The following is a 56,431-nucleotide window of genomic DNA, read 5'->3' as shown; positions in this document are numbered from 1 at the left end:
AGATCGGCACCTTCGCACCCACATAGGCGGCTTGGTTCTTGTAGTCGGCCACGTCGAGGCGGCTGTTTGTATAGCCCAGGTACCACGTGGCAATCGAGGTATCGAGCTTGCCGCCAAAGCCCCAGACCGTCTGCTTGCTAGCCAGCGCAGCCGGCACCGCACCGAAGAACGCCGACGACACATCGCGCGTGACCTGATACACCGCGCCCACTTCAGCCGGACCCATGCTGTAGACGATCGAGCCGGCGCCGGCCGAACTCTTGCTGAAGCTGCCCGCTGCCTCGCCAAAGGTCCATGCGCCGGCAAGTTGCAGGCCGCCGAACGATTTGATGTATTTGACCGTGTTGTCGTAGCGCAGGCCGGTGTAGTTGCCGCCCTGATAGCCAACGATGGAGTTGTTGGCAAACGCCATCGCCTCGTACGAAGACAAGACCTCGTGCGCCAGCGTGTATTGCCGGCCGAGGTAGAGCTTGCCGTAATCGCCTTCCAGGCCGACCACCGCGGTGCGTCCGAACAGACGCCCGCCCTGCTGGCTACCGCCGGTATCGGGGGAGAAGCCCGATTCCAGGATGAACATGGCCTTGGTGCCGCCGCCCAGGTCTTCCGTGCCGCGCAAGCCCCAACGGCTGCCGGTCAGCACACCGTCTGTCATCTGCAGATTGCTGTTGCCTGCCGCATTTTCGTGCGTGCTGTAGCGGATGGTGGTGTCGATCAGCCCGTAGAGCGTGACACCGCCGGCGGTTTGCGCCGCCGCTGGCAGGCTCGTGGCTCCGAGCACCAGTGCGGCAATCATTGTCTTGTTCATGGCTCCCTTGTCTCCTCTTTGGTGTGATGGGTATGGATGTGCGACGGCCGCACGCGCAGCCGCGGTGTTGCGTGGATAGCGCCCACGGCCGCACAACCGTGAGCGCAAGATTTCTCGTGTCTCAGTGGTCAGCCGAAGTGGTGGCGCCGCGGCTCAGTTGTGCCTGCACAGCCATGCGCACGGCAGCGTTTGCTGCGCCGTAGCCCAGGTAGCCGTTGCGCTGGACAAGCTCGAAGAAGAAGCGCTCGCGAAAGGGTTCGGTGTAGGCGTGCAGAAAATCGCCGTGCGGGTCGCGGTCGTAGAGAAGACCGTCGTCGTGCAGGCGGGTGAGCAGCGCGTCATCCAGCCCAAGCCGGGCGGCAACGTCGTCGTAATAGTTCTCCGGCACGTGCTGCAGGCAGGCCGCGCCACGGTCAATGGCCTCAATGGTCTCGAACAGCCGCTCAGTGCGGAATGCAATGTGATGCACCCCCGAGCCCGCGTAGGCGGTGATGAACCTGCCTGTGGCCGTGCGCCCGCTTTCCGATACGTTGAGCGGAATCCGCACGTTGCGGTCCGGGCTCACCATCGCCCGGCTTTTCACGAGGCCGTAGGGGTCGGCAATCTCCTGTACGGCTTCGGCGTGCATGCCGAAGATGGCCCGATAGAACAGCACAAAGCTGTCGAGCCGGTGCGCGGGCAGCGCCTGCGCTACATGGTCAATCGATGCCCACCCGGCTACATCGTCTTGCACGCCAGGATGCAAGACAAAATCGCTTTCGTAGATGCTGCGATCGGCCTCGCGATCGTCGATCAGATAGAGCAGCGTGCCATCGGGTGCGCGCAGCGCGGGAATGCTGCGCTCAGTCGGCCCCACGGGCCCGCGCCACTCCTGGGCGCACAGCTCACGTGCGCGTGTCATGGCGCGCTCGGCATCGTCCACCTTCAGGCCGATCGCACAGACCGACGGCCCGTGCAACTGGAAGTGCTCCGACGCGGCGCTGTCCTGCTCCATGTTCAGGATCACGTTGACGCCGCCTTGCCGATACAGGTCAACCGCCTTGGAGCGATGGTGCCCCGCAAGGATAAAACCCAGCGCACGCAGGCGCGTTTCAAGTTCCCGTCCTGCCGCAGCATCCACGGCAAACTCCAGAAAATCCACGCCTTCAAATTGAGCAGCCGCAGGCAGTTCCGCACCGCCAGCTTCGGCCTCCAACCAGCGCAGCGAACGCATGCCATCCAGTGCCGTGAGCCGCGCCGGTGCAGAGCGGAATTCGTCATTGAAGACCTCAAGCGACAACGGCCCGGTATAGCCCGCAGCAAGCAAGTCGCGCGCAAAGTCCGTCACCGGCAGGTCACCCTGCCCCGGGAAATTACGGTGATGCCGGCTCCAGGACAGTACGTCCATCGACAACTTCGGGGCGTCTGCAAATTGCACGAAGAAGAGCTTGTCCGCCGGCACGTCGTGAATGCCATCCAGCGTGTCGCCCAGCGACAGCGTATGGAAGCTGTCGAGAATCAGCCCGAGCGCCGGGTGGTCAGCCTGCCGCACGATCTGCCACGCCTGGCGCCAGGTCCGCGTGTGCCGCCCCCAGGCGAGCGCCTCATAGCCCACGCGCAGCCCGCGCCGTGCCGCTGCTTCTGCCATCTGGCGCAGATCGTCTGCCGCGCGCGCAGGATCGTCGATGGCGATGTCCTGCACGTTGCTGCAGACGAGCACCATCTCGACGCCCAACTCGGCCATCACGTCAAACTTGCGCTCGGCACGCGCCAGGTTTCGCGCGAACAACTCTCGCGGCATGGCTTCGAAATCGCGGAACGGCTGATACAGCATGATCGTCAGACCAAGTTCCGCTGCCATTTGACGCACGCGCGCCGGCGATCCATCGAAATTCAACAGGTCGTTTTCGAAGATCTCGACACCGTCGAAGCCCGCGGCGGCGGCGGCCGCCAGCTTTTCTGGCAGCGTGCCGGACAGGCACACCGTGGCGATGCATTTGGGGCGAGGTGCTGGGTGAAGCGAGTTCATGACGATACGGTGGTCGGGCATCAAGCAATGCCCGCAGCGTAGGAGCGCCCCCACATGCCGACAAGCGGCATTCGCGCAACAGCGTTCGATGATCGTACAATCGTGCGCACATATCGCTCGTTTTTAGGGTTATCGCCATGACGAAGGAACCGCTGAACCGGCGCGACTGGATCGCTGGGCTGGAAAAAGGGCTCGCCATCCTGGAGGCGTTCGACCACGAGCACCCGCGCCTGACGCCCACCCAGGCCGCCGAGTTGACCGGCCTCACCCGCACGGCCGCGCGCCGCTACCTGCTGACCCTCGAACACCTCGGCTACCTCACCAGCGAGGGCACGCTGTTCAGCTTGACGCCGCGCGTGCTGAAGGTGGGCTGGTCGTACTTCGATTCGGCGCGCTTGCCGCGCACGGTGCAGCCCTTCCTGCAGCAGGTGACTGCCGCTGTGGGCGAGGTGGCGTACCTCAGCGTGCTGGATGATTGGGAGCTCGTTTTCATTTCGCGCACCAGCACCAGCCGGGTCATGAGCACGGGATTCGTGCTGGGCGCGCGCGTGCCGGCGCCACTCGCGTCGGCCGGCGTGATGATGCTGGCCGCGCAGCCCGAGCAGAAGGTCAAGGCATGGCTGGAAACCTGCGTGCTGACGCCCTATACGCCCTACACCATCCTGCAGCGGGACCGCCTGTTCGATGAAATCCGCAAGGCCGGCCGGCAGGACTACGCCGTGGTCGAACAGCAACTGCAGATTGGCGTGCGTGGCGTGGCGGTGCCGTTGCGCGATCGGCATGGCAACGTGATTGCCGCGCTGAGCGTGAACATGCAAGTCGGTGAGGAAACCACCGAGCACGCCTTGCAGCGTGTGCTGCAGGTACTGCAGGACACAGCGCTTTCGATCATGCGCGTGCTGTAGCGCGCCACGCACGTCCGTTGCACCAAGACCTCACGCTTTGACAGACGTATGAACTCGGAGAAACCCTTGAGTCGTACGTTATTCGCACCACGTTGTGCGATTATCGAACGAATTCAATCGGCAGTCGCTTGTGCCCCGCCCGGGCGGCGGACTACGCTGCGTTGCGTGTACAGACGGCCCTTCATCGAACGAATCGCACGATAGGCCGCACAGATAAAACCGGAGACAACCATGACCGCAGCCCCTGCCCATGAACCCCTGGGCAAGCACCAGTCGAAGAAAGCCGCCGCCAGCGGCTGGATCGGCTCGGCGCTCGAGTACTACGACTTCTTCATCTACGCCACCGCCGCAGCGCTGATCTTTCCGCAGATCTTCTTCCCCAAGGGTGACCCGAAGACGGCCATCATCGCCTCGCTGGCGACGTACGGCGTGGGTTATATCGCGCGGCCGATCGGCGCGTTCGTGCTGGGCCATCTGGGCGACACGCACGGGCGCAAGAACGTGCTGCTCTGGTGCATGTTCCTGATGGGTTTTTCGACGATTGCCGTGGGCCTGCTGCCCACGTATGACCAAGTCGGTCTGTGGGCTCCCGCATTGCTGGTCATCATGCGCTTGATCCAGGGCTTTGCCGTGGCCGGTGAAATCTCGGGCGCCAGCTCGATGATCCTGGAGCACGCACCGTTTGGCCGGCGCGGGTTCTTCGCGAGCTTTACGCTGCAAGGCGTGCAGGCCGGGCAGATCCTGGCGGCCGCCGTATTCCTACCGCTGGCGCACTACATGCCCGCCGACCAGTTCAACGCCTGGGGCTGGCGCATTCCGTTCGTTCTGAGCTTCGTCGTCATCATCGCCGGCTACATCATCCGCCGCGAAGTGCACGAAACCCCCGCGTTTACCGCTGAGCAACAGCAACAAGGCCGCCCGCGCTCCCCCGTGATCGACGCCTTCAAATACAGCACGCCCGACATGCTGCGCGTGGTCTGCATGGCCCTGATGAACGTGATTCCGGTGGTGGCGACCATCTTTGGCGCCGCCTATGCGGTGCAGCCGGCTTACGGCATCGGCTTTGCCCAAGACATCTACCTGTGGATTCCGGTGGTGGGCAACATCGTTGCGGTACTCGTCATTCCGTATGTTGGTGACCTGTCCGACCGCATCGGCCGCAAGCCGCCGATCGTGATCGGTTCGCTGCTCGCTGGCCTGCTCGCCTTTGCCTACCTGTACGCCATCAGCATCAAGAACGTGCCGCTCGCCTTCGTCATCTCGATTCTGATGTGGGGCGTGGTCTACCAGGGCTACAACGCGGTGTTCCCGAGCTTCTATCCGGAATTGTTCCCGACGCGCACCCGTGTGTCGGCCATGGCAATTTCGCAGAACGTCGGCACGGCTATCACCGCCATGCTGCCGGCCCTCTTCACCGCCGTGGCACCGCCGGGAGCCACCAACATCTGGCTGACCGTGGGCGCCATTGCCTTTGGCGTCACGGTGATTGCCGCCGTGGCCGCCATGACCGCACGCGAGACCTACCGCATTCATATGGACGAGCTGGGCCAGCCAGCCGCCCAACCCGTCGACAAGGCCGAATATGCCCGCCAGCGGGCCGGAGCCTTGGCCGCCTGAAACACGCACGCCTGAACCATGATTTCTGGAAAAACCACCCTCATTGCCCACATCGGCTACCCGACCGAGACCTTCAAGTCGCCGATGATCTACAACCCCTGGTTCGAGCAAAAAGGCATCGACGCCGTTGTGGTGCCCATGGGGGTGAAGGCAGAGGATTATGCGCAGAGCTTCGAATCGATCTGCCGCTTTACCAACCTGCGCGGCGCGCTGATCACCATGCCGCACAAGGTCACCACGGTGGATCTGGTCGATGAAGTTACGCCGGCCGTGCGCATCGCGGGCGCCTGCAATGCGGTGCTCAAGCGCGATGACGGCACGTTGCTGGGCGACCAGTTCGACGGTGCCGGGTTCGTGCGCGGCGTGCTGCGCAAGGGTCGCCAACTGGAAGGGGCGCGTGTGCTGCTCTCGGGGGCCGGCGGTGTCGGCTCGGCGATTGCCGCGTCGCTGGCTGCTGCGGGTGTCGGCGAGCTTGCCTTGTATGACACGCGCGCAGAATCAGCTGAATCGCTGGGGCGGCGTCTGCGCGAGCACTACCCAGCGTTGGTGGTGCGCACCGGGTCGAATGATCCGGACGGCTTCGACGTGGTGGTCAACGCCACGCCGGTGGGCATGAAAGAAGACGATCCGCTGCCCTTCGACGTGGCACGCATCGCGCCGAGCTGCTTTGTCGGCGAGGTGGTCATGAAATCCGAGTACACGCCGCTGCTGCGCGCGGCGCTCGACAAGGGCTGCGATGTCCAGGTCGGCACCGACATGCTGTTCGAGATGATTCCCGCGTACCTGGAGTTCTTCGGCTTCGGCACCGCCACCGCAGATGAGCTGCGGCGCAGCGCAGCCATTGCATACTGAGCTGATGACGCGTCGCCCTCTGAGCTTTGCCCTGCTGTTGCCGTTGCTGCTATCGGCGCAACCGGTTGCGACCGACAGTTATCTCCCCGCCCTGCCCGCCATTGCCAAGACGCTGGGATCGGCCAGCACGAGCCTCACGGTCTTCGCGCTGGCCTTTGGCATTGGGCAACTGCCGATGGGCAGCCTGGCCGATCGTTTTGGCCGCCGCCAAGTGCTGTTGATCGGGCTCGCGTGCTATGCCATGGCTGCACTGGCCGGCGCGCTGGCGACAACCGCTTCCCTGTTGACCGCCGCACGCGCCCTGCAGGGTTTCTCGATGGCCGCCATCCTGGTGTGCGCACGCGCCGCTGTGCGCGATCTGCACCCGGCGCGCGATGGTCCGCACGTCATGGCACGCGGCCTCACGGGGCTGGGTTTCGTGGCGTTGATGGCACCGATTCTGGGCGCCTTTGTCGCACAACACGCGGGTTGGCGCTGGGTTCTGGCAGGCATGAGCTTCTATGCAATCGTGCTGTGGGCGATGTGCTGGTACGGCTTTGCCGAAACCCGGCAAGAGACGCACGCCCAGGCTGGCAGCGTGCGCGAGATCTTCGCCAGCGCAGATTTTCGCGTCTGGGGGTTGCTGGCAGCCACGACCTACGCCGGCATCTTCTGCTTCCTGCTGCTTTCGCCGATGGTCTATATCGCGTACCTCGGCCTGTCTCCCGAGCTTTATGGCTGGATACCGGCCGGCGGATCGCTCGTCTATATCCTGAGCACGACGGGCTGTCGGCGCCTGCTGCGCAGGCAGAGCCTCGTGCGGACGGTGCAGCAAGGCGCAACGCTCAGCCTGTTGGGCGCCGGCATCCAGGGACTGGGCTGCTGGCTGCTTCCCGGGCAAGCATGGCCGCTGCTGCTCGGGCACGGCATCTATTGCATGGGCCACGGCATTCACCAGCCTTGCGGCCAAGCCGGTGCGGTGGGCGAACTGCCACATCTTGCAGGGCGGGCGGTGTCATGGTCAGGCTTCATCATGATGCTGGCGGCCTTCTGCCTGGGGCAGACAGCGGCAGCGTTTGACGACACATCGCACAGCCTCGGTGCCTGGCCCATGGTGGTGCCGATGATGCTTGCCGGCGCCGTGCTGGCGTCCATCGCCTTCCTTTGGCTACCGAAGCTGCAGAGCCAGCCGGATCCACAAAGCGCTGCCGCATAGCAACTGCTGGATGCGCATTGCCACGCCCGTGGTACACAATGCGGTGTCTGCATTCTTTGCTTCAGCCACAGGAGTTTGACCATGAGCCGCAACGCCGACCTGCCTTTCAAGACCGCCGGCTTGGAGTTCATCGAGTTCGCCACGCAAGCGCCGGCTGCGCTGGGCCAGGTGTTCGCATCGCTGGGCTTCAAGGCCATCGCGCGGCACGTAAGCAAGGACGTCACGCTGTATCGGCAAGGCGACATGAACTTCCTCGTCAACGCCGAAGCCGATTCCTTCGCGCACCGCTGGGCTGAGGAATATGGCGTGGGCATCTGCGCCATCGGCATCCGCGTTGAAGATGCCCAGCACGCCTACGGTCGTGCCGTCGAACTGGGCGCATGGCCGGCCGAAGCCGAGCCCATCGGCCCGAGCGAACTGGTAATCCCGGCCATCCAGGGCGTGGGCGATACGCATCTGTATTTTGTCGACCGCTGGCGCGGCAAGCACGGCGCCAGGGGCGGCCTGGGCGACATCTCCATCTACGACATCGATTTCCGGCCGCTGGATGCAGAGACCGCGCATGAGGACTGGCACCACGCCGGCGTTGGGCTGGCACGCGTCGACCACCTGACGCAAACCGTCGGCGCCGGCCGCCTGCAGGATTGGATCGACTTCTACCGCAACCAGCTCGGCTTTCGCGAGATCCACGAGCTGCACGCCAACTGGCACGTCGCGGCGGATTCCCGCGTGATGGTGTCGTCGTGCGGCATGATCCGCATCCCGCTTTATGAAGAAGGCACGCACCGCGCGCACCTCATGCACGCCTACCTGCCCGACCACCCTGGCGAAGGCGTGCAGCACATTGCGCTGGCTACCGACGACATCCTGCGCACAGCCGCCGCGCTGGCCGCCAACGGCCTCACCTTCGTCGAGCCCCCGGCACACTACTACGACACCGTCGACGCGCGCCTGCCCGATCACGGTTTGGACCTGGAAGCCTTGCGCCGATACGGCATCCTGGTCGACGGCGAGATCGTCGACGGCGTGCCCAAACTGTTCCTGCAAACCTTCATCAAGCGCCATCCAGGCGAGATCTTTTTCGAGATCGTGCAGCGGCGCGGGCACCACGGCTTTGGCGAGGGCAATCTGCCGGTGTTGACTGCGGCGGCCTGACCCAGAAAACGTCGCCAAGAAAAAAGCCCGCCAAGTTTCGGCGGGCTTTTTTTCGTACTGCGGATGCTGCAATGCCAATCAATAACCGGCTGCCAACCCCGTATTGCGACGCGGATCATTCGCGCCATAGAAGCGGTTGTTGCCGACGGGCTTGCCGCCCAGCGACGGCGCCCCGACGATGATCGCCGCCAGGTGGTTGGCCGGCTGCGGCGCCCCCAGGTTGTGGCCCATCGACGTCAGGATCTTGCGCGTATCTTCCGACAGCGCGTACGGCTCCACGTTGGTCACGTCCGGCAGCCATTGCTGGTGGAAGCGCGGCATATCGACGGCTTCCTGCACGTTCATGCCGTAGTCGATCGCATTGATCATGGTCAGCATGACGGCCGTGATGATGCGGCTGCCGCCCGGCGTGCCCACCACCATGACAGGCTTGCCATCCTTGGTAACGATGGTCGGGCTCATCGATGACAGCGGACGCTTGCCCGGCGCAATCGAGTTGGCCTCGCCCTGCACCAGGCCGTAGAGGTTCGGCACACCGACCTTGGCCGTGAAGTCGTCCATCTCGTCGTTCAGGACCACGCCCGTCTTGGCGGCCGTCACCTTCGCGCCAAACCAGTCGTTGAGCGTGTACGTCACCGACACCGCGTTGCCGTACTTGTCGGCAATCGAGTAATGCGTCGTGTTGCTGCCCTCATGCGGTTCGACGCCCGGCTTGATGTCCTTCGACACACCAGCCTTCTTCGGGTCGATCACCGCACGGATCTTGGCCGCATAGTCCTTGCTCAGTAGGCGGTCCAGCGGGTTCTTCACGAAGTCCGGGTCGCCCAGGTAGCTGTTGCGGTCCACATAGGCGTGGCGCATGGCTTCGATCTGGTAGTGCGTTGCCTGCGCGGAATGCCAGCCCAGGTCCTTGAGCGGATAGCCTTCCAGGATGTTCAGCATTTCGCAGATGACCACGCCGCCCGAACTCGGGGGCGGTGCCGACACCACGTGATAGCCACGGTAGTCGCACTCGACCGGCGCCAGTTCGCGCGTTTTGTAGCCGACCAGATCTTCTTGCGTGATCAGGCCACCACCGGCCTTGCTCGATGCAGCAATGGCCTGCCCGACCCAGCCCTTGTAGAAACCGTCGGTGCCCTTGTTGCTGATCTCGCGCAGCGTCTTGGCCAAGTCATGCTGGACGAGCTTCTCGCCCACTTGGAACGGCTGCCCCTTGTTCAGGAAGATCGCGCCCGATGCAGCGTCTTCCTGGAAGTCCTTGGTGGAGGTGTGCAGCATGTCGACATCGCCCTGATCGAGGACGAAGCCCTTGTCGGCCAACGCGATGGCCGGCGCGATCAGTGCAGCGCGTTGCATCGTGCCGTACTTCTGGCGCGCATACTCCATGCCCGACACGGTGCCCGGCACACCCACGGCCAAATGGCCCTTGGTGGACGCGCCCTTGATGACGTTGCCGTCCTTGTCGAGGTACATGTTGGCGGTGGCACCCTTCGGTGCGACTTCACGGAAGTCGAGGAAGGTCTTGCGGCCGTCGGCCAGCTGAATGGTCATGAAACCACCGCCACCAAGGTTGCCCGCTGCCGGATAGACCACGGCCAGCGCGTAACCCACGGCCACTGCTGCGTCGACAGCATTGCCGCCGCGCTTGAGCACTTCCACACCGACCTTGCTGGCCAGATGCTGCGCCGCAACGACCATGCCGTTTTCTGCGGCCACGGGTGCGACGGATGCCGCGTGAGCGACGGTCGTGATGCTGATCGAGGCGATTGCGGCGGCGATCCACCGCATGCCTGTTCTTGGATTCTGCATAGGAGCTCCTTTGGTACCTTCAAGGACGCCGGTCGTGCCAGCGTACGTGTTATGGCGCGCAAACCTTATCAGGCGGCGCGCTGGGGCACTATAGCCTCATCCCCGTATTGACGCATTGTGCAGGCGGTTGAACGGCATGCATCGCTAGCCCAGCGGCACTTCGAGCCCGACCTTCACGCGGTTGAGCACCACGGCCGTGCGGTACCACCGGATGTTGTCGTTGTCGTCGAACAAGCGTCGCGCGAGGGCTTCGTACTCCGTCATCGTGGCCACGTTCAGGATGAGGACGAAATCGGCCTCGCCCGTCACGTAGTAGCACTGCTGCACCTCGGGGCCGGAGAGCGCCTTCTTGAGCGCAGCCATTGCCGCGGTATTGGTGCGCTCGGCATGCACCTCAACGATCACGGTGATGGGTTTGGCCACCCGCTCCGGGTCCACCACCGCCACGTTGCTCACAATGACGCCCGCTTCCTCCATCCGTTTGATGCGCCGCTGCACGGCGGCGGTCGATAGATTGACCTGCTCCCCGATCACGCGCAGTGGCGTGGTGTAGCACCGCTGCACAGCGTTGAGAATGGCGATGTCGAATGCGTCGAGTTCGAGCGATTTCTGCGTGGCCATAAAGGGCGGGGAGCGAGAAATTTTTGCGTCTGGCTGGGCAGAATAGCTGAAATTGCTCTGCTGACGTGACATAGGATTTCACGGTCCACATGTTCGTAGAGGGCCATCCCATGCATTGGCAATCCCAGCTCGTCAACCCCGAAACGCTTGCCCCTGGCGGCTTCCGGTCATTGGTGACCCCGGTCTACCGTGGTTCAACCGTGTTGTTCGACAATGCAGCGCAGGTCGTGGACGACTGGCGCCATGCGCAGTACGGCTACACCTACGGCCTCTACGGCACGCCGACCGCCATTGAATTGGGCGCGCGGATTGCGCAGCTGGAACGCGCTCGCCACAGCTTTATCGTCCCCGGCGGGCAGGCTGCCATCGCGCTCGTCTACCTGGCCTGCTGCGGCGCGGGCAGCCATGCGCTGGTGCCGTTCAGTGCGTACGGGCCCAACCGCAGCATGGCCAACGGCTTGCTCAAACGCATGGGCATCGAAGTCGAAACCTATGACCCGCTCATCGGCGCGGGCATCGGCGGGCTCATCCGCCCAAACACCACACTGGTTTGGACTGAAAGCCCCGGGTCGGTCACGATGGAAGTGCAGGACGTGCCGGCCATCGTGGCAGCGGCGCACGCGCGCGGCGTGCCGGTGGCGCTCGACAACACGTACACGGCCGGCGTGTATTTCGATGCCTTTGCGCACGGCGTGGACGTCAGCATGCAGGCGCTGACGAAGTACGTGGGCGGGCACAGCGACCTGTTGCTCGGCTCGGTCTCGGTCAACTCGGAAGCGATGTTCGAACGTGTGGGCAGCGCGTTTGCCGACCTTGGCATGGGCGCCTCGCCCGACGATTGCAGCCTGGCGCTGCGTGGCCTGCAAACGCTGGGGCTGCGGCTGGAGCGCCTGCAAGCCTCCACGCTGGCGGTGGCGCGCTGGCTTCATCTGCAGGATTGCGTTGCCACCGTGCTCCATCCGGCGCTGCCGTCATGCCCCGGCCACGAACTCTGGAAGCGCGACTTTACCGGCGCAACCAGCGTGTTTTCGGTGGTATTCCAGGAAAGCGTCTCGGCCGAGCAGGTCAACGCGTTCATCGATGCGCTGCGCATGTTCCGGATCGGCATGAGCTGGGGCGGCACGAGCAGCCTGGTGATGCCATATCCTGATCTGGCGCGACCGAATCGCCACTATCGCGGCCGCCTGGTGCGGCTCAACGTCGGGCTGGAAGCGCCGGAAGATCTGATTGCCGATCTGCGGCAAGCCATGGCGCATGCAGCCATCCAGGAGCCCGCTGTTGCCGCATAACCGCCAGCACGTCAGTCAGCCGGTGCAAACGGCGGCGCACGTCGCTTTACCGGCTGCGTCTTGACGATGGCGGTGTTGGTCTCGGCGTGATACGCCACGCGATCGAGAATCTGGTCGAGCTGATCGATCGAGCGCACATACAGCCGGGCGATGAAGCAGTCCTCGCCCGTGACCTTGTCGCATTCGCCGATCTCGGGAATCTCTTCGATCAGCTTCTGCACGATATGCAGCTTGCCCGGCATGGGCCGCACGCGCACGATGGCCTGCAGCGTGTAGCCCAGCGCCGCCGGGTCAATGTCGACGGTGTAATGCCGGATCACGCCGCGCTCCTCCAGCCGCCGCAGGCGCTCCGACACGCTGGGGGACGAAAGCCCCACCTGCTCGGCCAGTTGCTTGAGCGAAATGCGGGAATCGGTCAGCAGGACGTCAAGAATGCGTTGATCCAGCGCGTCAATCGTGTTCATTGCGTTCCGCCTCCAATTCTGGCATTTCGCCTTACTTCATTAGAAAGAACGTCAATTTTGCCTTAGAAAAGCGATGGAAGTTAGGTCGATCCGCGTGCGATCCTTCTTGCATCCAACGCTCAAGGTGGTTCGCATGAACGATAAGACGCGCGGCACGGTCGAGATGACCACCGCCATGGTCATTTCCGGAACGATCGGCTGGTTCGTTGTCCGCTCAGACCAGCCGGTGGCCGACGTTGTGTTCTGGCGCTGCGTGTTCGGCGCGCTGACGCTGCTGGGGGTTTGCGCCGGCCTGGGGCTGCTGCGCGGCGCCATCACGTGGCGGCGTGCGGGCATTGCCGCGTTGGGCGGCGTGGCAATCGTCATCAATTGGCTGCTGCTGTTCGCGGCGTATCCGCGCGCATCTATCTCGATTGCCACGGCGGTCTACAACACGCAGCCGTTCATGCTGGTCGGGCTGGGCGCGCTGTTTCTGTCAGAAAAGCTGACGGCGGCCAAGCTCACATGGCTGGCCATCGCCTTTATCGGCGTCGTACTGATTGTGCAGGTGGGGCCTGCGGCCAGCATGGGGACCGATTACCTGGCAGGCATTGTGATGGCGCTGGGCGCGGCGTTTGCCTATGCGGTGGCCGCGCTCCTGATCAAGAAGCTGGCCGGTACGCCGCCGCATCTGATCGCGCTCATCCAGGTGTGCGTGGGCGTGCTGATGCTGGCGCCGCTGGCCAATCTGCGGCATCTGCCGGCTGATGCGCACACCTGGGGGATGCTGATCACGCTGGGCGTGGTACATACGGGGTTGATGTACATCCTGCTGTATGGCGCCATCCAACGTCTGCCGACGCATCTGACCGGATCGTTGTCGTTCATCTATCCGATTGTTGCCATCGTGGTAGATATCGTTGCGTTCGGGCATCGCCTGCAACTGGCGCAGTTTTTGGGTGCCGGCGCGATCCTGCTGGCGGCGGCGGGCATGAACCTCGGGTGGTCGCCGTATCGCTGGTTGCGGGCACGGGCCGAATCCCCCGTTTCCAAATAACGCAATACGCGCAATAGTCCCCCACATTCGCAACACGAATCTGCGGCCCAACTGCTGTTATTCTTGTGCGTTTTCCGCTGGCGCCCGGCGCGCCCTGCGCCTGCCTCTCTCTCCCTTTGGCAGCCAGCGGACAGAAAACCCCAAACATACGTACAAGATGAAGGAAGGTCACCCGCCGGAGCCGGGTCGCGAAACCGCGATCGCTTGGATCCTGGAACAAATGCAAACCTACGACCTGTCTGTCGAAGATTTGCAGGCGCATGGCTGTTTTGACGCGCCACCGCCGCCGCCCGCACCATCCGCCCCCATCGGCCCGGTCTACATGAGCGCCGACGGCCAGCACTGGGACGGCATGGGCGACATGCCCGACTGGCTGAAGCGCGCCGTCAACGCAGGACAGAGCATCGAGCATTTCCGCGTGGGCTGAAGCGCAGGCAATGCACAGGTACGCCAGTTGCGTGGTTGTGTGCAAGCGCTGCCGGTTTGTTGATCTGTGGGCTGATGCCCAGCATGACCGGCTGGCGCTCCAACCCAACGGAGGACGTCATCATGCCGGAACGCAAAACCGTAGAACGTGCGCGCGCCGACAAGCGCCACGGCAAGGCCGCCTCGACCCAGGCGGGTAACTTCGTGAAGGAAGAGATGGATCACATCCGTGAAGGCAAGCACGGTGCGAAAAACACCAAGCAGGCCATTGCGATCGGTCTATCGAAGGCACGCCGCGCGGGCGTTGCCGTCAAGCCGCCGGGGGAAGGCAAGGCGTCGGCCGCCACACGCAAGAAGGCGGAACATGACGTCAAGGCCGGCAGCAAGGCAGGCAACAAGACCGGCAGCCACGCCAGTGCCAGCAAGGAATCCACGGCCAAGCGCAGCAAAACCACAACGCGCACGCTGAAGAAGGAAGGGCATTCGGCGGCTTCCAAATCCTCGCTGTCCAAGCAGGCGCACAGCGCGGCATCCAAGCGTTCGAGCAGTGAGCGCTCGGCGGCGGCCAAGAAGGGCGCTGCCACCAAGGGCGCAGCCGGCCGATCCGCCGCCAAGAAGGCGGCACGCACGCGCGCGGCGCACGCCAGGTAAATCTTTCCTGTTCAGCCGGAAGGCGACCCATCGGGGTCGCCTTTTTTATGGCGGATTGCCTCACAAAAAAAAAATCAAAAAATTTTTGTTCTCCGTGTCAGGAACGCCCGCGTGCGCCGACGAAGGTGCACGGAACACATCTGCGCGATGCCGCAGTGCACCGTACGGCGAGGGATTTCGCCCTGTCCGCCGTTCAATGACACCTGCCACTCAAGGAGAACACAAATGAAACAACACGCCATGATCGCCGCCGCTCTGGGTAGCCTGCTCGCGCTGGGCGCTCTGTCGACACCGGTGCAGGCCGCTGATGCCGCCGGCAAGGAAAAGTGCTACGGCGTCGCCAAGGCCGGCCAGAACGATTGCGCCAGCCCGGGCAGCGCCCACGCCTGCGCCGGCCAATCGAAGATGGATAAGGACCCAATGTCGTGGAAGTACGTGCCGGCCGGCACCTGCGCGCAGATGGGCGGCACGATGCAGGCCCCGTCCAAGTAACGCGCGACGCCGGGAGACCGCCATGCAGACCGCTCTGCCAACCTGCGCCGGCGCAGGCCTGCGCGCACCGCACTTTCCCGCCCTGTTGCACGGGGAAGCTCGCTTCCCCTGGGTGGAAGTGCACAGCGAGAACTATCTGTATGGCGGCCCCGCCCGCGCAGCGCTGCTGGCCGCACGAGCGCACCTGCCCGTGAGCCTGCACGGCGTGGGCATGGGGCTGGGCAATGCGGATGGACTGGACGTCGAGCACGTACGCGCCATCGCCACGCTGGCCGATGCGGTAGCGCCCGCCGCCATTTCCGAGCACCTGTGCTTCAACCGCAGCGGTCCGCAGGTCGTCAACGACCTGCTGCCGCTACCCTATTCCCGCGAATCGCTGGATGTCGTCTGCGCCAACATCATGCGTGCACAGGACATCCTCAAGCGACCGCTGCTGATCGAGAACATCGCCGCGTACGTCGACTGCCGCGCACTGGTCGACGCCGACGAGGCCGTCTCCGAAGGTGCATTCCTGACCGCCCTCGCCCGGCGTACGGGCTGCGGCATCTTGCTGGACCTGAACAATCTGTACGTGAACAGCGTCAACCATGGCGTGACCGTCGAATCGGTCCTTGCCGATATCGACCCTGCGCTGGTCGGCGAGATTCACCTAGCCGGCTTCAGCGTGGAAGACGACATGCTGATCGACACACATAGCGCGCCGGTCCATGCCCCTGTCTGGGCGCTGTACGACGCATGGATCGCCAAGCACGGCGCACGCCCGACGCTGATCGAATGGGATGCCGAACTGCCTCCCGTGCAGGTGTTGCTGGACGAAGCGGCACGCGCCCAAGCAACGCTCGACCGCCACGCCAATGCACCCACGCAGGAGCCACGCCATGCGACTGCCTGACTGGGAAGCGCACCTTATCGGCGCACTAACCAACCCTGCAAGCCACGAAGAGGCGCGCGGTATTGCCACTTACCGCAACGCGCGTCTGGCCATTCTGCGTAATGCGCTGGCGGGGGCGTATCCCGTCTGCCGGGCGCTCGTCGGTGAAGACTGCTTTGATGCGCTGGTGCGCGACACGCTGGCCGTGCAGGCATCTACATCCCCGAATCTGCATCGCTATGGAAATGCGCTGCCGGATGTCATTGCGCAATCTCCGTTGGCGCACAGCGTGCCGTATCTCGCTGACGTGGCACGTCTGGAATGGTGCGTGCACTGGGCGCATTACGCGCCGAATGCGCACGTGGAAGCGGCCAACGTCGACCTGTTCGCACAACCTGCAGACACGCTTCGCGCGGGGTTGGTCGAGGGAGCGCAGTGGGTGGTTTCGCCGTGGCCCGTGGTTTCAATCTGGCGCGCACATCAGCCCGACGCAACGGTCGCGCTCAACGAAATTGACCTGGGTGTGGGCGAAGCCGCAGCGATTGCCGTGCGCGGGCATCGTGTTGCCGTGCTCGATCTTGATGCCCCCACAGCCACGTTCCTCGCAGCTTGCGACGCTACGCCGTCGCTTCAAGCCGCGCTCGAAACCACGCTGGCCGAACAGCCAAATTTTGATTTGACCGCATGCCTGTCTGGCCTCTATCGCTCGGGGCTGCTCGCACTGTCTGCATGCCCAACAACTCCGCCAACTGGAGACACGCCATGAACACCCTCGCCACGACCTTTGCCCCACTCACGCGCATCCGCGCTTCGCTTGACCGACTCGCCGGGCCGCAAAGCGCGCTCTGCTCGCTCATCCTGTTGATCGCGCGGGCATATCTGTTCTACGTGTTCTTCCGCTCCGGCCTGACCAAGCTGCACGACTGGGACACGACCGTGCTGCTCTTCACCGAGGAATACAAGGTGCCGCTGTTGCCGCCCGCCCTGGCAGCCGCGCTCGGCACGTTTGGCGAACTGGTCTTCCCGTCTCTCATGCTGGCCGGCATCGTGCCGCGGCTTGCGGCAGCAGGGCTGTTCTTCGTCAACGTCGTGGCGGCGGTATCCTACTGGGCCAATCTGTCCGCATCGGCCATCGAGTTTCATTTTGTGTGGGGTGTGCTGATAGCGCTGGTGGCGACGGTGGGACCGGGTTGGCTGGCGGCGCAGACCCTTTGGGAGCACCGCACGCGTTAAGCAGAATACGTGGGCGACGGGCTTATGATGTTGGCTTGTCGCCCTCTCTTCAGGAGCATCGATGCGCTTCCCTCAGTTGTCCTTCGCTGCCTCGGCCGGTGTGTTGGCTGCAATCACCGCCGCAACGCTCCTGACTGCCTGCGCGTGGGGCGATAGCCCGAACACCACCGGCGCACACATGCTCGACGATTCGCTGCTGACGTACCAAGTCAAGGCAGCGCTGGATCAGGACACGGCGCTCAGCACGCGTCAGATTCGCATCCGCTCCACCCCGGACGGCAAGGTCACGCTGACGGGCTGGGTCGATACCGCCGAAATGGCCCGCCGGGCTGGTGACGACGTCAAACGCTTTGTTGACTCGGCCAAGCTCGACAACCAGTTGCGCGTGCTCTCGCGCATGCAGGTGCTGGGCGGCGGTCCGTTCATCCCGGCCGGCTTGCCGCCCGAGGCACCGGCCAGCGCGCCCGCCGCGCGCTAACGCGTTCAAGCACTTAAGCTGCCTGCGTGCCTGTCCGCCGTGGCAAGCGGCCCACGGGCACCGATTGCAGCAGGCCGAAGCCGATCTCCACAATCAGGAACGGCAACACCAGCAGCGTGGCACCCGATGCCAGCGCATAGGCCAGCCACGCCGCAAAGAGGCCGCGCGCCACGGCGTCGTACCGGCCCAGCGCCACACTCGGCTGTCGGATACGCAGCGCCGACCACACGCACACCACCGACCCCATCAGATTGGCCATCAACAGGTGCTCTGGCTCAAATGCCGGCAAGCTGCCGATGCCCAGCGCATGCGCCAATGCGGTGAGCGCTTGATGCAAGAGGGCAAACGTCCACGGCGTGGCAAACGGTGCAGTCACGATCAGGTCATACCAGCCGCTGGCCCGCACCACACGCAGGAAGGTCGATTCAGAAACCATGGTGAAACTCCAGGAATGAAGTGAAGGAGTCGCCACGGTAAAGCCTGGTGTACGCTCCAAGGTCAAGCCCTCGGCCGCCTCACTCTTCCAAGCCACCATGCCTGTTGCACTTCCCGCTTCCGCTCCCAACGCGCGTACCGGCGACCTTTCCATCGGCGATCTGGCCGCCGCCACTGGCGTCTCGCGGGACGGCCTGCGCTTTTACGAAGCACGAGGCCTGATCCGAGCTCGTCGCCGCAGTAACGGCTACCGCGCCTACCCGCCCGAAACCGTGGAACTCGTGAACTACGTGCGCACGGCTCAGCAACTGGGCTTCACGCTGGCAGAAATTGGCGAAGGGATGGCGCAGGTGTGGCAGCAACCCGACATCGATGCCGCCGTTACGGCGCTACTGCGGGAGAAACTTACCGCCATCGATGTGCGCATCGCCAGCTTGCAGGCCACGCGTGATGCACTCGCTGCCCGCGTCGGGATGCCATGCCCACTTGCACCGACCTGAGACTCCGCCACGTTTCGTCATATGACTGTCGCAGACTCCCGCCGCAGGGCGGGTTTGGCGCGTTTCCCCCACGCCCTGACGGCTTGCTGAGTCGTGAAAGGCGCTTGAAAGTTCGCGCCGGTAAAAACGCTCCCGTCTCAAGGGGAGTCTGCTGCAGTGAAACATCGGGGTGCGTTCCATCCACGGGCGAGGGCCGTGCTGTGCGCGGTGGCCTGCCTGCCATTTGCCGCTGCCTGGGCAGCCACGCCCGCACCGGCGCCGGCTGCGGCCAGCATGCCGGTGGCGACCATGCCGCCGATCAAGCCTTCCGTGCCGGGCGTGACGGGCGCCGGCTTCAACCTGGTCGAGCTGCTGCAAGAACTGAAGGGCAACAACCCGCAGTTGATCCAGGCGCGCCATAACTACCTGTCGGCCAAGTCGATCCCACCGCAACTTGCCGCGCCCAATAACCCGCAACTCGGCTACATCTGGAACAGCATTCCTAAGGGGTTTCCGCTGGCGGTCAACCGCGCGGGCGGCAGCCAGTACAACCTGACGCAGCAGATCCCGTTTCCGGGCAAGAAGGCGCTGGCAGCCGAGATTGCCGATCGCCAGGCGGAATCGCTGAACGCGCAAAACGACGCGCTGTACCTGCAGCTCTACGCTCAGCTTTCCACCACGTATTACCAAGCGATCGCGCTGCAGAAGCAGATCGATGTACAGAAGCTGACCATCACGCGCCTGGAGCAGGTCAAGCAGATCACGCGTGTGCGCTACGCCAACAACGCCGCTGCGTACGCCGACTTCCTCAACGCGCAGGTCATGCAGAGCAGCGCGCAGAACGACCTGTTTGCCGCACAGCGTCAGTACGACAGCACGCTTCAGACCCTCAACACGCTCATCGGCAAGGAGCCGAGCTTCCCGCTTGTGCTGCGCGCTGACGACGAGTCCGTGCACCTGCCGGAGGAACCGCTGCCCGAGCTGGAAAACCAGGCGCTGCGCGAGCACCCATCGATCAAGGCATCGGCTGAGCTGATGGACGCGGCACGCAAGAGCGTGACGCTGGCGCGCAAGGCTTACCTGCCCGACTTCCAGGTCATCGCCACCGTTACGACGGACAACCCGCCGTATGGCGTGCGCCCGAACAGCTACCAGATCGAGCTGGACGTGATCATTCCGTTCTGGTTCCTGACCAAAGAAAAGTACGGCGTGAATCAGGCGGTGGAAAGCCAGATTGCCACCGAGGCGAATGACGTGTCGGTGCGCCAGCAGACGCTGTTAGCCGTCGATACCGCCTACAACACGCTGCGCCAGACGCTTGCCCAGCTTGACTTCAACAAGCAGCGGCAACTGCCGCAGGCGCTGGCGGCCTATCGCGTGACAATGACCAACTACGCCAGCAACAACGCTGATTTCAACGACCTGCTCACCGCCCAGGGCGCGCTCAGGAACGCCGAACTGTCGGTCGCCCAGGCTCAGGCCACAGCCTTGCAGGCCTATCACGCGCTGCTCGCGGCCACCGGTCGCTCGCCGGTTCAAGCTCAATAACATCATGAAGAAGTTCTCTCCCGTTGTTGCAGTCATCGCCTTGGCCGCAGCCCTGGCTGTTGGTGTGGTGGTCGGACGCAAATGGCCCGCCGCTTCACCGGCCGAGACCGCAAAGCCCGCTGCCCCCGCATCCGCTCCTGCAGCCACGCCGCGCGCGAAGCCCGACTCCGTGGAAATTCCGGCCGGCGGCTTCGACCCGCAGCAGGTGAAGGTTGCGCAGGTCAGTCAGCTTTCAGTGCCGGTGGAGCTGTCCACGCCCGGCAAGCTCGCCTATAACGCCGAGCGCACCAAGCTGGCATCGGCGCGCGTGGCTGGCCGGCTGGACCAGATTCTCCTGTTCGAAGGTGCGCTGGTGCGCGAGGGCCAACCGATTGCGCAGCTCTACTCGCCAGACTTCATCTCGGCACAGAAGGAATACCTGCTGGCGCTGAATACCGCCCGCCAGCTCAAGGGTTCCAACATGAAGGATCTGCAGGACGATGCCGACGCCACCGTGCAATCCGCCGCAGGCCGCCTGCATGTGCTGGGCATGTCGGATGCCGATGTTGCGCAGATCGCCAAGCGCGGCACGCCGGCTGAACACCTGACGCTGCGCGCGCCCATCTCGGGCACGATCGTCAAGCGCAACATGGACCCGGGCGCCTTCCTGAACGTGGGTGACTCGTTCATGAGCATTGTCGATACGCGTGTGCTGTGGTTCACGGGCAATGTGTATGAGAACGACATTGCCAGCGTGCGCATCGGCCAGCCGATCTCGCTGCACACGGCGGCGTATCCGGACCGCGAGTTCACTGGCCGCGTGAGCTTCATCGCCCCGAACATCGACCCGGCAACGCACACCTTGACGGTGCGCTGCGACGTGCCCAACACCGATGGCCTGCTGCGCCCCGAGATGTACGCCACGGCGCGCATCCAGACGGGCAGCGGCCAGGCCACGGTGGTGCCGAAGGCCGCCCTGGTGAAAGACCACGGCAGCTACTACGTGATCGTGCAGAGCGACGCCACGCACTTCAAGCGCGTGGAAGTGCACGGCAAGGACACCGGCACCGACGGCAACTTTGCCGTGACGGCCGGGCTTGAGGCTTCGTCGCAGGTGGTCGTGCGCGGCGCCGCCCTGCTCAACGAGATGATCGTCAAGGCGGGGGCGTAGGCATGGGCTTCAACCCCATCGCGGGCATTCTCAAGCGGCGGCTGCTGATTGTCTTCCTGGCAATCGCGCTGCTGGTGGCGGGCGTGTTGGCGTTCCGCGAGCTGCCGCTGCAGGCGTATCCGGGCGTGGCGCCGTTGTCGGTGCAGGCCATCACGCAATGGCCGGGCCGCAGCACGACCGAAGTCGAACAGCAGATCACCATCCCGATTGAAAACGCGCTGGCCGGCGTGCCGGATGTGCAGTCGTTCCGCTCGGTATCGCTGTTCGGGCTGTCGGTGGTGACACTCAAGTTCAAGGAAGGCACCGACAGCTTCAAGGCGCGGCAGAACTTCTCGCAATATGTGGCGGCAGCCAATCTGCCGACCGGTGTGCAGCCGTCGCTGAGCCCGGACTCGGATGCAACGGGCGAGATCATGCGCTTTCGCCTCGTGGGCAACGGCGTCGACCTCACCACGCTCAAGAGCTATCAGGACTACGACATCACCAAAGAGCTGATGCACGTGCAGGGCGTGGCGGATGTCAGTTCCTTCGGCGGCAAGGTGAAGGAGTATCACATCGTGCCGTCGCCGGCGAAGCTGCAGTCGTACGGCATCACGCTGTCGCAGCTCATTACGGCCATCGGCAACGCCAACAACAACACCGGCGGCAACCTGCTGCGCGACGGCGAGCAACAGTTCGTCGTGCGCGGCGTGGGCCTGCTGCAGACGGTAGATGACATCCGCAACGTGGTGGTGGCCGCCAACAACGGCGTGCCGGTGCGCGTGCGCGATATTGCCGAGGTGGAAGTCGGCAACGTGCAGCGTCTGGGCCAAGTGCAATACAACGATCAGCCCGACGTGGTGGAAGGCATCGTGCTGCTCAAGCGCGACGCCAACGCCAGCGAGGTGCTGGCCAAGGTGCGCGAAAAGGTAACGGAGCTGAACAACGGCATCCTGCCCAAGAGCGTCCAGATCAAGCCGTTCTACGACCGCCAGGTGCTGCTCGACATCACCATGGGCACGGTTGAACACACGCTGGTGGTCGGCATCTCGCTGGTGCTGGCGGTGTTGTTCGTCTTCCTGGGCAACTTCCGTGCGGCGGCTGTGGTGGCGGCGGTGATTCCGCTGGCGCTGTGCGTGTCGTTCATCAGCATGGAGCATTTCCATGTGCCGGCCAATTTGATCTCGCTTGGGGCGATCGACTTTGGGGTGATTGTCGACGCGGCCGTGATCGTGATGGAAAACATCATGCGGCATCTTGAAGAAGGTGCCGAGAAACTCGACGATGCCATCGTCAAGGCTACCAGCGAAGTGCAGCGCGCGATGATCTTCTCCACAGGCATCATCATCGTGGCGTATTCGCCGCTGTTCTTCATCGGCGGCGTGGAAGGCATCATCTTCAAGCCGATGGCGTTCACGATGGGCTTTGCCCTGATGGCGTCGATCGTGCTGAGCCTGACCTTCGTGCCGGCCACCACGTCGTTCGTCTTCGGCAAGACGCTGCATCCGCATTCGCCAGCGTTTATTACGGCGATTCTGCGCTGGTATAAGCCGCTGCTGCGCAAGCTGATTGCACGCCCGATGGCGGTCTTTGCTACCGCCATCACAGCGCTCGTTCTGACGCTGTACAGCGCCACGTTCCTCGGTACGGAGTTCCTCCCGACGCTGGAAGAAAACAACCTGTGGCTGCGCATTACGTTGCCCAACACGGTCGACCTGGACTACTCGTCGTCAGTGGCCAACGACCTGCGCGCGTACTTCGTCAAGCAGCCGGAGATCAACCAGGTTTCGGTGCAGATCGGCCGCCCCGATGACGGCACCGATTCCACCGGCGTGTTCAACCAGGAATACGGTCTGTACTTCGCGCCGCCTGACCAATGGCCGGCCGGTATGACGAAGGCGAAGCTTGTCGAGCGCCTGTCCAAGCGCCTGGAAAAGATTCCCGGCATCGAATACAACTTCTCGCAATACATCCAGGACAACGTGGATGAAGCGCTCTCGGGCGTGAAGGGCGAGAACTCGGTCAAGCTGTTCGGCAACGACCTGAATGTGCTCGAAGCCAAGGCCAATGAAATCCAGGCGCAACTCAAGAAGGTGCCAGGGCTGGTGGACGTTGGCATCTTCCGCGAACTGGGCCAGCCGACGCTGAACGTTTCCATCGACCGCCAGGCCGCTGCGCGCTTCAACATCAACGTGAGCGACGTGCAGAACCTCGTGCAGTACGCCATTGGCGGGGCGCCGGTCACGCAAATCCTGGAGGGCGAAAAATCGTTCGGCCTGGCGGTGCGATTGAACCAGCAAGCACGTGCGTCGTACGACGCCATCCGCGAACTGCTGATCGATACACCCGATGGCCAGCACATCCCGCTGTCGATGATCGCCAAGGTGGAAATGACCGACGGCCCGTTCTTCATCTACCGCGAACTCGGCAAGCGCTACATCGCCATTAAGTTCGGCGTGCGCGGCCGTGACTTGGGCAGCGCCGTGGACGAAGCACAGCGCGTGGTGGGCGACGGCGTGCCGTTGCCCGAGGGCTACACCGTCAAGTGGGATGGCCAGTTCAACGAGATGAAGGTCGCCCAGAGCAAGCTGATGGTGATCGTGCCGTTGACGATTCTCGTGATTTTCCTGCTGCTGTACAGCACGTTCGGCAACTTCAAGGATGCGCTGATGGTGGTGCTGAATGTGCCGTTTGCCGCCATCGGGGGGCTGCTGGCGCTGCATATCGCGCACGAAACGCTATCAATTTCAGCGGGGATTGGCTTCCTGTCGTTGTTCGGCATCGCCATCCAGGACGGGGTGATCCTGATCTCGTACGTCAATCGTCTGGCGCAATCTGAAAACGTGCGCGAAGCCACCGTGGACGGCGCCGCACTGCGCCTGCGCCCTGTGATCATGACGGCCATGCTGGCGGGCCTGGGCTTGTTGCCGGCGGCGCTGTCGCACAGCATCGGCTCGGAAGCGCAGCGCCCGCTGGCGCTGGTGATCGTCGGCGGCATGGTCACCACGACGATTCTCACGCTGCTGGTGCTGCCGGTGGTCTTCACGTGGGCGCACCGTCATCGCCGGCCGCCCTCGCGCGATTCGGACGTCAATCCGACAGCGGCCATGCTGCCTTAAGCCGCGCATGTGCTGAATGCACAACGGGCGCATCGCTTTCCCAGCGGTGTGCCCGTTTTTATTTGGGCTGACACCAGAATCGGACCAATCTCATGGTTGCGCGTAGCCGAGGCGAGCAGAGTGCGCCTCTGGTTCTCATCGCACGCATCGCCACCATGCTCCCCACGCCCAACGTAGCCCCAAGCGTCGTCGCCCAGTTCCCGCCGCAGGTCGTCGCCACACTCATCGAGCTGTTTGGCAATGATCTGCCGCAATGGCGTTTTATTGTCGATCTATTCTGCGAGACGGCAGAACAGGATCTCGCCAACCTGGCGAACGCCATCCGCGGCGGCGAAGATGCGCAGATCGTGGAAGCGGCGCATCGCATCGTCGGTTCCGCGCGCATGCTGGGGCATCAGCCGATTGGCGACGCTGCCCGTCGCATCGAGCGCGCTGCGCAAAGCATCGGGCCCTATCAGCAGCGAGCGCAAGAAATGCAATCCGCCCTCGCCTGCCTGCGCGCCTTGGCCGATGAATTCCGCCAGCAGGCCAATGACGGTCCCTGGCCAAACGCGGCGGTGGCGGACTAACGGCGCGCCGCGCTCCACAAGCCATCGGTTGCGGAGAAGCGTCACCCTGGGCCCAATCAAGTTATGTTTTTTCAAACATAAACTAATTGATTAGGCTGCAAATTGCGTGATTCGCAATACAACGGGTGATTACAACTATTGATCTAGGACACGCTACCCCACTATCTTTCGCGGGCAACGTCGGCGCACTCCAACTGCAGCCGCCTGGCACGCGCCGGCCATGACCGGCACGGCCGCACCGTTTCACCACGTACGTCACAACACGGGCTCAACTTATCCGGGGGGATTCGATGTCCGAAGCAGTCCTGCATCCATTTTTTTCGCGCGAGCGCACCGTCGCAGCGGTTGGCTTCAACCGCTGGCTGGTTCCGCCTGCTGCATTGGCCATCCATCTGTGCATTGGCATGGCCTATGGTTTCTCCGTCTTCTGGCTGCCGCTTGGCCGCGCGCTTGGCATCACCAAGCCGCTCACCTGCGGCGCCGATGTCTCGCTGATCGCCGAGCTGTTCACCACCACCTGTGATTGGCGCGTGTCCAGCCTGGGCTGGATGTTCACGCTGTTCTTCGTTTTCCTGGGCGCATCCGCAGCCATGTGGGGCGGCTGGCTCGAGCGCGTCGGCCCGCGCAAGGCTGGCGTCGTGTCGGCCGTGTGCTGGTGCGGCGGCTTGCTGATTTCCGCGCTCGGCATCCAGATGCACCAGCTGTGGCTGCTGTGGGTGGGCTCGGGCGTGATCGGCGGCATCGGCCTGGGGCTGGGCTACATCTCGCCCGTGTCGACGCTGATCAAGTGGTTTCCGGACAAGCGCGGCATGGCGACCGGCATGGCCATCATGGGCTTTGGCGGCGGCGCGATGATCGGCGCCCCGCTGGCTGACCGCCTGATGAAGTTGTTTGCCACGCCCGAATCGGTGGGCGTGTCGCAAACGTTTATTGTGCTGGCCGGCATCTACTTCGTGTTCATGATGGCCGGTGCGCTGGGTTACCGCGTGCCGCCCACGGGCTGGAAACCGGCCGGCTGGACACCCTCGCCCACCAAGGCGAAAGACACGATGGTCACGCAACGCCACGTGCATGCAAACGAAGCGCTGAAGACGCCGCAGTTCTGGCTGATCTGGGCCGTGCTGTGCCTGAACGTGTCGGCCGGTATTGGTGTGCTGGGCATGGCTTCGCCGCTGCTGCAGGAAGTGTTTGGCGGCAAGCTGCTAGGCGTGACGACGTCGTTCATGGACCTGACCGCCGCGCAAAAGGGACAGATCGCGGCCATCGCTGCGGGCTTCACGGGTCTGCTGAGCCTGTTCAACATCGGTGGCCGTTTCTTCTGGGCATCGCTGTCGGATCGCCTGGGCCGCAAGATGACGTACGCCGTCTTCTTCGTGCTTGGCTTCGTGCTGTACGCCTCGATTCCGTGGACTTCGCACACGGGCAATATCGCGCTGTTCGCACTGGCCTTCTGCGTGATCCTGTCGATGTACGGCGGTGGTTTTGCTACCGTGCCGGCGTATCTCGCTGACATGTTCGGCACGCAAATGGTGGGGGCCATCCACGGCCGCCTGCTCACGGCATGGTCGACGGCCGGCATTCTGGGCCCCGTGCTGGTGAACTACCTGCGCGAATACCAGATCGCCCATGGCGTGGAACGCGCAGCCGTGTACGACATCACGATGATGATCCTGGCCGGCCTGCTGATCCTCGGCTTCATCTGCAACCTGCTGGTGCGCCCGGTCAACGCAAAGCACTTCATGACCGAAGCGCAACTCGACGAGCAGCGTCACGCTGCTGCAACAAAGAGCCCGACGCCGTCGGTTGCCTCGCCGGAGACGTCGCTGGAATGGAAAGCGCATCCGGGCTCTGCCGTGGCCGTGGTGGTGGCCTGGGCCGCCGTGGGCCTGCCGTTGGGCTGGGGGGTTTGGATTACACTCCAAAAAGCTGCCGTTCTGTTCTCCTAATACGTGATTTAAAGCCGCCCCGCCACCCATGAAGCACCAGAAGATCGAGTTCTACCGTCATCCGGCCGGTGGCTGGGGCGCGCTTAAAAGCGTTGCGCATCAACTGCTGTCGCAGGGCATCGCGGCCAAGGGCGCCAAGACGATGCTGTCGGCCAACCAGCCCGACGGCTTCGACTGCCCCGGCTGCGCCTGGCCCGACCGCGACCACGCCTCCACCTTCGAGTTCTGCGAGAACGGCGTCAAAGCCGTGGCTGCAGAAGCGACGTCGCGCCGCACCACGCCGGAATTCTTCGCACAGCACACCGTGCGGGAGTTGGCCGACTGGTCCGACTACGCCCTCGAAGACCAAGGGCGCCTGACGCACCCGATGGTCTACGACGCGGCCAGCGACAAATACGTCCCGATCGAATGGGATGCCGCCTTCGCGCTGATCGCGCAGCACCTGCGCGCGCTGCCCGATCCGAACCAGGCGATCTTCTACACCTCCGGCCGCACCAGCAATGAGGCGGCCTTCCTCTACCAGTTGTTCGTGCGCGCCTACGGCACGAACAATTTCCCCGACTGCTCCAACATGTGCCACGAGCCTTCCGGCACGGGCATGCGGGGCAGCATCGGCGTTGGCAAGGGCACCGTCACGCTCGACGATTTCACCCGCGCCGACGCCATCTTCATCTTTGGCCAGAACCCGGGGACGAACCACCCGCGCATGCTGGGTGAGCTGCGCGAGGCGTCCAAGCGCGGCGCCAAGATTGTTTCGTTCAACCCGCTGCGCGAGCGCGGGCTGGAGCGCTTTGCCGATCCGCAAAGCAAGATCGAGATGCTGACGCTGGGCTCCACGCGCATCAGCACCGAATACCACCAGGTGCGCATCGGCGGCGACCTGGCCACCGTCAAAGGCATCATCAAACACGTGATCGAGCGTGACGACGTGGCACGCAGCCGCGGAGAGCCCGCCATCATCGACCACGCCTTCATCGCCCAGCACACCGGCGGCTACGACGCCTTTGCCGCCGACGTGCGCGCGGAATCGTGGGCGACCATCGAAGCGGAATCGGGCCTGCCGGAGAACGAAATCCGCCAGGCTGGCGACACGTACATCAATGCCGGCAGCGTCATCGCCTGCTGGGGCATGGGCATCACGCAGCACAAGCATTCGGTCGCGACGATTCAGATGATCGTCAACCTGTTGCTCCTGCGGGGCAACATCGGCCGCCCGGGCGCCGGTGCGTGCCCCGTGCGCGGCCACAGCAACGTGCAGGGCGATCGCACGATGGGCATTTACGAGAAGCCCGCGCCGGCGTTTCTGGATCGGCTGGAGCAGGTCTTCGGGATTCAAGTACCGCGCGAACATGGTTATGACACCGTCGGCGCCATCGAAGCAATGCGCAATGGCGCGGCACGTGTGTTCTTTGCGATGGGCGGCAACTTCGCAGCGGCCACGCCAGACACTGCCGCCACGTGGGCGGGCCTGCGCCAGTGCGACCTGACCGTGCACGTGACCACCAAGCTCAACCGCAGCCACATCGTGCACGGCAAGGCCGCGCTGATCCTGCCGTGCCTGGGCCGCACCGAAGTCGACCAACAGGCCGGCGGCACGCAAGGCGTGACGGTGGAAGATTCGATGAGCATGGTGCACATGTCGGCGGGCATCAATCCGCCGGCCTCGCCGCATTTGCTGTCGGAACCGGCCATCGTGGCGCGGCTGGCGGAAGCCACGCTGCCCGAGAGCACCATCCCGTGGCGCTGGCTGGTGGAAGATTACGACCGCATTCGCGAACGCATTGAAGCCGTGTTCGACGACTTTGCCGGCTTCAACGAGAAGATCCGCGTGCCGGGCGGCTTCCGCCTGCGCAACACCGCATCCGAACGGGTGTGGAACACGCCGTCGGGCAAGGCGGAATTCCACACGCACGCGGTGCCGACCGACACACCAGTCCATCGCGCCCGCGAGCGCCATGCCGACGCCACCGTCTTTACGCTGGCCACGGTGCGATCGCACGATCAGTACAACACCACCATCTATGGCATGGACGACCGCTACCGCGGCGTGTTCGGCCAGCGCCGCGTGGTCTTCATCAATAAGGAAGACCTGCACACGATCCGCATGAAAGACGGTGAGTGGGTCGACATGGTGACGCTGTCAGACGACGGCACCACGCGCCGCGCCGATGGCTTCCGTCTGGTGGCGTATGACATTCCGCGTGGCTGCCTGGCGGCGTATTACCCCGAGACCAATCCGTTGGTGCCGCTGTCTTCCGTGGCTGACCAGGCCCGCACGCCGACGTCCAAGTCGATTCCGGTGATGCTGGTACCGAGCCAGGCCGAGCGCACCGCCGAGTCCCAAGCGGCCACCACGGCAGAAGCCTGATGTCTACCGAGCCGGCGTGGTCTGCGCTGCAACTGGCGCTGCTGGCCGCATTGCGCGACACCGACGCCGGCAAACCGGTGTCGCTGCCGTGGCTGACCAAGCGCGTAGGCGAGCGCGCCAGCACGGTGCTACGCGCGCTGCATCCGTTGGCTGACGCCGGCCTGCTGCGCGTCGCCATGGACGACACACGCTGGCTCATCGTGCTGCTCGACGCCGGCCGCGTTCTGCCCGATTTCACTGCATGACTTTTCTGCCCCGCCACCCCGCCGGCTTGCCCGTCGTTTCCACCATCGCGACAAGACGCACGCGCACCGGCACGCAAGAAGAGGCCTCCACCGCTGTCGCCGATGAAGCACCGGTCGCGCTGGTCTTCAACGGCATCACGCATGCGGTGATGATGGCGTCGCCAGCCGACCTGGAAGACTTTGCACTGGGTTTCGCGCTGTCCGAAGGCATCATCGACAGTCGCGCGGATTGGCGTGGCGCAGACGTGGAAACGCACCCGCATGGGCTTGAAGTGCATGCGGAAATCGCTTCGCATTGCTTCGTGCGGCTGAAGGAACGCCGCCGCGCGCTGGCCGGCCCGACCGGCTGCGGCCTGTGTGGCATTGAAAGCCTGCAGACCTTTGAAGATGCACCGACCCCGCTAGTCCCGCCCACGTGGATAGCCGCATTGGCCGACGCGCAAGTGCTGGACGCCATGCACGCGATGACAGCACATCAGCCGGCCAACGCGCTCACCGGCGGCTTGCATGCCGCGGGCTGGGTACCCGCAGATGGCAACGCGCCACTGCACGTGCTGGAAGACGTAGGCCGTCACAACGCGCTGGACAAGCTGATCGGCCGGCTGGCCCGGCTCGGCATCCGCCCCGCAGACGGGTTCATCGTCATGACAAGCCGCGCGAGCTTCGAACTGGCGCGCAAGTGTGTGCAGGTACAGGTGCCACTGCTGGCGACAATCTCCGCGCCGTCCTCGTTGGCGATCCGCCACGCCAAGGCCGGACAGCTGACACTGCTGGCGTTCTGCCGGGGCGAGAGCGTGACGCGGTTTGCGTAGCGCACAGCACGCCCGAGGCTAAATCTCCACCTTGCTCCCCAGCTCGACCAGTCGGTTGGCGGGAATCCGGAAAAAGTCCGACGGCTTGGCGCTGTTGTGTTGCATCCAGGCAAACAGCGATTCGCGCCACATCGCCATGCCGGGCAGCGGCGACGGCACCACCGTGGCGCGCGTAATGAAGAACGAGGTTTCCATATCTTCAAAAACGATGCCCAGTCGCTCACCCACGTTACGGACGATCTCGTCTACGGCCGGTGTTTCCTTGAAGCCGAAATCCACCACGGCCGTGTGGATGTCGTCGCCAATGGTTTTGATAACCAGGCGCTTGGCTGGGTCCACATACGGCACGGCCAGCGTGCGGAAGTGGATGAACAGCACGCGCTTGTGCAGCACGTGGTTGTGCTTGAGGTTGTGCAGCAACGCCAAGGGCACGAAATCCATGCTCGGCGTGAGATACACGGCCGTGCCGTCCACACGATACGGTGGATGGCGCAGCAGCCCTTCCATGAATGGTTCGAGCGGAATGCCACCTTCTACATTGCGCGCCTTCAACAGCTGCGTGCCCGAGTGCCACGTCACCATCAGGAAGAAGATCAAGCCACCCAGCAGCAGCGGAAACCAGCCACCCGCGGCAATCTTCAGCAGGTTGGCGGAAAAGAAGGACAAATCCACCGCCAGGAAAACCGTGCCGATGCAGGCCACCAGCCACAGGCGCCACTTCCAGGCGTTACGCATGACGACCGTGACTAGACCCGTCGTGAGCACCATGGTGGTCGTTACCGCAATACCGTAGGCCGCAGCCAGGTTGTCGGACTTGCCGAAAGCCAACACCACCGCTACCACCAGCACCAGGAGCATGTAGTTGACCACCGGCACGTAGATCTGGCCGATCTCCACATCCGACGTGTAGAGAATCTTCATGCGCGGCGCATAGCCCAGATGCACGGCCTGCGCCGTCATCGAAAATGCACCTGAGATGACTGCCTGCGACGCAATGACGGTGGCCGCCGTGGCCAATACCACCATCGGACCCACTGCCCAGTTCGGCATCAACAGGAAGAACGGGTTCTGCACGGCGCTCGGCTCGCGCAGCAGCAAGGCGCCCTGGCCAAAGTAGTTCAGCAACAGGCACGGCATGGCAATGTAGAACCACGCATAGCGGATCGGGCGCACGCCAAAGTGGCCCATGTCGGCGTACAGCGCCTCAGCGCCGGTCAGCGCCAGAAACACCGAGCCGAACACGATGAACGCCAGCACCGTATGCCGGAATCCGAACTCGATGGCGTACACAGGGCTCAGTGCCACCAATATCTGCGGCGACTTCGCCACCGAAACCACCCCCATCAGCCCCAGCAGCAGGAACCAGAGCACCATGATTGGCCCGAACAGGCGCCCCACCACGTGCGTGCCCTGCTTCTGGATCAAAAACAGGGCGATCAGCACGATCAGCGCCAAAGGCAACACCCACTTCTGCAACGCGGGCGCCATGATCTCCATGCCCTCAATGGCGGAGAGCACCGAAATGGCGGGTGTGATGACGGCATCGCCGTAGAACATGGCGGCCCCCAGCAGGCCGAGCAGCATCAACGTGCGTGTGAACCGGGCGCCTCCCCTGCTTGCGCGCATGGCTAGCGCCGTCAGGGCGAGGATGCCACCTTCGCCGTTGTTGTCCGCGCGCATAACGAACAACACGTATTTGACGGACACCACCAGCGTCATCGCCCAGAACAGCATCGACAGGATGCCGAAGACGGTCTGATCGGAAAACGGAACCCCATGCTCGGGGTTGAAGCATTCCTTTAGCGCGTACAGGGGGCTGGTGCCGATGTCCCCGAAAACCACGCCGATTGCGCCAATCATGGTGGCCATCAACGCGGGATTTTTTTTGGTTTTACTGGCTGCGGCGGTCGTCATGGATAGGCTGCGACTGGAACGACGGGGGCGCACGCAATTCTCGTGCACCGTCTGCGGCGCTGGCTTTACGGGGCGAGCCGAGTGCGGCAGAAGCCACTAAAGCTTAGGTGAAAACGCGCGGTTTTGCGCCGGTGTTTGCACCGATGGCAAGCCTGCGCCAACCCTGCTGAGCGGCTGAAAACAACATGTCCACCGGGTCTAAGCAAAAAGCTTAAAAAAACAGACTTTGACGGGGAGACGCGCCAAGCATATATTCACCAAACGATCGTTTGGCCGGTTCGGCCGGGTCTGCCAGCTGTGTTTGTATTTGGCCGGCGGCCGATCGATTTCTCAACTTCACGACTCAAAATCATGGCTACTGGTACCGTCAAGTGGTTCAACGACGCAAAGGGTTTCGGCTTCATTACCCCGGATGATGGCGGCGAAGACCTTTTCGCACATTTCTCTGCTATCAACTCCGCAGGCTTCAAAAGCCTGAAGGAAGGTCAGAAGGTGTCGTTCGAAGTCACGCAAGGCCCTAAGGGCAAGCAAGCTTCGAACATCGTGCCCCAGTAACAAGGAGCACGCGGGCGCGGTAACCCGGTTTTGGCTTGCCGCGCGGGGTTTCCTCGCGCGTGTATTGGCCGGGATATTCCGCCAGGCAGGTTGTTCAGTACGTGTTTGCCATCAAGCAGTCGGAGGGTCATCGGAAGCGGTGACCTGGTTTGACGAACCCCTATAGGGAGCATGCAATGGCCAGCCGAATTGAAGAGAACGCCGTTCAGTATGATCCGCCCGCCGGGGCAGCTGCAGAAATGCATGCTGCCCCGAGTTTCATTCGGGATTCGGAAATCCAGTTTTCGCGCTCGCAGACATTCCATGAAGGGCAGCGCGTCAGTTTTGACGTAGAGATCGGGCCCGACGGCGAACTGATCGCCGTCAACATCAAACCAATATGACGCGCCGGTTTCAACTCGGCATGTTCAAAAGAAAAAGGGAGGCATTGCCTCCCTTTCTCATGGGTGATGCGCCGGATTACTTGGCTGTCGGCATCACGAACTCGGCGCCCTTGGCAATCGAATCCGGCCAGCGTTGCATCACGCTCTTGTAACGCGTGTAGAAACGAACACCTTCTTCCCCATAGGCGTGGTGGTCACCGAACAGCGAGCGCTTCCAGCCGCCAAAACTATGCCACGCCATCGGCACCGGAATCGGCACGTTGATCCCGACCATACCCACCTGGATCTGCCGGGCAAATGCGCGCGCCACGCCGCCATCGCTCGTGTAGCACGACACGCCGTTGCCGAACTCGTGCGCGTTGATCAGGTTCACCGCCTCGGCAAGATCATGCACGCGCACCACCGAAAGCACCGGGCCGAAGATCTCTTCCTTGTAGATCGTCATGCCAGGCTTGACGTGGTCGAACAGCGTGCCGCCGGTGAAGAAGCCTTCGGCATGGCCCTCGACCGTGTGGCCGCGGCCGTCCACCACCAGCCTGGCGCCCTCTTCCACGCCCTTGGCGATATAGCCTTCAACCTTGGCCTTGTGCGCGGCGGTCACGAGCGGGCCCATTTCGCTGTCGCCTTGCATGCCGTTGCCGATCTTGAGCGCGCGGGCACGCTCGGCAAGGCGCGGGACCAGCTTGTCAGCCACGTCACCCACCGCCACGGCCACGGAGATCGCCATGCAACGCTCGCCAGCGGAACCGTAGCCGGCACCGATCAGGGCATCCACGGCTTGGTCGAGGTCCGCATCCGGCATGACCACGAGGTGGTTCTTTGCGCCACCCAGGGCTTGCACGCGCTTGCCGCGCTTGGTGCCCTCGGCGTAGATGTATTCGGCGATGGGCGTGCTGCCGACGAACGAGACGGCCTGCACATCCGGATGCTCGAGCAGCGCATCGACGGCATCCTTGCCGCCCTGTACGACGTTGAACACGCCATCGGGCAGGCCAGCCTGCTTGAGCAGGTCGGCAATCATCAGACTGGGGGTCGGATCGCGCTCGCTCGGCTTGAGGATGAACGTGTTGCCGCACGCCAGTGCCACCGGCGCCATCCACATCGGCACCATGAACGGGAAGTTGAACGGCGTGATGCCGGCCACCACGCCCAGCGGTTGGCGCAGGTTCCAGTTGTCGATGCCGCCGCCAATGTTGTCGGTGAAGTCGGTCTTGAGCAGGTTCGGAATGCCGCACGCGAACTCGACCACTTCAATGCCGCGCGTGACTTCGCCCTTGGCATCGGAGAACACCTTGCCGTGCTCCCGCGTGATGGCGGCAGCCAGGGCGTCCTGGTTCTGGTCGAGCAGTTCCTTGAACTTGAACAGAACGCGCGAGCGCTTGAGCGGCGAGGTCTCGGCCCAGTCGGCGGCGGCCGCATGCGCCGCGGCCACGGCCGCGTCCACTTCGGATTTGCCACCCAGCAGCACCTGCGCGCTCACGGCGCCCGTGGCGGGGTTGAACACATCGGCGCTGCGCGTGCCGTTGCCGGCATGGCGTTGCCCGCCGATGTAATGGCTGATGACGGATTCCGTCACGGCGGGATCAATCGGTCGGTTCATTTCAGGCTACCTCTTGCAGAACGGTGCGAACGGTGTCGAAGATACGCGCGATCTGCGCCTCTTCGATGATGAGCGGCGGGGAGAACGCCAGGATGTCGCCGGTGTAGCGCACCAGCACGCCACGCTCCAGGCATTTCAGGAAGACTTCGTAAGCGCGCGCGCCCACCGCGCCCGGCCGCGATTCCAGCTCGATGCCGGCGACCAGGCCCAGGTTGCGGATGTCCTTCACATGCGGCGCGCCCTTGACCGAATGCGCCGCTGCTTCAAACGCCGGCGACATCGCACGTGCGCGCTCGAACAGCCCTTCGCTGCGGTACAGATCCAGCGCGGCCACCGCCGCTGCCGCCGCCAAGGGGTGCGCCGAATACGTATAGCCGTGGAACAGCTCGATCGCGCCTGGCGCGCCGGCATCGACCACGGTGTCGTGCACCGACTGGCGCACGGCCACAGCGCCCATCGGCACGGCAGCGTTGTTGATGCCCTTGGCCATCGTCAGCAGATCCGGCGTCACGCCAAAGAACTCCGCTGCCGTTGCCGCGCCAAGGCGGCCAAAACCGGTAATAACCTCGTCGAAGATCAGCAGGATGCCGTGCTTGTCGCACAGCGCGCGCAGGCGCTGCAGATAGCCCTTGGGCGGCACCAGCACGCCCGTAGAACCTGCCAGCGGCTCAACGATGACGGCGGCAATGGTCGACGCGTCGTGCAGCGTGACAAGCCGCTCCAGCTCGTCGGCCAGGTGCTCGCCCCAGGCCGGCTGGCCTTTGGAAAATGCATTGTGCTCAGGCGCATGCGTGTGCGGCAGGTGGTCGACGCTCGGCAGCAGGTTGGCCGAGAACGCCTTGCGGTTTGGCGAGATGCCGCCCACCGAGATGCCGCCGAAACCCACCCCGTGATAGCCGCGCTCGCGACCGATCAGGCGTGTGCGCTGCCCTTCGCCCCGTGCGCGGTGGTACGCCAACGCAATCTTGAGCGCGGTATCCACCGCTTCCGAACCGGAGTTGACGAAGAAGATGCGATTCAGACCCTCCGGCATGATCTCGGCGACTTTTTCTGCCGCACGAAACGCCAGCGGGTGACCCATCTGGAAGGTGGGCGCGAAATCCAGCGTGGCGGCCTGCGTGGTGATGGCGTCGACGATTTCCTTGCGGCAGTGCCCGGCATTGACGCACCACAGGCCCGCCGTGCCGTCCAGCACTTCGCGGCCGTCGCCGTCGCGGTAGTACATGCCCTGGGCAGACGTCAGCAGGCGCGGCGCAGCCTTGTACTGGCGGTTAGCCGTGAAGGGCATCCAGAAGTAAGACAGATCGGTGGTTTCCAGCGGGTGCGGTGCGGGTTTCATCGGTCACTCCGAAAAAACAGCGGAAAGGGAATGGACTGGCAAGCCAGCCGTTGGAGCAAACTGTACAGAGTCAAATGCGACACGGACATGCACAGATGGCGGTTCTATAAGAAACTGTATAGGCGCCGACCACCCCGCCATGCCGCATCGCAACATGCAACTCGAACTCGATCCTTCTCATCCCCAGCGTACGTTGGTCGACCAGATCGTCCAAGGCATTCGTGCGGCGGTCGACAGCCATACCCTGCTGCCGGGCACGCGGCTGCCCTCCGTGCGCAAGTTGGCGCAGGCCCACGATGTGAGCACCTTTACGGTGGCGGAGGCCTATACGCGGCTGGCGGCGCTGGGCGCCATCGTGGCGCGGCCGCGCTCGGGCTATCTGGTGGCGGCGCGCACCCCCACCCAACCAGCGCCGGTGGCCCCGCGCTGGGAGCCGCCCACACTCAACGCGGCGTGGCTGCTGTCGGATGTGTTTGCCGATCGCTCCATCGCCATCAAACCGGGCTGCGGCTGGCTGCCGAACGACTGGCTGGACGAGCGCGGCGTGCAGGAAGCCATGCGCGCGGTGAGCCGGGTTTCCGCGCTGCGGGTGGCAGGCTACGGACACCCGTGGGGTTACGCCCCGCTGGGCGAATACGTGGCGCAGTCGCTTGCGCTGCGGGGGTTGCCGGTGGAACGCTCGCAAGTGCTGCTGACCAGCGGCGCCACGCAGGCGCTCGACCTGATCGTCCGCACCTTGTTCAAGGCCGGCGACGTCGTGGCCGTGGATGATCCGGGCTACTGCAACGTGCTCCAGGTGCTCAAGCTGGCCGGCATGCGCGTGGTCGGGGTGCCACGCACACCCGATGGGCTCGACACAGCGGCATTGGAAACCATCCTCCGCGCGGACGATGCGGACCGGCCGCGCGCGCTCTTCACCAGCTCCGTGCTGCAGAACCCCACCGGCTCGTCGATGACCGCGCAAAACGCTTACCGCGTGCTGCAACTGGCCGAACAACACGGCCTCTGGATCGTTGAAGACGATCTGCACCGCGAGCTGGCCGACCCCGCCGCGCCCATGCTGGCCTCGCTCGATGGCCTTCGCCGCACGTTGTACGTGAGCGGCTTCTCCAAGACGATCTCGCCGTCATTGCGTGCGGGCTACGTGGTGGCCGATGCCGCCATCACGCGCGAGCTGGCGCGTACCAAGATGGCCGTGGCACTCACCTCGTCGGAAATCACCGAGCGCATCGTGCACGCGTTCGTCACGCGCCCCGTCTATGCCGAACACGTGGCGCGGCTGATTGCACGACTGGGAGAAGCGCACACGCAAGTCGAAGCCCTCATGCGCCAACATGGTGCCGAACTGTTCGATACACCGGGGCGCGGCCTCTTCCTATGGGCCCGGCTGCCGGGCCACGCAGATGCCGCTGCGCTGGCCAATCGGGCCATCGACCACAACATCTGGCTCGCGCCGGGACAGTACTTCCGGCCGCATGACGAGCCCAGCCCGTGGCTGCGCTTCAACGTGGCTTACTCCGCCGAACCGGCACTCTGGGAATTCCTCTCGCACGCGTAACGGCGCTGCCCAGCATGCGTCGCAATGACGTATTGCATGCAATCAATCACGTTACGGGCACTCAAACGTGAAATCGGCGTGACCGGATGGTTGCAGCGTCACACAAGCGCGACACGATGCGCTGTCGCCTACCGTTCTCTTGCGCCGTACCGATTCCCAACGCCACTTGCAGCCCAACCTGCACAAGGAGTGCCATGGACATCAAGACCGTCCGCGAAACCGCGTTCGCAATGCCGCTCACGAGCCCCGCGTACCCGCCCGGCCCGTACCGCTTCATCCATCGCGAGTTCTTCATCATCACGTATCGCACCGACCCGGCCAAGCTGCGCGCCATGGTGCCGGAGCCGCTGGAGGTGCCTGAACCGCTGGTCGCCTACGAGTTCATCCGCATGGCCGACTCAACCGGCTTTGGCGATTACACCGAGAGCGGCCAGGTCATCCCAGTCACCTACGAAGGCAAGCCCGGCACGTACACGCTCGCGATGTATTTGGACGACCATCCGCCCTTGGCCGGCGGACGTGAAATGTGGGGCTTTCCCAAGAAGCTCGCCTCACCCCAGCTCGTGACCGACAAGGACACGCTGATCGGCACGCTCGACTACGGCCCCGTGCGCGTGGCAACCGGCACCATGGGTTACAAGCACCGCGAGCTGGACCTGGCCGAGCAGAAACGCCGCCTGGAGCGCCCGAACTTTCTGCTCAAGATCATTCCGCACGTGGACGGCAAGACCGCGCGCATCTGCGAGCTGTCGCGCAACTACATGATTGACGTCGACATGAAAGGTGCCTGGACGGGTCCGGCATCGTTGGAGTTGGCGCACCATGCACTGGCGCCCGTGGCCGAACTGCCCGTGCTGGAGATTGTCGAAGCCCGACACATCATTGCAGACCTGACCCTTGGCATGGGCGAGGTCGTGTTCGATTACCTCGCGCAGTGATGCCTGCCCGACGCCATCCTTTTTTCCGTCAACCCTCGGAGTACACACATGTCTGATTTGAAAGGCAAAGTCGCTGTCGTCACGGGTGCCGCCAGCGGCATCGGCAAGCAGATCGCCCTCACGCTCGCCAATTCGGGCGCGGCCATCGCCATCGTTGACTTGAACGAAGACGGCGCCAAGGCCGTCGCCAAAGAGATCACCGATGCAGGCGGCAAGGCGATCGGCCTGCGCATGGACGTCACCGACGAGCAAGCCGTGGACAGCGGCATCGATCGCGTGGCTGAAGAGCTCGGCTCGGTCGACATCCTCGTGTCGAACGCCGGCATCCAGATCGTCAACCCGTTCGTGAGCTACTCGTTTGCCGACTGGAAGAAGATGCAGGCCATCCACGTCGACGGCGCGTTTCTGACCACACGCGCCGCGCTGCGCCACATGTACAAGGACGACCGTGGCGGCGTGGTGATCTACATGGGGTCGGTGCACTCGCACGAGGGCTCGCCTCTCAAGTCGGCCTACGTGGCGGCCAAGCACGCGCTGCTCGGCCTGAACAAGGTGCTGGCCAAGGAAGGCGCGGCGCATAACGTGCGTTCGCACGTGGTGTGCCCCGGTTTTGTGCGCACGCCGCTGGTCGAAAAGCAGATTCCCGAGCAGGCTAAGGAACTCGGCATCACCGAAGACGAGGTCGTGAAAAAGGTCATGCTGGGTGATACCGTGGACGGCGTATTCACCACGGTGGAAGACGTGGCCGAGACGGTACGCTTCCTGGCCACGTTCCCGAGCGCCGCGCTGACTGGCCAATCGTTCGTGGTGAGCCACGGCTGGTTCATGCAGTAAATCTCAGCACACGCAAGGAGGTTGGAGAAGATATGCCCGCACCCAAACTACGCGTGGCCGCAAGCAAGCGGCCCACGCCGGCAGAATCGTCGCGCCCGGCAGATGCGCCGCTCACCACGGCTCAGCGCATCGTGCTGCCGGCGTACGAGAACATCGCGCTGGTGCTGCAAGGCGGCGGCGCGCTTGGCTCGTACCAGGCCGGCGTGTTCGAAGGGCTGGACGAAGCCGGCATCGTGCCGAACTGGATTGCGGGCATCTCCATCGGGGCACTGAATACGGCCATCATTGCCGGCAATGCGCCCGAGCATCGGCAAGCAAAGCTGCGTGAGTTCTGGCAGATCATCACGCAGCCGACGTTCTCGCCGCCGCTGCCTGACATCCTGGAAAACGCCTGGTTTGACGGCAATGCGCATCTGCGCAAATGGCTGACCGCCATGCAGGCCGCCGACACGCTGCTCGAGGGCCAGCGCGGTTTTTTTACACCGCGCTTTCCCGCTCCGCTTCCAGCCAACGAAGTCGACCCGCTCGAAGCCAGCTACTACGACACCACGCCGCTCAAAGCGACGCTGGAACGCCTGTGCGATTTTGACCGCATCAACGACGGCGGCATCCGCGTGTCAGTGGGCGCCGTGAACGTCCGCACGGGCAACCTGGAAGCCTTCGACAACACCGAGCGCCGTCTGCGCGCGGAGCACTTCATGGCATCGGGCGCGCTGCCGCCGGGCTTTCCGCCCGTGCTGATCGACGGCGAGTATTACTGGGACGGCGGTGTCGTCTCCAACACACCGCTGTCGTATGTGCTGGGCACCAAGCCGCGCCGCGACACGCTGGTGTTTCAGGTAGACCTCTGGAGCGCGCTGGGCCCGGTGCCCAATACCATGATCGGCGTGGCCAGCCGGCAGAAGGACTTGCAGTACTCCAGCCGCACGCGGCTTACCACCGACTGGATGGAGCGTTCGCAATCCACGCGCCGGCTCATGCGCAAGCTGCTCGATCACCTGCCGCCGAAGGAGTTCGAGCGCACGCAGTGGTACAAGCACGCGCAGGAGATGGCCTGTACCAAGCGCTACAACGTCTTCCACCTCATCTACGCTGCCAAGGAACACGAAGGGCCGGGCAAGGACATCCAGTTCGGGCCGTCGACCATGCGCGACCACTGGGCCTCGGGCCTGGCGGATATTCGCGAATCGCTCTCGCACCCGGAGTGGCTGGAGATGCCCGATAACGACACGGGCTTCGTCACGCACGACATCCACCGCCATCCCGGCGTGGAGCGGGAAGACAAGCGGCTCTGAGCTGTTCGCCGCTGAATTCTCCGAGTCGCACTACTCCCGCGCGGGCGGCATGTGCAATGCAGTCGACAGCGGCGGCCGCGGCAGCGCGGCCGTCCATGCACGGCGGATCACCGCGCTGATCTGCTTGTAGACCTCTTTCGAGATCACCGTTTCGGCCAGCATCGTGTCGATCTTGCTCTGGCCGATGTAGAGAGCGAACAGCACCAGCAGGCGCTTTTCCAGCGCGGCGCTGTAGTCGCCAAACTTTCCGCGCAGCTCGGCCAAGCCCTCTTCCGCCGCCTCGATCCGGGCAATCAACACGCCGTCGAGCAGGTCTGCCATGCGCTCGCCCAACACGGGCTGCAGCGACGTACGGTTGTACGCGCGCAAGCGTTCGAGCACCGTCTGGCGACAGATGAGCAATTCAAAGCGATCGGCCAGCGCGTTGGCCAGTGGGCGGTCGATATGCACCACGCGGTGCAGCCAGACCGCGAACCGGTAGCCGGCGTGCTTGGCCAGGATGCGCCGCGATGCGCGCTTGTAGCCAAGACGCCCCTCCGTGCGGGCCGCGTCGATCATGTCGGCGGTGTTGCGCATCATCGCGTCGAGGTTGCGGATGGAGACAAGGCCGTTGCCGTACTCGGGAATCAACTCGCGCTCACGCGTGGCGAGTGAAACGAGGCCAATGGTCAGGCGCTCGCGTTCGGACAGCGCTTCCTCAAGGTTCAGCTCAACCGCGCCGGCCGCGACCTCTCGCCGATACGCCTCCGCTGCCTGGTCCGTCGCGCCCGAGGTGAAATGGAAATGCCCGCCGATGCGGCGCATGGTCGATTCCACTTCCTCAGTCGACATGTTCAGCGCCTGGCCCTGCAGGGCCTGTTCTTGCGGCGACAACTGATCCAGCCCCAGCTGGCGCATCACCCAGCGCAGCGTGGCGCCGTTGAAGAGCACGCTCACCAGCACAAAGCCGGTGGCGAGGATGGTGACGAAATGGCGATCCGCCTCGCGCACAGCCTGGTTCTCCGCCACACCCAGCGCCAGTACCAACGTGACGGCGCCACGCAAGCCACCCCATGCAATCGCGAGCTTGTAGGCATGGGTGACCGGAGCGGAGAGCTTGAGCCACGCGAGCGCAGGCAACAGGCCAAACAGCACCGCAAGGCGCGCAGCGAGTGCGGCTAGCACGATCACCGCCAGCCACAGCGCGTCTTTCCACACCACGCCGTGCAACAGCTCCGGCACGCGCACCGCAGCCAGCAAGAAGACCACCGCCCCAGCCAGCGCTGCAATCTGCTCCCAGATGAGCTGCAGGTGTGACCAGTTCCGCGGCGTCAAGCGCGTGCGCCCTAGCGCGCCGATCACCAGCCCCGCGCAAACCACCGACACCACGCCCGACACGCCCAGCACGTTTTCGGCCACGAGATACAGCGGATACGGCAGCGCCAGCGTCCACGCGGCTTCAGCCTGAGCAATGCCGCGCAGCGCCGGCAGCAGGAATGCGGCGATGCGCCCGGCAACCAACCCGAACACCACGCCGCCCCCGAACGCCTTGGCCAGTTCGCGCAGGCCGGTGCCAACGGTGGCATCACCGCCGTGGCCCGTCAGCATGGCAAGCAGCACGCCCATGATGGCAATGGCCGCCGCGTCGTTGAGCAGCGCCTCGCCCTCCACCAGGCGGATCAACCGTGCCGGCGCGCCCACGTCGCGAAACACCGCAATCACCGCGGATGGATCGGTCGTGGCAATCATCGCGCCAAGCAGCAGGCACGTGACGATGCCGAACGGCGTGACGGCGGCCGCCGCGAGCCCGATCACGCCCGTGGCAACCACCACAGCCACGATGGCCAGCATCAGGATCGGCGCGGCATCTGGCGCCATGCTGCGCACGTCCACCGACAGCGCTGCCTGAAAGAGCAGCGGCGGCAAGAACAGCCACAGATACGCCTCCGCCGGCCAACTCGGATCGACGAGCGGCGCGAAGAACGTGGTTGCGGAAGCCGGCGCGCTGTTCTGCACGATCACATAGGCGCCGCCGATGCCGATGCCCGCCAGCGCCAGCAATGTCGATTCCGGCAGCGTCAGCCGCGAGGCCAGCATCTGCACCAGCGCCACCACGGCGAGCAAACCGCCCGCCACCAGCAACAGGATGACGACGCCGTTCACGAGGCGGTCTCCTGCGCAGCCAGCCAGTCTGCGCGTTCTGCATCGGTCAGGTCCGGCACGACCGCCGTGCCGGTTTCGGCGGCGGCCACGGCGGCTTCCAGCACGGCCATGACGGCCACAGCCTGCACGGGCGGGACCGGGTTTGCGCGCAGGCCGAGGATGGCGTCGCGAACAGCAGCGTAGTAAGCGCGCTGATCGCCCGCGGGCGTTGCAATGCTGGTTTCGGCCGAGGTTGCACCGTCGATCTGCAGGCCCGCGTCATCGTCCACACCCCAGCCTTGCGCACCGGGCTGCATGCCGGCAAGCAGCTGCGCTTCCTGCTGATCCATCCGGCGCTTGATGAACGAACCGCGCGTTCCATGAACGACCCAGCGCGGCGAGCCGCCCGCCACCAACATGCTCGCGTGAAGGACCGCTCGGCGCTCGCCCGCTTCCAGGACGACATGCGCCCAGTCCGGCGTTTCGGCGCCCGGCCGCTGGCGTGCAAACGAGGCGCTCACCGCATCCGGCAGGCCAAGCAGTTGCAGTGTCTGGTCGATCAGGTGCGGGCCAAGATCAAACCAGATGCCCGTGCCCTGCCCCGCCTGCTCACGCCAGCGGGCGCGAACCTGCGGGCGATAGCGATCGAAATGCGCCTCGACGTTCATGGCCTCGCCGATGTCGCCGCCCCCAATCGCGGCTTGCACAGCGAGGAAATCGCTGTCCCAGCGGCGGTTCTGGAAGACCGACAGCACGCGCCCTGTTTCACGCGCCACCCGAGCCAGATGCCGCGCCTCTGCCAGTGTGACGGTAAACGGCTTATCCACGACGACATGCTTGCCCGCGCGCAACGCAGCTTCGGCCAAAGGCGCATGGCGGTGGTTGGGCGCGGCAATGACGACGAGGTCGGCTTCCGCATGCGTTGCCGCCGCCTCGGGCGTGCAGACCACGGCATTGGGCCGATCCGCATGCACGGCGTCTGGCCGGTTAGAGCCGATGACCAGCAAATGCAGCCCGGGCGTGGCGTCGATCAACGCGGCGTGAAACAGCTTGCCAGCGTAGCCGTAGCCCACCAAAGCGGCTTTCAACGGCATCTGATGTGATGAGTGCGACATGTGTAAAAAATGGCAGAAAGCAAGCAAATGAGACGCTCAAGGCGCAACTTGGTGCCCAAAATCTTGCGGTATGCCATGAAAAATTGCTGCACACAAGATCGGCAAACGTTGCCCATCGTCAAAAGCCCGCCTTAACTCTCTTGTAAATAGGAATTGTTCTCATTATTATTTGCGCCTTCACATTCTGAAGGCGCCAACCTCGGGGGAGGGAGTCGCGCTCTACTTTTTCACTTTACGGGAACTGCAATGCCGCCGAAACGTTTGTGCTTGTCTCTGGCCGTCCTTGGAACGCTGCCGTTTGCCCAGGTGGCAACTGCCGCCGACACCGTTGCCGCGGCCGACGCCGGCACCTTGCCGACTTCCACGGTCAAGGGTACGCGCAGCAGCATGAGCTACGACACGCCCATCGCGAACACTGCCACGAAGATTCCCGTGCCGTTGCGCGAGATTCCGCAGTCGGTGAACGTCGTGCCGCGTGCTGTGATCCAGGACCAGGGTGCGCTGTCGATCAACGACACGCTGCGCAACGTGCCGGGCGTGTCAGCCTCGCTGGGCGATGCGCAGCGCGATCAGGTGACCATTCGCGGTTTCTCGTCGATCAATGACCAGTACGTCGATGGTCTGCGGGACGACTCGCTTTACTTCCGTGATCTCTCCAACGTCGATCGCATTGAAGTGCTGAAGGGCCCGGCGGCCGTGCTGTATGGGCGCGGTTCGTCCGGCGGCATCATCAATCGCGTGACCAAGAAACCGCTGGCGACGCCGCTGGCCGAGGTGGGCGTGATGGTGGGCACCGAGCGCCAGAAGCGCGCGGAGTTCGACCTGAACACGTCCATCAACGACGACGCCATCCGCGCGCGCATCACCGGCGCGGTGGAAGATTCGGGCGGTTTCCGCAACGACTACTTCCTGCGCCGCCAGGCGATTTCGCCATCATTCCTGTTCAACCTCGCGCCGGATACCAAGCTGACGGTGCAGTTCGACTACCTGCACGACAAGCGTATTGCAGACCAGGGCGTGCCGTCGTACCACGGCCGCCCTGTCGACGTACCGATCGAGACACGCTATGGCTCCGCCAATGCCGCTGCCGGCAATGTCGAGTCCACCGTCAAGAGCGTGACCGGCACGCTGGACCACCGCTTCAATGACAAATGGTCGTTCCACAGTGTGGTGCGCAACTACGAATACTCGCTCGGCCGCAACAACTACACGACCGTCAGCCGCGTCACCGATGGGCCGATCCCGACTGTCACGCTCTCCGTCAACCAGCGCAACCGCAGCGACCGCGGCACGCTGTGGCAGAACGAGCTGACGCAGAAGGCCGAGACATGGGGCATCCAGCACACGCTGCTGTACGGAATCGAGCTGGGTTACCAGGACAAGAGCGACCGCGTGGCCGGCGCGCCGGGCAGCACGACCTACAACCTCTTCAACCCGACGCTGCAGGTGTTGCCGACCGTACCCGGCAACGCGGTGCCGACCAACTACGGCCTCTCGCACAACGAGACGTATGCGGCGTACGTGCAGGACTTGATCAAGTTCTCACCGCAATGGACGGTGCTCGCCGGCCTGCGCTATGAAATCCTCAAGCAAAGCCGCGACGACCTGACCGCGCGCAATGTGGATCTGTCTCGCACCGACAAGCCGGTCAGCCCGCGCCTGGGCGTTGTGTATCACCCGATCGAGCCGCTTTCGCTGTACGCGTCGTACAGCCGCTCGTTCCAGCCGCTGGCGGATAGCTTTACGTTCTTCCCCAACAGCGGCGCGCTGGCTCCCCAATCGACCACGAACTACGAGATCGGCGCCAAGTACGACCTCTCGGCCGGCGCGAGCGTCACAGCTGCGCTGTTCGACATGAAGCAGACCAACCTGACGGCGGCGGACCCCGTCACGCTGCTGGGCGTGCCCATCGGCACGCAGCGCACGCGCGGCCTGGAGCTGTCGTTCACGGGCGAGATTGTGAAAACCTGGTCGCTGATGGCGAGCTATGCCTACCTGAACGGCCGTCTGGAGAACCCGAACGACCGTAGTGGCAGCGTGGCCGTCAACGGCAATCAGCCGTCGCTCACGCCGCGGCATAGCGGCTCGGTATGGCTGAAGCACGATCTGCCGAACGGCTTCTACGTAGCCGGCGGCGTGCGTGCGGAAGCTGCGCGTTACGCATCGCAGTACAACCTGACAACGCTGCCCGGCTACATGACCGTCGACCTGGGCGCCGGTTATCGCAGCAAGCACGTTGATGTCACGTTGAACCTGCAGAACCTGTTCAACCGCGCGTACTACGTGTCGGCGCACGGCGGCGCAGAGAACTACAACATGCCGGGTGCCCCGCGCATGGCGCTGCTGGGCGTGCGCTACAAGATGTAAGCGGCGAACGCAATGCTGCGACGGGTACTCTTCCGCCTGCACTGGCTGATCGGATTGTCAGCCAGTTTGGTGCTGGCCATCGTTGGCGCCACCGGCGCGCTGATGGCGTACGAAGACGAACTGCTGCGGGCGCTCAACCCCGGGGTGCTCACACTGCCCGCGCGCACCGGCCCCGCGCCAACGCTGCCGCAGGTGGCAGCGCAGGCCCGCGCTGCCATGCCCGAGCGCCCTGTCACCTTCATCACCGCCGCATCCGACCCAACCGAGCCGTGGCGCGTCTGGTATGCGTGGCCGCCCGGCAAACACGGCGGCAGCAGCCGCGGGGAGCTGCGCTATATCGATGCCGCCACCGGCAAGTTGCTGCCCGAGGCGCGCGCCCAGCGTTTCTTTGCCACCGTCAAGCTGCTGCACCGGACGTTGCTTGCTGATGAGATCGGCAAGCAGATCGTGGGGGCCAGCACGATTGGGCTCGTCGTGATGGCGCTGTCGGGCCTGTACCTGCGCTGGCCGCGCCGCGTCACGAACTGGCGAAGCTGGTTGGTCATCCGCTGGGGCCGGACCGGCCGCATCCGCTGGTGGGATGTGCATACTGTCATCGGCACGCTGGTGTTGCCGCTGTATTTACTGGCGGCTTTCAGCGGGCTGTATTGGGCGTATGACTGGTACCGCGATGGCCTGCAGCGCTTTGCCGGCATGCCGGTTATCACCAAGGCAAAACCGTTGGAAGGCGTGCGACAACCGCTCGGAGGTGCGGCATTGGAGCGCACCTGGAACGCTTTTCTGGCCAACGCGTCCAATTACGTAACTGCCACCCTCCGTATCGACGACGCCCGTACCGGCAAAGTCGATATCAACTGGCTTACCGCCGACGCACCGCACGACCGCGCCTTCAACCGCTTGACGATAGACGCCAGCACCGGCGCGGTCCTCCGCAACGAATCTTTCGCCGCAAAGCCGCCAATGCAACGCCTGCTGGCCGGCATGTTGCCGCTTCACAATGGACGCTACTTCGGGCCGATCGGCGTCGTGCTAGTGTTGATCGGAGCGCTGATGCTGCCGGTGTTTGCGGCAACGGGATGGTGGCTGTATCTGGATCGGCGTCGACGCGCGCAACCGCAGCGCAAAAACACATCCGCAGCGACACGTCCTTGCTGAAAACGTAGGGGCGTCGACGCGATGTCGGGCGCCTCAACACAACGAGGACAACACCATGGTGATCGAAAAATCCCGCGACCTTTCCCTGCGCCCGCTGGAGCGCAATGACCTGCGTTTCGTGCACGAGCTGAACAACGACGCGAAGATCATGCGTTACTGGTTCGAAGAACCGTACGAAACCTTCACCGAACTCTCACAACTCTACGACCGCCACGTGCACGACCAGCGCGAGCGCCGCTTCATCTGCGAGAACGATGCCGGCGAAGCCGTGGGTCTGGTCGAGCTGATGGAGCTGAACTACATCCACCGCCGCGGCGAGTTCCAGATCATCATCGCGCCCGGCTGGCAAGGTCACGGCTATGCCTCAACCGCAACGCGACTGGCAATCGACTATGCATTCATGGTGCTGAATCTGCACAAGCTGTATCTCGTCGTCGATGTGGAGAACGAACGTGCGATCCACGTCTACGAAAAATGCGGCTTCCAGCGCGAAGGCGAACTGATCGAAGAGTTCTTCAGCAACGGTGCGTATCACAACGCCTTGCGCATGTGCGTGTTCCAGCGCGACTACGTAAAGACGGTCCGCGAAGGCAGCTAACGCACGGCGGCCAAAACTACGCCGTGTGCAGCCACGCGTGCAACTCACGCTGCCCGGCTTCGGTCATGCTCAGTGCGCGCGAATGCTTCTGCCGCGCCAGCCACCCCAGTGCGATGCAGCGTTCTGCCACGGCGGCCCCGAGCGCACCGGCCAGATGCGGGCGCCGCTCGCTCCAATCCATGCAACCGTAAGCAAAGCGGCGTCGGCCGTTGCGCAGTGCATTCACATCGACGCCGATGGCGGCCAGCGCCTGCTCACCCTCGGGCGTAACGTCGTAGGCGCCGTGCGTGTCATCGAGCTGCGTCAGCCAGCCGCGCGACAGCAGTTTCTCCGAGACCTCCGTGCCAAGCTGACCCGCCAGATGGTCGTAACACAGGCGCGCCGCTCGCAGGTTTTCGGGCACGGTCGAGCGTCGTGGGTCGGCCGGCTTTTCTGGCGCGACGACGAGCAACGATTCGATCATCTCCGCCACCGCTGGCGAGCGCAGCCCGAAGTATTTGTAGCGCCCGCTGGACAGCGAAGTGATGAGCGCATCGGCCTCAAGCCGGCGCAAGTGCGCGCTGGCCGTGGCGGGCTCCACGCCGGCCCCGTAGGCGAGTTCCTTGGCGGTAAGCGAGCGGCCTTCCATCAACAGCAGCAGCATGCGGATGCGGGTGGGGTCGCCAATGGTGGCGGCCACGCGGCCGATGTCAGGCTGAGTGGTCGATTCCGTGGCTCGGGAAGATGCAGTCATGGTTCGATGGAGACCAAACTGTTGGCGCGTGACACGCGGGCGGGCAGTCCAGACAATGGGCGCCATCTTACTCCCGCGCCCCACGCTGATGACTGCCATGGACATCGCCCCGCCCGCCGACGCGCTGCAAGCCATCGTGCATGCCGACCCGGCCCCCTATTACGCTGAACTTGCCGCCAAGCGCCCATTCTTCTTCGATGCCGCCCTCGGCTGGTGGGTGGCCGCCAGCGCCGAAGCCGTGGACGCTGTGCTCGGCAGCGCCGCCTGCCGCGTACGGCCGGCCGATGAACCCGTGCCCAGGGCCGTGGCCGCAACAGCCACCGGCGCATTCTTCGGGCGCCTCGTGCGCCAGATCGACGGACCGGACCACGGCGCGCGCAAGGCGAAGGTGATGGCCGCGCTGGGCCGGCTGGATGTGTCGGCGCTGGCCGGCCGCGCGCAGCGGCATGCTCGCACTGCGCTGCCGGACGCAGCGAGCCTGGATGCCGCGCTGGATACCGACGCCCACTTCGCCGTGCCGCTCGCCACGATCGCGCAGACGCTGCTGGGCAATGACGCCGATGCGCCTGCCTGCCAAGCTGACATTGCCGCGTACCTTGCTGCGTTAGGCCCCAGCGCTAGCACAACCGCCATCGCGCAGGCAGATGCCGCCGTCGACCGCCTGCAGCAGCGCTTTGCCGCCTCGCCATTTGCCGGCGGTGATGATGACGGCGACGCAGAGATCACCAACCTCGCTGCCCTGCTCGCGCAAACCTACGACGCCTGCGCCGGGCTGCTCGGCAACTGCATCGTCGCGCTGTCGCGGCACGCTGGCTTGGCGACACGGCTGCGCGCACAACCGCACGCCATCGAGCCCTTCGTGCGCGAGATCCTGCGCCGCGACGCGCCTGTGCAGAACACGCGCCGCTTTGTCGCGCACGATGTTGTGCTGCTCGACCAGTCGCTGCGCGCGGGCGACAAGATCCTAGTGCTGCTGGCCGCCGCCAACGTCGATGGCACAGCCAACCCGGACCCACTACGTTTCGACATCGACCGCGCAGAGCCGCGCCTGTGGACGTTCGGCGGCGGCGTGCACCGCTGCCCCGCCGATGCATTGGCAACCACCATCGCGCGCGAAACGGTGCTGCATCTGCTGAGCCTGCCGGATGTCGACCAGTGGCTTGCGGGCCTTGGTGAGGTGGCGTATCGCCCGTCGCCCAACGCGCGCATTCCCAGCTTTCACGCTTGAAATTGCAAACAACGAAACCGCTGCGAAAACACCCCAGGAGACTTGCCATGATCGCTGTCATCTTCGAAGTCGAGCCCGCACCGGGCCAGCGCGACACCTACCTCAACCTCGCCGCGCGTTTGAAGCCGCTGCTTGAGCAGGTCGACGGCTTTATCTCCGTGGAGCGCTTCCAGAGCGTCACCAACCCAGACAAGATGCTTTCGCTGTCGTTCTTTCGCGATGAAGAGGCCGTCAAGGCCTGGCGCAACATGGAGCAGCACCGCGGCGCACAGCACGCCGGCCGCGACCACGCATTTGCCGACTATCGGTTGCGCATCGCCCACGTGGTGCGCGACTACGGCATGACCGAGCGCGACCAAGCCCCAGCCGACAGCCGCGCAGAGCACGCTTGAGCGCACGGCACGGCGTTCGACTGTAGCCCGGTGCAACGCCTTTTGCGCTCACCGGGCACCACCTTTGCTTAGTCAGTTAGAACCCGCACGGCCAAGCGCGCCGCACCACGGCATCGGCAGACCCTCCGTGCGCAACGATTGCAAAGGAATTGTCATGTCTACCGCTTTTCATGAAGCTGAACGTGAGCCGCAAGTCGCTCCAGCCCGCACCGTTCAGAGCCCGGTGCGTTATGCCGTGGTCGGCGCCGGGTGGATTTCGCAGGCGGCGTTTCTGCCGGGCGTGGCACAGAGCGGCAACTCCGTCGTCACCGCCCTGGTCACTGGCGATGAAGCCAAGGCCACGGCGCTGGCCGACCGCTACGGCATCGAGCACGTCCACGGTTATGCCGACTACGACCAGTTGCTCTCCTCCGGAGATATCGACGCGATCTACTTGGCGCTGCCCAACGACATGCACCGGCAGTACGCCCTGCCCGCCCTGCAGCGTGGCATCCACGTCCTGCTTGAAAAGCCCATGGCAACCAGCGAGGCCGATTGCGAAGCGATGATCGAAGCGGCCCGCAACGGCAACGCGAAATTGATGATTGCCTACCGGCTGCATTTCGAGCCCGCCACGCTGGCCGCCATTGAACTCGTGCGCGCAGGCAAGCTGGGCCGCATCCGCGCGTTTTCGGCCATGTTCAGCCAATCCGTGGCGCCGTCCAACCACCGCGCCAGCCACGGCTATTGGGCCGGGCCTGTGTCGGACATGGGCGTGTACCCCATCAACGCGGTGCGCAATCTGTTTGGCGAAGAACCGGTGGAGGTTTCAGCGTGCGGCGTGCGCGACCCCGATCTGCCCTTCAACTTCGATGACACCGTCAGCGTAACGCTGCGCTTTGCCGACCACCGCATCGCCCAGTTCGTGGTCAGCTACAGCGGCGCCAGCATGGACCAGTACCGCATCCTCGGCACAAAGGGGGACCTGGAAGTCTCGCCCGGCTTCATGTTTGGCATCGGGCTGAAATACCGCGCCACAATCGACGGCAAGACGCACGAACAAGCCTTCGAAGCTACCGACCAGTTTGGCGGCGAGCTGCAGTACTTCTCCGATTGCATCCTCCGCAACCGGGAGCCCGAACCAAACGGTGAAGAAGGCCTGGCCGACGTGCGCGTGCTGGCCGCCATTGAACGCGCGCTGGAATCCGGCCAGCCCCAAAACCTTGGGCCGTTCCAGCGTCAGGGCCGCATGGAAACAGCGCAAGTGCGCAAGTTGCCGCCCGTGCCTTCGCCGGAATTGGTGGACGCGGCTGAACCCAGCAAGGGATAACAATCAGGGAAAAAAACGCCCGCAACGAACGGCGGGCGTGGGATTTACAGCTTGATGCGCTGGACGGCGTCTCGCATGCGCTTCCGGATCGAGACATCCGAGTTGGTGTTGCTGCTGGAACCGTCGGTTTCCATGGCATTGTCGCACCGCCATTCAGTGGCTTCACCGTTGTCGGTCAGCGCACAGACGCGGTGGGTCCAGCGGTCCCACACGAACACATCACTGCCGGCTTCGCCAGAGAGCAGCGGCTCAAAACGGTACATCCACAAGTACCCGACACCCAGCAGGGTGACCAGAAAGATCGCCATCCAGGACGCTTTGATTCGGCGCCACATTTTCATTTCTCCTCGTGGAGCCGCTGCGCCGGACGCGCCTGACAGGGCGTCGCTGGGCCAAAAGCGCGGTGCTCCGAGGGGCAAATCGTAACATGGGGCACCCGCGCCCCTGCTCAAGCGGGGCCGTCAATGCGGCAGTGCCGCAACACCAATGCCTCGGTCTGCAGCCTCAGTTGAAGACGTCCTGGCGGTAGCGGCCGGATTGCATCTGCGCCGTCAACCAGTCAGACGCGGTCGCAAGGTCGCTACCGTAGCGCGCCTGGTGCATGCGGATCAGCGTGTCGCGCACCGCCGGCGCCATCGCACGGCCGTCGCCGCACACGTACAACGTGGCGCCCGCATCGAACGCCGCCCACACGGCTTCGCGCGCATCCCACAGCGCATGCTGGACGAAGCGATGCGGATGATCGGCCACGCATGAATACGCCGGGAAAACGTGCACCACGCCCGCGTTTTCCCACGCGCGCAAGGTGTCGCGGTAGAGGAAGTCGTGCTCGGGATGGCGGCAGCCGAAGCACAGCAACGACGTTGCCACCGCCTCCCCAGCCGCCTGCCGCGCGGCGCGCTCTTCCAGGAAACCTCGGAACGGCGCGATGCCCGTTCCGGCGCCGATCAGCACCATTGGCTTACCGGCATCGGCGTCGGGGGCAAACGGCGGGTTGGGCGTGCGCACGGCGGCGACAATCTCTGCGCCTGCAGGCAGCGTCATCAGGTAGTTCGATGCCGTACCGCGATACGTGCCGACTCCAGACCACGCTGGCCCCGACACCGTGCCCACCGTGAGCGCTGCCACGCCCGGCGACACACGTGCCGACGACGCAATGGAGTAGAAGCGCGGCCGCATTGCGCCAAGCCGCGCGAGAAACGCCTCCAGCGTCAATTCAATCGCAGGGAAGCGGATCAGCAGGTCAAGCACGCTCACGTGCGCGACTTGAATGTCCTGGTCGAAGCGCTGCGCTGCGTCGTCGCCTTCCAGCCAGACCGCAAGTTGGCCTCGCGTGAACGGACAGCGCGTGGCCGCATGCAGCGCGGTGATATCGCGCACGGTGGCGGTGTCCTGCAGTTCGACGAAATCGCGCAGCAACTGGCGCACGGACACCGCTTGGTTGAGCGGCAAGTGCCGCACGTGCGCATGGCGCGCGGTCAGCGTGACGAGCGCGTCGCCCTCCAGCCCGAGTCGCGCGATGGCCGCGTCGACTCGGTCGTCGGCATTGCGCGGATAGACGGCGAGGTGGTCTCCGGTGGCGTAGGTCACGTCGTCGGGCAACCGCACGGTGAGGTGACGCGTGGGGCCGCGCGGGGCTTCCTGTGTGAAGTCCCACAGGCCGATGGGGTCGCTGATGAGTTCTTCGTTGGCCAGCACCGTTATCGCGCGGGCGGCCGGCGGCAGCGTGGCGGCGCGCACGGCGTCGGGAGCGAGATACTCGACGTGGACGGATGGGCCATCGGCCTGCGCCTGGCGGGCACCCAGGGCGCTCCACAGGCCGCGCGTCCAGCCATCGACAGCGGCGTCGAAACCAGCGTTTCCGTCAGCTTCGCCGCGCGGCACGATGGCTTGTGCGCCGGCTGCCGCAAGCATCGCTTCCACCCGCTTTGGAAACGCCTGGAACGCGGGCCATTGCGAGTTGCCGCAGCCAAGCACCGCATAGCGCAATCCTGTTGCTTGCCGCGTAAGCGCATCGGCGGCATCGAGCCGCGCCTCCAGCGTGCGGGCGCTATCCGGCGCACGACCGTTGTACGTGGCGGCCACCACGATCAGCACGCCGTGCTGCGGCAGCGCGTCGGCAATCGCATCCAGCGGCGCCACCTTGGCGTCGAAGCCGGCCCGTGATGCGGTGGCGGTAAGCTGCTCGGCGATGTCCTGGCAGGTGCCGAGGCTGCCGCCGTACAGCACATGCATCGGTTCGCCGCCGCCGGCTAGCGCGGCTTCGGCGTCGTTTCGTGTGACCACCTCCGTGCGCGAAGGCATGGCGATCGACAGCCGCTCCCGCGCATTGCGCAGCCGCGCGCGCAGGCGGAAACCGTCCGGTTTGAGCGTCAGCGTTTCCTTGATATGGAAGCCGTAATCGTACGGGTCGGACAACGCAAAGCGCTGCAGGATTACCGCCAGCGCCAGCTTGGCTTCGGTCAGCGCAAACTGGCGACCGATGCAGGCGCGCTCGCCGTTGCCGAAGGGCTTGTAGGCGTGTGGGTGGAGCTTGGCTTCGTTCTCAGGCAGGAAACGGTCGATATCGAAGACTTCAGGGCGGTCCCACACCGCCGGGTCGCGGTGCAGGGCCAGCAGCACGGTCACCACGCGCTGGTCCTTGCGGATGGCGTAGCGACCGCCAATGCGCGTGTCTTCGTAAGGCGCCACCCCAAAGCTCGGGGCGGTCGGCCACAGGCGCAGCGTTTCCTTCAACACGCGTTCGATCACGTCGAGCTGCGCGAGGTGCGCATATTGCGGCACGGTATCGCCCGGCAGCACGCGGTCGACCTCGGCGTACGCCTGCGCCAGCACCGCCGGATGGCGCAGCAGCATGTAGAGCGCGAAGGTCAGCAAGCCGCTCGTGGTTTCGTGCCCGGCAATCAGGAAGGTGATGACCTGGAAGCGGATGTTCGTGTCATCCAACGGCTCGTCCGACACCGGATCGCGGGCGTTGAGCATCAGCCCGAGCAAGTCGCTCGCGCCGCTGCCGCCATCTGTTGCCTGACGGCGTGCGCGGATCACCTCGTCCACCAGTTGGTGCATGGCGGCCACGTCGTGCGCAAACCGGCGATGGTGCTCGCGCATGAAGCGGTCTTTGAGCGGCAGGCGCGTGAGCTTGCCCATGGCTTCGGATAGCACACCCACCATGGCCGCCAGGAACGGATGCAGCTCTGGCGTGTTGAACGAATCAAAGCGGTATCCAAAGCCCGCCAGCGAGATGGTGTCGAGCGTGAGCCGCGTCATATCGTCGGCCACGGGGATATCGGCGTCGGGCCCCTGGCGCGCCCATTTGTCGGCCAGCGCGTTGGCCACTTCAAGCATGACGTCGAAGTAGCCCTTCATCGCGCGCTGGCTGAAGGCCGGCAGCAGAATGCGATGCGCCTTGCCCCAGTTGGGCTCGTCCTGATGCGCGGTGAAGAGGCCATCGCCCGCCCCCGCCCTCAGGAACGACAGCGGCGGCCCGATCAGTTTGCGAAAGCGCGTTTCGTCGCACAGTTCGGCCACCAGATCGGCGGAATAGACGAACGGCACGCGCCGCCCGGCAAAGTCGAGCTGGTAAAGGCCTTGGGGAAACTGCCGGCTGGTTTCCAGAAGTGTCTGGGCCAGGCGGTCTTTGGGCAGTTGAAGCAGGTTGCCCAGCCACGGCAGCCCCTTGGGCTGCGGGATGGGCGCCGCCGCTGCGGGCGAAGCATTGGCGGGTAACTCGGAGGCGGAACGCATGCGCGGTCGACTGCGAAAATGGGTTGTCCGCCAATGTACGCGCCGTCCCGCTCCGCATCAAACAAAGTCGCCATGTTTGAATGCCGCCCCCTAAAAGTGAACCGGGCGACCCGTAGGCCGCCCGATCTGGGGATGAGGTGAAGCGTTGAATCAGCGCCGGCGCGGCTGTGGACTGAACGGCGCGTTGACCTGTGCTTCGAGTTCGCGGATCTGACGCTGCAATTCGTCTACGCGGGCGCGAGCGGCACGGCGTTCGATATCCAGCGCTTCGGCTTCGGTCCGGGCAGTCTTCTGCCGCTCCTGCGCCTGGGCCTGCTGCTGACGCTGGATGTCCAGGTCGGTCTTCAGACCACGGAGCTTTTCCTGCTGGGCGGCAATCTGGCGCTCGGAACGCTCTTTCTGGGCTTCCAGGCGGATGCGCTGCAGCTCCAGATCGGCCATCGTGCGGGTCTGCTTGGCGAAGTCGTTGTACAGACGTTCGGCAAAGGCTTCGTTGGTGGTCTTGATGACACGCCAGAGGTCTTTCTGCTGGAACAGCGTGACGTAGTACGTCAGGTCACTCTGGGCAAACAGCAGGCTGGCGCCATAGGCACCGTTGTACGTCGTGCGCAACTCCGAGAGTTCGTGCGCCTGCATGCGCTGTTGCAGCTCGAATACAGCGCTGCTCGGAGCCGGGCCGCCAGAGCGGGCCGCGCT

50 protein-coding genes (1 of these 50 cut by a window edge) are annotated in these 56,431 nt (G+C 64.3%); 35 read left to right on the top strand and 15 right to left on the bottom strand.

The genetic code is table 11. The annotated features are described in order from the left end of the window. Together ACCD03_RS08500 and ACCD03_RS08495 are read right to left on the bottom strand one after the other, a co-directional pair. Positions 1 to 805: the 5' portion of a porin gene (locus ACCD03_RS08500; protein ID WP_253534480.1), read on the bottom strand. The gene continues 260 nt to the left of window position 1, outside the view; 805 of the gene's 1,065 nt are visible here — the first part of the coding sequence; the start codon lies at positions 803 to 805; the stop codon falls past the left edge of the window. A gap of 121 nt (positions 806 to 926) precedes the next feature. Then, positions 927 to 2,813, bottom strand: a complete 1,887-nt coding sequence (locus ACCD03_RS08495; protein WP_413411355.1) for a bifunctional sugar phosphate isomerase/epimerase/4-hydroxyphenylpyruvate dioxygenase family protein — start codon at positions 2,811 to 2,813, stop codon at positions 927 to 929. A 137-nt stretch (positions 2,814 to 2,950) separates the two neighbouring features. Here ACCD03_RS08495 and ACCD03_RS08490 point away from each other — a divergent pair, with 137 nt between their 5' ends. The 5 genes from ACCD03_RS08490 (at position 2,951) to ACCD03_RS08470 (ending at position 8,537) form a co-directional block, all read left to right on the top strand. Next, positions 2,951 to 3,718 carry an IclR family transcriptional regulator C-terminal domain-containing protein gene (locus tag ACCD03_RS08490; RefSeq protein WP_009240699.1) on the top strand — a complete coding sequence of 256 codons (768 nt, stop codon included), beginning with the start codon at positions 2,951 to 2,953 and terminating at the stop codon, positions 3,716 to 3,718. Positions 3,719 to 3,949: 231 nt separating this feature from the next. Continuing rightward, positions 3,950 to 5,335 (top strand): MFS transporter, encoded by a 1,386-nt coding sequence (locus tag ACCD03_RS08485; protein ID WP_253534488.1) that lies wholly within the window; start codon positions 3,950 to 3,952, stop codon positions 5,333 to 5,335. A gap of 18 nt (positions 5,336 to 5,353) precedes the next feature. Continuing rightward, on the top strand, positions 5,354 to 6,187 hold the full coding sequence (locus ACCD03_RS08480; protein WP_325652897.1) for a shikimate dehydrogenase family protein: 834 nt from the start codon (positions 5,354 to 5,356) through the stop codon (positions 6,185 to 6,187). Between the two features lie 4 nt (positions 6,188 to 6,191). Next, on the top strand, positions 6,192 to 7,382 hold the full coding sequence (locus ACCD03_RS08475) for an MFS transporter (protein ID WP_413411296.1): 1,191 nt from the start codon (positions 6,192 to 6,194) through the stop codon (positions 7,380 to 7,382). 81 nt (positions 7,383 to 7,463) lie between these two features. Then, positions 7,464 to 8,537: a 4-hydroxyphenylpyruvate dioxygenase family protein gene (locus ACCD03_RS08470; RefSeq protein WP_413411295.1), complete on the top strand. Its 1,074-nt coding sequence runs from the start codon at positions 7,464 to 7,466 to the stop codon at positions 8,535 to 8,537. Positions 8,538 to 8,615: 78 nt separating this feature from the next. Here ACCD03_RS08470 and ggt read toward each other — a convergent pair whose 3' ends face one another. Then, positions 8,616 to 10,346: a gamma-glutamyltransferase gene (ggt, locus tag ACCD03_RS08465; RefSeq protein ID WP_045203845.1), complete on the bottom strand. Its 1,731-nt coding sequence runs from the start codon at positions 10,344 to 10,346 to the stop codon at positions 8,616 to 8,618. Positions 10,347 to 10,490: 144 nt separating this feature from the next. Further along, positions 10,491 to 10,967 carry an Lrp/AsnC family transcriptional regulator gene (locus ACCD03_RS08460; RefSeq protein ID WP_413411294.1) on the bottom strand — a complete coding sequence of 159 codons (477 nt, stop codon included), beginning with the start codon at positions 10,965 to 10,967 and terminating at the stop codon, positions 10,491 to 10,493. A 110-nt stretch (positions 10,968 to 11,077) separates the two neighbouring features. Between ACCD03_RS08460 and ACCD03_RS08455 the strand changes: the two genes are divergently transcribed. Further along, complete coding sequence (locus tag ACCD03_RS08455) at positions 11,078 to 12,256, top strand: cystathionine beta-lyase (protein ID WP_413411293.1); 1,179 nt, start codon at positions 11,078 to 11,080, stop codon at positions 12,254 to 12,256. 11 nt (positions 12,257 to 12,267) lie between these two features. On the opposite strand, the gene ACCD03_RS08450 is transcribed toward ACCD03_RS08455, so the two are convergent. Further along, a complete protein-coding gene (locus ACCD03_RS08450) occupies positions 12,268 to 12,720 on the bottom strand; it encodes an Lrp/AsnC family transcriptional regulator (protein WP_112188049.1) in 453 nt (150 codons plus the stop codon). A 133-nt stretch (positions 12,721 to 12,853) separates the two neighbouring features. On the opposite strand from ACCD03_RS08450, the gene ACCD03_RS08445 reads away from it, so the two are divergent. From ACCD03_RS08445 to ACCD03_RS08410, 8 genes are all read left to right on the top strand, one after another. Further along, positions 12,854 to 13,756 (top strand): DMT family transporter, encoded by a 903-nt coding sequence (locus ACCD03_RS08445; RefSeq protein ID WP_413411292.1) that lies wholly within the window; start codon positions 12,854 to 12,856, stop codon positions 13,754 to 13,756. A gap of 157 nt (positions 13,757 to 13,913) precedes the next feature. Further along, positions 13,914 to 14,183 carry an H-NS family nucleoid-associated regulatory protein gene (locus ACCD03_RS08440; RefSeq protein WP_045203842.1) on the top strand — a complete coding sequence of 90 codons (270 nt, stop codon included), beginning with the start codon at positions 13,914 to 13,916 and terminating at the stop codon, positions 14,181 to 14,183. A gap of 122 nt (positions 14,184 to 14,305) precedes the next feature. Further along, the gene (locus ACCD03_RS08435) at positions 14,306 to 14,833 is read left to right on the top strand and encodes a DNA-binding protein (protein ID WP_413411291.1); all 528 of its coding nucleotides are present in this window, start codon (positions 14,306 to 14,308) and stop codon (positions 14,831 to 14,833) included. 225 nt (positions 14,834 to 15,058) lie between these two features. Beyond that, on the top strand, positions 15,059 to 15,325 hold the full coding sequence (locus tag ACCD03_RS08430; RefSeq protein ID WP_024978729.1) for a DUF2282 domain-containing protein: 267 nt from the start codon (positions 15,059 to 15,061) through the stop codon (positions 15,323 to 15,325). Between the two features lie 22 nt (positions 15,326 to 15,347). Further along, positions 15,348 to 16,217: a DUF692 domain-containing protein gene (locus ACCD03_RS08425; protein ID WP_413411290.1), complete on the top strand. Its 870-nt coding sequence runs from the start codon at positions 15,348 to 15,350 to the stop codon at positions 16,215 to 16,217. Beyond that, a complete protein-coding gene (locus ACCD03_RS08420; protein ID WP_413411289.1) occupies positions 16,204 to 16,962 on the top strand; it encodes a putative DNA-binding domain-containing protein in 759 nt (252 codons plus the stop codon). The genes ACCD03_RS08425 and ACCD03_RS08420 overlap by 14 nt, the downstream gene beginning before the upstream one ends. Then, entirely contained in the window at positions 16,959 to 17,429 is a 471-nt protein-coding gene (locus tag ACCD03_RS08415) for a DoxX family protein (protein WP_413411288.1), read from the top strand. The genes ACCD03_RS08420 and ACCD03_RS08415 overlap by 4 nt, the downstream gene beginning before the upstream one ends. A gap of 61 nt (positions 17,430 to 17,490) precedes the next feature. After that, entirely contained in the window at positions 17,491 to 17,907 is a 417-nt protein-coding gene (locus tag ACCD03_RS08410) for a BON domain-containing protein (RefSeq protein WP_413411287.1), read from the top strand. Between the two features lie 13 nt (positions 17,908 to 17,920). Here ACCD03_RS08410 and ACCD03_RS08405 read toward each other — a convergent pair whose 3' ends face one another. After that, positions 17,921 to 18,343 (bottom strand): hypothetical protein, encoded by a 423-nt coding sequence (locus ACCD03_RS08405; RefSeq protein WP_413411286.1) that lies wholly within the window; start codon positions 18,341 to 18,343, stop codon positions 17,921 to 17,923. 97 nt (positions 18,344 to 18,440) lie between these two features. On the opposite strand from ACCD03_RS08405, the gene ACCD03_RS08400 reads away from it, so the two are divergent. The 9 genes from ACCD03_RS08400 to fdhD all read left to right on the top strand — a co-directional run bounded on the left by ACCD03_RS08400 (position 18,441) and on the right by fdhD (position 30,557). Further along, positions 18,441 to 18,842 carry a MerR family transcriptional regulator gene (locus tag ACCD03_RS08400; RefSeq protein ID WP_253534517.1) on the top strand — a complete coding sequence of 134 codons (402 nt, stop codon included), beginning with the start codon at positions 18,441 to 18,443 and terminating at the stop codon, positions 18,840 to 18,842. A 156-nt stretch (positions 18,843 to 18,998) separates the two neighbouring features. Next, a complete protein-coding gene (locus ACCD03_RS08395) occupies positions 18,999 to 20,369 on the top strand; it encodes a TolC family protein (RefSeq protein ID WP_413411285.1) in 1,371 nt (456 codons plus the stop codon). Positions 20,370 to 20,373: 4 nt separating this feature from the next. After that, positions 20,374 to 21,519 (top strand): efflux RND transporter periplasmic adaptor subunit, encoded by a 1,146-nt coding sequence (locus tag ACCD03_RS08390; RefSeq protein ID WP_413411284.1) that lies wholly within the window; start codon positions 20,374 to 20,376, stop codon positions 21,517 to 21,519. A 2-nt stretch (positions 21,520 to 21,521) separates the two neighbouring features. Continuing rightward, positions 21,522 to 24,617: an efflux RND transporter permease subunit gene (locus ACCD03_RS08385; protein WP_413411283.1), complete on the top strand. Its 3,096-nt coding sequence runs from the start codon at positions 21,522 to 21,524 to the stop codon at positions 24,615 to 24,617. 155 nt (positions 24,618 to 24,772) lie between these two features. Next, on the top strand, positions 24,773 to 25,186 hold the full coding sequence (locus ACCD03_RS08380) for an Hpt domain-containing protein (RefSeq protein ID WP_413411282.1): 414 nt from the start codon (positions 24,773 to 24,775) through the stop codon (positions 25,184 to 25,186). Positions 25,187 to 25,476: 290 nt separating this feature from the next. Then, a complete protein-coding gene (locus ACCD03_RS08375) occupies positions 25,477 to 27,132 on the top strand; it encodes an OFA family MFS transporter (protein ID WP_045203833.1) in 1,656 nt (551 codons plus the stop codon). A 28-nt stretch (positions 27,133 to 27,160) separates the two neighbouring features. Further along, the gene (locus ACCD03_RS08370; RefSeq protein ID WP_413411281.1) at positions 27,161 to 29,500 is read left to right on the top strand and encodes an FdhF/YdeP family oxidoreductase; all 2,340 of its coding nucleotides are present in this window, start codon (positions 27,161 to 27,163) and stop codon (positions 29,498 to 29,500) included. Continuing rightward, positions 29,500 to 29,745, top strand: a complete 246-nt coding sequence (locus ACCD03_RS08365; RefSeq protein WP_413411280.1) for a MarR family transcriptional regulator — start codon at positions 29,500 to 29,502, stop codon at positions 29,743 to 29,745. Before ACCD03_RS08370 ends, ACCD03_RS08365 begins: the two co-directional genes overlap by 1 nt. Next, positions 29,742 to 30,557, top strand: a complete 816-nt coding sequence (gene fdhD / locus ACCD03_RS08360; RefSeq protein ID WP_413411279.1) for a formate dehydrogenase accessory sulfurtransferase FdhD — start codon at positions 29,742 to 29,744, stop codon at positions 30,555 to 30,557. Before ACCD03_RS08365 ends, fdhD begins: the two co-directional genes overlap by 4 nt. Before the next feature lie 18 nt (positions 30,558 to 30,575). Here fdhD and ACCD03_RS08355 read toward each other — a convergent pair whose 3' ends face one another. Further along, positions 30,576 to 32,471: a potassium transporter Kup gene (locus tag ACCD03_RS08355; RefSeq protein ID WP_316674526.1), complete on the bottom strand. Its 1,896-nt coding sequence runs from the start codon at positions 32,469 to 32,471 to the stop codon at positions 30,576 to 30,578. A 351-nt stretch (positions 32,472 to 32,822) separates the two neighbouring features. On the opposite strand from ACCD03_RS08355, the gene ACCD03_RS08350 reads away from it, so the two are divergent. Together ACCD03_RS08350 and ACCD03_RS08345 are read left to right on the top strand one after the other, a co-directional pair. Next, positions 32,823 to 33,026 (top strand): cold-shock protein, encoded by a 204-nt coding sequence (locus ACCD03_RS08350; protein WP_004627322.1) that lies wholly within the window; start codon positions 32,823 to 32,825, stop codon positions 33,024 to 33,026. Between the two features lie 176 nt (positions 33,027 to 33,202). Further along, positions 33,203 to 33,409 carry a cold-shock protein gene (locus ACCD03_RS08345; protein ID WP_024978714.1) on the top strand — a complete coding sequence of 69 codons (207 nt, stop codon included), beginning with the start codon at positions 33,203 to 33,205 and terminating at the stop codon, positions 33,407 to 33,409. 76 nt (positions 33,410 to 33,485) lie between these two features. Here the strand turns inward: ACCD03_RS08345 and ACCD03_RS08340 are convergent, their stop codons facing one another. After that, positions 33,486 to 35,009 carry a CoA-acylating methylmalonate-semialdehyde dehydrogenase gene (locus ACCD03_RS08340; RefSeq protein ID WP_413411278.1) on the bottom strand — a complete coding sequence of 508 codons (1,524 nt, stop codon included), beginning with the start codon at positions 35,007 to 35,009 and terminating at the stop codon, positions 33,486 to 33,488. Position 35,010: 1 nt separating this feature from the next. Beyond that, positions 35,011 to 36,348 (bottom strand): aspartate aminotransferase family protein, encoded by a 1,338-nt coding sequence (locus ACCD03_RS08335; protein ID WP_325652944.1) that lies wholly within the window; start codon positions 36,346 to 36,348, stop codon positions 35,011 to 35,013. Positions 36,349 to 36,502: 154 nt separating this feature from the next. On the opposite strand from ACCD03_RS08335, the gene ACCD03_RS08330 reads away from it, so the two are divergent. From ACCD03_RS08330 to ACCD03_RS08315, 4 genes are all read left to right on the top strand, one after another. Further along, positions 36,503 to 37,906: a PLP-dependent aminotransferase family protein gene (locus ACCD03_RS08330; protein ID WP_413411277.1), complete on the top strand. Its 1,404-nt coding sequence runs from the start codon at positions 36,503 to 36,505 to the stop codon at positions 37,904 to 37,906. 194 nt (positions 37,907 to 38,100) lie between these two features. Then, entirely contained in the window at positions 38,101 to 38,844 is a 744-nt protein-coding gene (locus ACCD03_RS08325) for an acetoacetate decarboxylase (RefSeq protein WP_316674534.1), read from the top strand. Positions 38,845 to 38,892: 48 nt separating this feature from the next. Next, positions 38,893 to 39,678, top strand: coding sequence for a 3-hydroxybutyrate dehydrogenase (locus ACCD03_RS08320; RefSeq protein WP_316674536.1), 786 nt, complete (start codon positions 38,893 to 38,895; stop codon positions 39,676 to 39,678). A 32-nt stretch (positions 39,679 to 39,710) separates the two neighbouring features. After that, positions 39,711 to 40,973 (top strand): DUF3734 domain-containing protein, encoded by a 1,263-nt coding sequence (locus ACCD03_RS08315; RefSeq protein WP_024978708.1) that lies wholly within the window; start codon positions 39,711 to 39,713, stop codon positions 40,971 to 40,973. Between the two features lie 30 nt (positions 40,974 to 41,003). On the opposite strand, the gene ACCD03_RS08310 is transcribed toward ACCD03_RS08315, so the two are convergent. Together ACCD03_RS08310 and ACCD03_RS08305 are read right to left on the bottom strand one after the other, a co-directional pair. Next, positions 41,004 to 43,115, bottom strand: a complete 2,112-nt coding sequence (locus ACCD03_RS08310) for a cation:proton antiporter (protein ID WP_413411276.1) — start codon at positions 43,113 to 43,115, stop codon at positions 41,004 to 41,006. Further along, entirely contained in the window at positions 43,112 to 44,188 is a 1,077-nt protein-coding gene (locus ACCD03_RS08305) for an oxidoreductase (protein WP_413411275.1), read from the bottom strand. The genes ACCD03_RS08310 and ACCD03_RS08305 overlap by 4 nt, the downstream gene beginning before the upstream one ends. A gap of 267 nt (positions 44,189 to 44,455) precedes the next feature. Between ACCD03_RS08305 and ACCD03_RS08300 the strand changes: the two genes are divergently transcribed. The 3 genes from ACCD03_RS08300 to speG are packed head-to-tail and all read left to right on the top strand — an operon-like array spanning position 44,456 to position 48,329. Then, positions 44,456 to 46,576, top strand: coding sequence for a TonB-dependent receptor (locus ACCD03_RS08300; protein ID WP_413411274.1), 2,121 nt, complete (start codon positions 44,456 to 44,458; stop codon positions 46,574 to 46,576). Positions 46,577 to 46,588: 12 nt separating this feature from the next. Next, positions 46,589 to 47,731, top strand: a complete 1,143-nt coding sequence (locus tag ACCD03_RS08295) for a PepSY-associated TM helix domain-containing protein (RefSeq protein WP_413411273.1) — start codon at positions 46,589 to 46,591, stop codon at positions 47,729 to 47,731. A gap of 55 nt (positions 47,732 to 47,786) precedes the next feature. Then, a complete protein-coding gene (gene speG, locus ACCD03_RS08290; protein WP_045201504.1) occupies positions 47,787 to 48,329 on the top strand; it encodes a spermidine N1-acetyltransferase in 543 nt (180 codons plus the stop codon). Positions 48,330 to 48,345: 16 nt separating this feature from the next. Here speG and ACCD03_RS08285 read toward each other — a convergent pair whose 3' ends face one another. Then, positions 48,346 to 49,062 carry an ArsR/SmtB family transcription factor gene (locus ACCD03_RS08285; protein WP_413411272.1) on the bottom strand — a complete coding sequence of 239 codons (717 nt, stop codon included), beginning with the start codon at positions 49,060 to 49,062 and terminating at the stop codon, positions 48,346 to 48,348. An 88-nt stretch (positions 49,063 to 49,150) separates the two neighbouring features. Between ACCD03_RS08285 and ACCD03_RS08280 the strand changes: the two genes are divergently transcribed. The 3 genes from ACCD03_RS08280 (at position 49,151) to ACCD03_RS08270 (ending at position 51,991) form a co-directional block, all read left to right on the top strand. Continuing rightward, a complete protein-coding gene (locus tag ACCD03_RS08280; protein ID WP_413411271.1) occupies positions 49,151 to 50,290 on the top strand; it encodes a cytochrome P450 in 1,140 nt (379 codons plus the stop codon). 47 nt (positions 50,291 to 50,337) lie between these two features. Beyond that, on the top strand, positions 50,338 to 50,682 hold the full coding sequence (locus ACCD03_RS08275) for an antibiotic biosynthesis monooxygenase family protein (RefSeq protein WP_413411270.1): 345 nt from the start codon (positions 50,338 to 50,340) through the stop codon (positions 50,680 to 50,682). Between the two features lie 154 nt (positions 50,683 to 50,836). Further along, positions 50,837 to 51,991 (top strand): Gfo/Idh/MocA family protein, encoded by a 1,155-nt coding sequence (locus ACCD03_RS08270; RefSeq protein WP_413411269.1) that lies wholly within the window; start codon positions 50,837 to 50,839, stop codon positions 51,989 to 51,991. 44 nt (positions 51,992 to 52,035) lie between these two features. Here the strand turns inward: ACCD03_RS08270 and ACCD03_RS08265 are convergent, their stop codons facing one another. From ACCD03_RS08265 to ACCD03_RS08255, 3 genes are all read right to left on the bottom strand, one after another. Continuing rightward, positions 52,036 to 52,326: a hypothetical protein gene (locus tag ACCD03_RS08265; protein WP_004627354.1), complete on the bottom strand. Its 291-nt coding sequence runs from the start codon at positions 52,324 to 52,326 to the stop codon at positions 52,036 to 52,038. 169 nt (positions 52,327 to 52,495) lie between these two features. After that, positions 52,496 to 55,735 (bottom strand): cytochrome P450, encoded by a 3,240-nt coding sequence (locus tag ACCD03_RS08260; RefSeq protein WP_413411268.1) that lies wholly within the window; start codon positions 55,733 to 55,735, stop codon positions 52,496 to 52,498. Between the two features lie 150 nt (positions 55,736 to 55,885). Beyond that, positions 55,886 to 56,431, bottom strand: a 546-nt coding sequence (locus tag ACCD03_RS08255; RefSeq protein WP_413411267.1) for a DUF2968 domain-containing protein, incomplete at its 5' end; no start/stop codon positions are given.

The organism is Ralstonia sp. Ralssp135 (genome assembly GCF_047304345.1).
Classification (GTDB): domain Bacteria; phylum Pseudomonadota; class Gammaproteobacteria; order Burkholderiales; family Burkholderiaceae; genus Ralstonia; species Ralstonia chuxiongensis.
The sequence above is the reverse complement of the archived record's forward strand: the minus strand, read 5'-3'. Positions and strand labels throughout refer to the sequence as shown.

What these genes read in the sequence shown, in the direction of transcription:
- ACCD03_RS08480 (WP_325652897.1), top strand. Translation starts at nt 5,354, where the DNA reads ATGATTTCTGGAAAAACCACCCTCATTGCCCACATCGGCTACCCGACC.
- ACCD03_RS08280 (WP_413411271.1), top strand. Translation starts at nt 49,151, where the DNA reads ATGACTGCCATGGACATCGCCCCGCCCGCCGACGCGCTGCAAGCCATC.
- ACCD03_RS08305 (WP_413411275.1), bottom strand. Translation starts at nt 44,188, where the DNA reads ATGCCGTTGAAAGCCGCTTTGGTGGGCTACGGCTACGCTGGCAAGCTG.
- ACCD03_RS08405 (WP_413411286.1), bottom strand. Translation starts at nt 18,343, where the DNA reads ATGGTTTCTGAATCGACCTTCCTGCGTGTGGTGCGGGCCAGCGGCTGG.
- ACCD03_RS08340 (WP_413411278.1), bottom strand. Translation starts at nt 35,009, where the DNA reads ATGAACCGACCGATTGATCCCGCCGTGACGGAATCCGTCATCAGCCAT.
- ACCD03_RS08275 (WP_413411270.1), top strand. Translation starts at nt 50,338, where the DNA reads ATGATCGCTGTCATCTTCGAAGTCGAGCCCGCACCGGGCCAGCGCGAC.
- fdhD (WP_413411279.1), top strand. Translation starts at nt 29,742, where the DNA reads ATGACTTTTCTGCCCCGCCACCCCGCCGGCTTGCCCGTCGTTTCCACC.
- ACCD03_RS08430 (WP_024978729.1), top strand. Translation starts at nt 15,059, where the DNA reads ATGAAACAACACGCCATGATCGCCGCCGCTCTGGGTAGCCTGCTCGCG.
- ACCD03_RS08475 (WP_413411296.1), top strand. Translation starts at nt 6,192, where the DNA reads ATGACGCGTCGCCCTCTGAGCTTTGCCCTGCTGTTGCCGTTGCTGCTA.
- ACCD03_RS08375 (WP_045203833.1), top strand. Translation starts at nt 25,477, where the DNA reads ATGTCCGAAGCAGTCCTGCATCCATTTTTTTCGCGCGAGCGCACCGTC.
- ACCD03_RS08350 (WP_004627322.1), top strand. Translation starts at nt 32,823, where the DNA reads ATGGCTACTGGTACCGTCAAGTGGTTCAACGACGCAAAGGGTTTCGGC.
- ACCD03_RS08370 (WP_413411281.1), top strand. Translation starts at nt 27,161, where the DNA reads ATGAAGCACCAGAAGATCGAGTTCTACCGTCATCCGGCCGGTGGCTGG.
- ACCD03_RS08470 (WP_413411295.1), top strand. Translation starts at nt 7,464, where the DNA reads ATGAGCCGCAACGCCGACCTGCCTTTCAAGACCGCCGGCTTGGAGTTC.
- ACCD03_RS08490 (WP_009240699.1), top strand. Translation starts at nt 2,951, where the DNA reads ATGACGAAGGAACCGCTGAACCGGCGCGACTGGATCGCTGGGCTGGAA.
- ACCD03_RS08270 (WP_413411269.1), top strand. Translation starts at nt 50,837, where the DNA reads ATGTCTACCGCTTTTCATGAAGCTGAACGTGAGCCGCAAGTCGCTCCA.
- ACCD03_RS08425 (WP_413411290.1), top strand. Translation starts at nt 15,348, where the DNA reads ATGCAGACCGCTCTGCCAACCTGCGCCGGCGCAGGCCTGCGCGCACCG.
- ACCD03_RS08315 (WP_024978708.1), top strand. Translation starts at nt 39,711, where the DNA reads ATGCCCGCACCCAAACTACGCGTGGCCGCAAGCAAGCGGCCCACGCCG.
- ACCD03_RS08415 (WP_413411288.1), top strand. Translation starts at nt 16,959, where the DNA reads ATGAACACCCTCGCCACGACCTTTGCCCCACTCACGCGCATCCGCGCT.
- ACCD03_RS08450 (WP_112188049.1), bottom strand. Translation starts at nt 12,720, where the DNA reads ATGAACACGATTGACGCGCTGGATCAACGCATTCTTGACGTCCTGCTG.
- ACCD03_RS08355 (WP_316674526.1), bottom strand. Translation starts at nt 32,471, where the DNA reads ATGACGACCGCCGCAGCCAGTAAAACCAAAAAAAATCCCGCGTTGATG.
- ACCD03_RS08295 (WP_413411273.1), top strand. Translation starts at nt 46,589, where the DNA reads ATGCTGCGACGGGTACTCTTCCGCCTGCACTGGCTGATCGGATTGTCA.
- ACCD03_RS08385 (WP_413411283.1), top strand. Translation starts at nt 21,522, where the DNA reads ATGGGCTTCAACCCCATCGCGGGCATTCTCAAGCGGCGGCTGCTGATT.
- ggt (WP_045203845.1), bottom strand. Translation starts at nt 10,346, where the DNA reads ATGCAGAATCCAAGAACAGGCATGCGGTGGATCGCCGCCGCAATCGCC.
- ACCD03_RS08445 (WP_413411292.1), top strand. Translation starts at nt 12,854, where the DNA reads ATGAACGATAAGACGCGCGGCACGGTCGAGATGACCACCGCCATGGTC.
- ACCD03_RS08325 (WP_316674534.1), top strand. Translation starts at nt 38,101, where the DNA reads ATGGACATCAAGACCGTCCGCGAAACCGCGTTCGCAATGCCGCTCACG.
- ACCD03_RS08435 (WP_413411291.1), top strand. Translation starts at nt 14,306, where the DNA reads ATGCCGGAACGCAAAACCGTAGAACGTGCGCGCGCCGACAAGCGCCAC.
- ACCD03_RS08320 (WP_316674536.1), top strand. Translation starts at nt 38,893, where the DNA reads ATGTCTGATTTGAAAGGCAAAGTCGCTGTCGTCACGGGTGCCGCCAGC.
- ACCD03_RS08265 (WP_004627354.1), bottom strand. Translation starts at nt 52,326, where the DNA reads ATGTGGCGCCGAATCAAAGCGTCCTGGATGGCGATCTTTCTGGTCACC.
- ACCD03_RS08365 (WP_413411280.1), top strand. Translation starts at nt 29,500, where the DNA reads ATGTCTACCGAGCCGGCGTGGTCTGCGCTGCAACTGGCGCTGCTGGCC.
- ACCD03_RS08420 (WP_413411289.1), top strand. Translation starts at nt 16,204, where the DNA reads ATGCGACTGCCTGACTGGGAAGCGCACCTTATCGGCGCACTAACCAAC.
- speG (WP_045201504.1), top strand. Translation starts at nt 47,787, where the DNA reads ATGGTGATCGAAAAATCCCGCGACCTTTCCCTGCGCCCGCTGGAGCGC.
- ACCD03_RS08330 (WP_413411277.1), top strand. Translation starts at nt 36,503, where the DNA reads ATGCAACTCGAACTCGATCCTTCTCATCCCCAGCGTACGTTGGTCGAC.
- ACCD03_RS08390 (WP_413411284.1), top strand. Translation starts at nt 20,374, where the DNA reads ATGAAGAAGTTCTCTCCCGTTGTTGCAGTCATCGCCTTGGCCGCAGCC.
- ACCD03_RS08260 (WP_413411268.1), bottom strand. Translation starts at nt 55,735, where the DNA reads ATGCGTTCCGCCTCCGAGTTACCCGCCAATGCTTCGCCCGCAGCGGCG.
- ACCD03_RS08335 (WP_325652944.1), bottom strand. Translation starts at nt 36,348, where the DNA reads ATGAAACCCGCACCGCACCCGCTGGAAACCACCGATCTGTCTTACTTC.
- ACCD03_RS08300 (WP_413411274.1), top strand. Translation starts at nt 44,456, where the DNA reads ATGCCGCCGAAACGTTTGTGCTTGTCTCTGGCCGTCCTTGGAACGCTG.
- ACCD03_RS08345 (WP_024978714.1), top strand. Translation starts at nt 33,203, where the DNA reads ATGGCCAGCCGAATTGAAGAGAACGCCGTTCAGTATGATCCGCCCGCC.
- ACCD03_RS08460 (WP_413411294.1), bottom strand. Translation starts at nt 10,967, where the DNA reads ATGGCCACGCAGAAATCGCTCGAACTCGACGCATTCGACATCGCCATT.
- ACCD03_RS08285 (WP_413411272.1), bottom strand. Translation starts at nt 49,062, where the DNA reads ATGACTGCATCTTCCCGAGCCACGGAATCGACCACTCAGCCTGACATC.
- ACCD03_RS08440 (WP_045203842.1), top strand. Translation starts at nt 13,914, where the DNA reads ATGAAGGAAGGTCACCCGCCGGAGCCGGGTCGCGAAACCGCGATCGCT.
- ACCD03_RS08380 (WP_413411282.1), top strand. Translation starts at nt 24,773, where the DNA reads ATGCTCCCCACGCCCAACGTAGCCCCAAGCGTCGTCGCCCAGTTCCCG.
- ACCD03_RS08455 (WP_413411293.1), top strand. Translation starts at nt 11,078, where the DNA reads ATGCATTGGCAATCCCAGCTCGTCAACCCCGAAACGCTTGCCCCTGGC.
- ACCD03_RS08400 (WP_253534517.1), top strand. Translation starts at nt 18,441, where the DNA reads ATGCCTGTTGCACTTCCCGCTTCCGCTCCCAACGCGCGTACCGGCGAC.
- ACCD03_RS08410 (WP_413411287.1), top strand. Translation starts at nt 17,491, where the DNA reads ATGCGCTTCCCTCAGTTGTCCTTCGCTGCCTCGGCCGGTGTGTTGGCT.
- ACCD03_RS08485 (WP_253534488.1), top strand. Translation starts at nt 3,950, where the DNA reads ATGACCGCAGCCCCTGCCCATGAACCCCTGGGCAAGCACCAGTCGAAG.
- ACCD03_RS08495 (WP_413411355.1), bottom strand. Translation starts at nt 2,813, where the DNA reads ATGAACTCGCTTCACCCAGCACCTCGCCCCAAATGCATCGCCACGGTG.